This window comes from Streptomyces sp. NPDC091287 (assembly GCF_044768525.1).
GTDB lineage: Bacteria > Actinomycetota > Actinomycetes > Streptomycetales > Streptomycetaceae > Streptomyces.
Genome location: NZ_JBIVUV010000003.1, coordinates 1 through 56769 on the forward strand (window position 1 = coordinate 1; position 56769 = coordinate 56769).

The following is a 56769-nucleotide window of genomic DNA, read 5'->3' on the forward strand; positions in this document are numbered from 1 at the left end:
GCGGGGGCGGCGGCGCGCCCCCCCCCCCGCCCGCCCCGCCCCCCCCCCCCCCCCGCGCGGCGGGGGGGGGGGGGGGGGGGCGCCCGCCCCCGCCCCCCCCCCCCCCCCCCCCCCCCCCGCCAGGTGGGCGTTTTGTCACCAATGCCGATGCCGTACTCCGTGATCAGCGCCACATCGTCCCACCCTTCGAGACCCAGCCGTCCACATAGCGGATAGTGGTGGACTGCCCCGAGATGCGCGTGACACGCTTCCGTCATGTCTGGAACTGGAATTGCCTTGGTGAGTCGACGCCACGTCGACCTCTGCCGCATGTCCAGCGCCATCTGTCCGGCGAGCTGAGAGTCCCAGCACCGCCGCACCCCTCTTCCCTCTGAACAGCCCTGCGCACCGCCGCGCCTCAGCGCGAGTGTGCCGCTCAGAGCCGCCCTCCCGCAGTCCCGAAGGACGTATTGTCATGGCCGCTACCCCGGAACAGCCTGCGACCACCACGCCCCGCCGCAAGGCCGGACGCCACCGTGGCGAGGGTCAGTGGGCCGTGGGCCACCACACCCCTCTGAACGGGAACGAGCAGTTCAAGAAGGACGACGACGGTCTCAACGTACGGACACGTATTGAGACGATCTACTCCAAGCGCGGCTTCGACTCCATCGACCCGAACGACCTGCGCGGACGCATGCGCTGGTGGGGGCTGTACACCCAGCGCAAGCCCGGCATCGACGGCGGCAAGACGGCCGTGCTGGAGCCGGAGGAGCTGGACGACGAGTACTTCATGCTGCGCGTCCGCATCGACGGCGGCCGGCTGACCACGCAGCAGCTGCGGGTGATCGGGGAGATCTCCCAGGAGTTCGCGCGCGGCACCGCCGACCTCACCGACCGGCAGAACGTGCAGTACCACTGGATCCGCATCGAGGACGTGCCGGAGATCTGGCGGCGGCTCGAAGAGGTGGGCCTGTCCACCACCGAGGCCTGCGGTGACACGCCCCGCACGATCCTCGGCTCGCCCGTCGCGGGCGTCGCGGAGAACGAGATCATCGACGGCACACCCGCCATCGACGAGATCCAGCGGCGGTTCATCGGCAACCCCGACTTCTCCAACCTGCCCCGCAAGTTCAAGACGGCGATCTCCGGCTCCCCGCACCTGGACGTGGCGCACGAGATCAACGACATCGCCTTCGTCGGCGTGAACCACCCGGAGCACGGCCCCGGTTTCGACCTCTGGGTCGGCGGCGGCCTCTCCACCAACCCCAAGCTCGGGGTGCGGCTCGGCGCCTGGGTGCCGCTGGACGAGGTCCCCGACGTGTACGGCGGCGTCATCTCGATCTTCCGCGACTACGGCTACCGGCGGCTGCGCACCCGCGCCCGTCTGAAGTTCCTGGTCGCGGACTGGGGCCCGGAGAAGTTCCGCCAGATCCTTCAGGACGAGTACCTGAAGCGCGAGCTGACCGACGGCCCCGCGCCCGAGGAGCCCGCCCAGACCTGGCGCGACCACCTCGGCGTGCACCGGCAGAAGGACGGCCGTTTCTACGTCGGCTTCGCCGCGCGGGTCGGCCGGGTCGACGGCTCCACGCTCACCAAGATCGCCGAGCTGGCCGACGCGCACGGCTCCGGCCGGGTGCGGACCACCGCCGAGCAGAAGATGATCGTGCTCGACGTGGCCGAGGAGCAGGTGGAGTCCCTGGTCTCCGGACTGGAGGCGCTCGACCTCAAGGTCACCCCGTCCCCGTTCCGGCGCGGCACGATGGCCTGCACCGGCATCGAGTTCTGCAAGCTGGCGATCGTCGAGACGAAGGCGCGCGGCGCCGCTCTCATCGACGAACTGGAGCGCCGCATCCCGGAGTTCGACCACCCGATCACCATCAACATCAACGGCTGCCCGAACGCCTGCGCCCGTATCCAGGTCGCGGACATCGGCCTCAAGGGCCAGTTGATGCTGGACGAGAGCGGCAATCAGGTCGAGGGCTACCAGGTGCACCTCGGCGGGGCGCTCGGCCTGGAGGCCGGGTTCGGCCGCAAGGTGCGCGGCCTGAAGGTCACTTCGGCCGAACTGCCCGACTACGTCGAGCGGGTGCTCGGCCGCTTCCAGGAGGAGCGCGAGGACGGCGAGCGCTTCGCGACCTGGGCGGCCCGGGCCAGTGCGGAGTCGCTGTCATGAGCGAGCGAGCCGCCCCGTTCTACTGCCCTTACTGCGGCGACGAGGACCTGCGCCCCAACGAGACCGGTCACGGCGCCTGGGAATGTGCTTCCTGCAACCGTGCGTTCCAGCTGAAGTTCCTGGGTCTGCTGACCCGGGGCGTTCAGCGCAACGACGGTGAAAGGGAAGCGATATGACGGACACTCTGCTGAGCGGCGAGCTGACGGACAGCGAGCTTCGGGAGCTGGCCGAGCGGGCCGGACGGGAGCTGGAGGACGCCTCCGCGCCTACGATCCTGAAGTGGGCGACCGACACCTTCGGGCCGCGCTTCTGCGTCACCTCCTCGATGGAGGACGCCGTGGTCGCGCATCTGGCGTCGCGGGTGATGCCGGGCGTGGACGTGGTCTTCCTCGACACCGGCTACCACTTCCCGGAGACCATCGGGACCCGGGACGCGGTGGACGCGGTGATGGACGTCAACGTCATCACGATCACCCCGCGCCAGACCGTGGCCGAACAGGACGCGGAGCACGGCGAGAAGCTGCACGACCGTGACCCCGACCTGTGCTGCGCGCTGCGCAAGGTGAAGCCGTTGGAGGACGGCCTGACCGCGTACGCCGCGTGGGCGACGGGCCTGCGCCGCGACGAGTCCCCGACCCGGGCGAACACCCCGGTCGTCGGCTGGGACGCCAAGCGCCGCAAGGTGAAGGTCTCCCCCATCGCCCGCTGGACCCAGGACGACGTGGACGCCTACGTCGCCGAGCACGGGGTGCTCACCAACCCGCTGCTGATGGACGGTTACGCCTCCGTCGGCTGCGCGCCCTGCACCCGCCGGGTGCTGGAGGGCGAGGACGCACGGGCCGGCCGCTGGGCCGGGCGGGGCAAGACCGAATGCGGGCTGCACGGCTGATGACGACTGATCAGGAGACTTCGATGAGCGTGACGGAGACGGGAGCCACGATCTGGCTGACCGGTCTGCCGAGCGCGGGCAAGACCACCATCGCGTACGAGCTGGCGGGCCGGCTGCGGACCGAGGGACACCGGGTGGAGGTGCTCGACGGCGACGAGATCCGCGAGTTCCTCTCCGCGGGCCTCGGCTTCTCCCGCGAGGACCGGCACACCAACGTGGCCCGGATCGGCTTCGTCGCCGAACTGCTCGCCGCCAACGGCGTGAAGGCGCTGGTCCCCGTCATCGCCCCGTTCGCCGACAGCCGCGAGGCCGTCCGCAAGCGGCACGCCACCGAGTCCACCACCTATCTGGAGGTGCACGTCGCGACCCCCGTCGAGGTGTGCTCCGTACGCGATGTGAAGGGGCTGTACGCCAAGCAGGCGGCCGGCGAGATCAGCGGGCTCACCGGGGTCGACGACCCCTACGAGGCGCCCGAATCGCCCGACCTGCGGATCGAGTCGCACCAGCAGACCGTGCAGGAGTCCGCAGCGGCGCTCCACGCGCTGCTCACCGAGAGGGGCCTGGCGTGAGCACCGTCGCCACCGTGCCGGAAGGCACCGTCAACCCGTACGCGCTCAGCCACCTGGACTCCCTGGAGTCGGAGGCCGTCCACATCTTCCGTGAGGTGGCGGGCGAGTTCGAGCGGCCGGTGATCCTCTTCTCCGGCGGCAAGGACTCCATCGTGATGCTGCACCTGGCGCTCAAGGCGTTCGCGCCCGCGCCGGTGCCGTTCACCCTGCTGCACGTGGACACCGGACACAACTTCCCCGAGGTCCTGGAGTACCGCGACCGTACGGTGAAGAAGCACGGGCTGCGGCTGCACGTCGCCTCCGTGCAGGAGTACATCGACGCCGGAAAACTCCGCGAGCGCCCCGATGGCACCCGCAACCCGCTCCAGACGGTCCCGCTGACCGAGGCGATCCAGCAGCATCGCTTCGACGCGGTGTTCGGCGGCGGGCGGCGCGACGAGGAGAAGGCGCGCGCCAAGGAGCGGGTCTTCTCGCTGCGCGACGAGTTCTCGCAGTGGGACCCGCGCCGCCAGCGGCCCGAACTGTGGCAGCTCTACAACGGCAGGCACGCCCCCGGCGAGCACGTACGGGTCTTCCCGATCTCCAACTGGACCGAGCTGGACGTCTGGCAGTACATCGAGCGGGAGGGGATCGAGCTCCCGGAGATCTACTTCGCCCATGAGCGCGAGGTCTTCAACCGCAACGGCATGTGGCTGACCGCCGGGCACTGGGGCGGTCCCAAGGAGCACGAGTCCACCGAGACCCGACTGGTCCGCTACCGCACGGTCGGCGACATGTCCTGCACCGGTGCCGTCGACTCCGACGCCACCACGCTGGAGGGCGTGATCACCGAGATCGCCGCCTCCCGGCTCACCGAGCGGGGCGCGACCCGCGCCGACGACAAGATGTCCGAGGCCGCGATGGAAGACCGCAAGCGCGAGGGGTACTTCTAACCATGACCACGACCACCGACCAGTTCGCCGACGTGTCGGCCACCACCCTGCTGCGGTTCGCCACGGCCGGGTCGGTCGACGACGGCAAGTCCACCCTCGTGGGACGCCTGCTGCACGACTCCAAGTCGATCCTCACGGACCAGCTGGAGGCCGTCGAGCAGGCCTCGCTCAACCGCGGCCAGGAAGCGCCGGACCTGGCGCTGCTGACCGACGGGCTGCGGGCCGAGCGCGAGCAGGGCATCACCATCGACGTGGCCTACCGCTACTTCGCCACCGCCCGGCGGCGGTTCATCCTCGCGGACACCCCGGGCCATGTGCAGTACACCCGCAACATGGTGACCGGCGCCTCCACGGCGGAGCTGGCCGTGGTCCTGGTCGACGCCCGCAACGGGGTCGTCGAGCAGACCCGCCGGCACGCCGCGGTCGCCGCGCTGCTGCGCGTCCCGCACGTGGTGCTGGCCGTCAACAAGATGGACCTGGTCGACTACGCGGAGCCCGTGTTCGCCGCGATAGCCGAGGAGTTCACCGCGTACGCCGCGTCGCTCGGCGTCCCGGAGATCACCGCGATCCCGATCTCGGCGCTGGCCGGGGACAACGTGGTGGAGCCGTCCGCGCACATGGACTGGTACGGCGGGCCGACCGTCCTGGAGCACCTGGAGACGGTGCCGGTCAGCCACGACCTCACCGCCTGCCACGCGCGCTTCCCCGTGCAGTACGTGATCCGCCCGCAGAGCGCCGAGCACCCCGACTACCGCGGTTACGCCGGTCAGATCGCCGCCGGGGTGTTCCGGGTCGGCGAGACCGTCTCCGTACTCCCCTCGGGGCGCACCACCACGATCACGGGCATCGACGCGCTCGGGGAGAGCGTCGACATCGCCTGGGCCCCGCAGTCGGTGACGCTCCGGCTGGCCGACGACATCGACATCTCGCGCGGTGACCTGATCGCCCCTGCCGACGACTCCCCCGCCGTCACGAGGGACGTCGAGGCGACCGTCTGCCACGTCGCCGACCAGCCGCTCTCGGTGGGCCAGCGAGTGCTGATCAAGCACACCACCCGCACGGTCAAGGCGATCGTCAAGGACATCCCCTCCCGGCTCACCCTGGACGACCTCTCCCAGCACCCGGCACCCGGGCAGCTGGTCGCCAACGACATCGGCCGGGTCGTCGTGCGCACCGCCGAGCCGCTCGCGCTCGACGCGTACGAGGACTCCCGGCGCACCGGCTCGTTCCTGCTGATCGACCCGGCGGACGGGACGACGCTGAGCGCCGGCATGGCGGGCGCCGCGTTCGCCGCGGTCGCCGAAGCCGTCGCGCAGGCCGCCGACGACGACGCCGAGTGGGACTTCTGATGGCCACAGACTTCTTCTCCACCTTCGCGAAGGAGGGCGGGCGGGTCGGCAGCGGCGCCCTCGGCAGCGGCCAGGGCGGGGTCGGGCGATGTGCGTGATGACGTACGCGCACTGCTCGCGCGCCCTCCCGCACCGTACGTACCGCCCAAGACCTGCCGACCTCCCGGCCACGCCCCCCTGACCAGACAGCGGGACGTGAGCGCCGGGCCAACGAGAGGAAAGCCTCCCGTGCCTGCCCCCCGTTCCACCGTTCGCCGCTCCATCGCCGCCGTCGCGGCGCTGCCGCTGCTCGCCCTGGCGGCCACCGCCTGCGGCTACGGCTCCGAGGCCAAGGACGACGACACGAAGAAGGCGAACGTCTCCGCCAAGGGGAAGAAGCTCTCCTCGGACACCGTGAAGATCGGCTACTTCCCGAACCTCACGCACGCCACCGCCCTGGTCGGCATCCAGGAAGGCACCATCCAGAAGGAACTGGGCGGCACCAAGGTCGAGTCCACGACCTTCAACGCGGGCCCCTCCGAGATCGAGGCGCTGAACGCCGGGTCCATCGACATCGGCTTCATCGGCCCCTCCCCCTCCATCAACGGCTTCAGCAAGTCCCAGGGCAAGGGGCTGCGGATCATCTCCGGCTCGGCCTCCGGCGGGGTGAAGCTGGTCGTCAACCCGGACAGGATCAAGACCCCGGACGACCTCAAGGGCAAGAAGATCGCCACCCCGCAGCTCGGCAACACCCAGGACGTGGCCTTCCTCAACTGGATCTCCGAGAAGGGCTGGAAGGTCGACGCCCAGAGCGGCAAGGGCGACGTCTCGGTGGTCCGCTCGGACAACAAGGTGACACCCGACGCCTACAAGTCCGGTGATCTGGACGGCGCCTGGGTGCCCGAGCCGACCGCGTCCAAGCTGGTGTCCGAGGGCGCGAAGGTGCTCCTCGACGAGAAGGACCTGTGGCCGGACAAGAAGTTCGTGATCACGAACATCATCGTGTCGCAGAAGTTCCTCGACGAGCACCCTGATGTGGTCGAGGCGGTGCTGAAGGGTTCGGTCGCCACCAACAAGTGGATCAACGCCAACCCCGACGAGGCGAAGGCGTCCGCCAACAAGGCCCTGGAGAACCTGAGCGGCAAGCCGCTGCCCCAGGAGATCCTCGACCCGGCGTGGGAGTCCATCGAGATCACCGACGACCCGCTGGCCGCCACGCTCAAGACGCAGGCCGGGTACTCGGTGAAGTCCGGTCTGCTCAAGGAGCCGAACCTCCAGGGCATCTACGACCTGGGCCCGCTGAACAAGATCCTCAAGGCCGAGGGCAGGCCCGAGGTCGCCGACGCCGGTCTCGGCGTCAAGTAATCCCGCCCATCCGTACCAGGACGTAAGGATCCCCAGGAGGTGACGACCATGGCGACCACCACCCTCACCAAGGCCGAGGACCGTACGACGGTCGAGCACGCCGCCCGTCTCGCGCACGTCTCGAAGTCCTTCGCCGGACCCACCGGTCAGCAGCTCGTCCTGGACGACATCACGCTCGATGTCGCTCCCGGCGAGTTCGTCACCCTCCTGGGAGCCTCCGGGTGCGGAAAGTCGACGCTGCTCAATCTGGTGGCCGGACTCGACCGCCCGTCCAAGGGGTCCATCGAGACCCCCGGCGGGCGGCCGGCCCTGATGTTCCAGGAGCACGCCCTCTTCCCGTGGCTGACCGCGGGCAAGAACATCGAACTGGCCCTGCGGCTGCGCGGGGTGCCCAAGGCCGCGCGCCGCACCGAGGCGGAACGGCTGCTCGAACTCGTCCGTCTCGGCGGCGCGTACGGCAAGCGGGTGCACGAACTGTCCGGTGGTATGCGGCAGCGCGTCGCGATGGCCCGTGCCCTCGCCCAGGACAGTCAACTGCTGCTGATGGACGAGCCGTTCGCGGCGCTCGACGCCATCACCCGCGATGTGCTGCACGACGAGCTGACCCGGATCTGGCGGGAGACGAACGCCTCGGTCCTCTTCGTCACGCACAACGTGCGCGAGGCCGTACGGCTCGCCCAGCGCGTCGTGCTGCTCTCCTCCCGGCCGGGCCGGATCGCCCGGGAGTGGACGGTCGACATCGAGCAGCCCCGCCGTATCGAGGACACCGCCGTGGCGGAGCTGTCCGTCGAGATCACCGAAGAACTGCGTGGGGAGATCCGCCGACATGGCCAGCACTGACATCACGTCGAGTCGGAAGCGGCCGGACGGGGCGGCCGGACCGGTCGGCGCGAAGCCCGACGATCTGGCGGGCCTGGAGGCCGGGCTCGACGCCCTGGACGCCGTGCAGATCAACCGCACCCCGGTGCGCGAGGTCCTGCTGCGCAAGGTGCTGCCGCCGGTCCTGGCGGTGGCGCTCGTCCTGGTGATCTGGGAACTGCTGGTCCGCGCCCAGGTCACGGAGGTCTACAAGCTGCCGCCGCCGTCCGCGGTGTGGGACAGCGCGCGGGAGATGTGGCTCGCGGGCACGCTGCTGGAGGTCGTCTGGACCAGCGTCTCGCGCGGTCTGCTCGGCTTCCTCCTCGCGGTCGCCATCGGTACGCCGCTGGGGCTGGTGGTCGCCCGGGTGAAGCTGGTCCGGGCCGCGATCGGCCCGATCCTGTCCGGGCTCCAGTCACTGCCGTCGGTGGCGTGGGTGGCCCCGGCGGTGATCTGGCTCGGGCTGAACGACCAGATGATGTTCGCGGTGATCCTGCTGGGCGCGGTGCCCTCGATCGCCAACGGGCTGGTCTCCGGCGTCGACCAGGTGCCGCCGCTGTTCCTCCGGGCCGGCCGCACGCTGGGCGCGACCGGGCTGCGCGGGACCTGGCACATCGTGCTCCCGGCGGCGCTGCCCGGATATCTGGCGGGCCTCAAGCAGGGCTGGGCGTTCTCCTGGCGCTCGCTGATGGCCGCCGAGATCATCGCCTCCTCGCCCGAACTGGGTCTGGGGCTGGGGCAGTTGCTGGAGAACGGCCGTAGCAACTTCGACATGCCCGGGATCTTCCTCTCGATCCTGCTCATCCTGTTCGTCGGCATCGCGATCGACCTGCTCATCTTCAGTCCGCTGGAGCGGTGGGTCCTGCGCAGCCGCGGTCTCCTCGTCAAGAACTGAGCTCTCCCATGACGCACCCCACGCTCCTCGTCATCGCCCACGGCAGCCGCGACCCGCGGCACGCCGCGACCGTGCACGCGCTCACCGAGCGGGTCCGGGCCGAGCGGCCGGGGCTGCGTGTGGAGACCGCGTATCTGGAGTTCAACGCCCCTTCCGTGCCCCGGGTGCTGGAGCGCCTGGCCGCGGAGGGGGCGGACGAGGTCGTCGCCCTTCCGCTGCTGCTCACCCGGGCGTTCCACGCCAAGACCGACATCCCCTCGGTGCTGCGCGAGGCCCGCGCCCGGCTGCCCCGGCTGAGCATCCGGCAGGCCGGCGTGCTCGGCCCGTCCCCGCTGCTGAACGCCACGCTGGGGCGGCGGCTGCGGGAGGCCGGGATCCGTCCCGGCGACATCCCCCGGACCGGGCTCGTCCTGGCCTCGGCGGGATCCACAGACCCGGAGGCGATCGCAGTGATCGCTGAAATCGCGCGGGAGCTGCGGCACACCGGTTGGTGCGCCGTGCGGCCTGCGTTCGCCTCCGCATCCCTTCCCAGCACCGAGGAAGCCGTACGGGCGCTGCGCGCCGACGGCGTGCGCCGGGTGGCGGTCGCCCCGTACGTCATCGCGCCCGGCCGACTCCCCGACCGCATCGCGGCGGGCGCCGAGGCGGCCGGGGCCGACATGCTCGCCGATGTACTGGGGCCCGCCCCGGAATTGGCTCAGCTGCTACTGGACCGGTACGACGAGGCACGGGTGACGGTGGGGGTGTCGCTGTCGGCGTGAGCGCCGGAACCGGAGGCGTGCCGGCCGCGCATCTCATACCATCGGCCCGCAGTGACCTGTCGAGTATCACCTAGGATTTTATGCATCGCTCCGATCTCCTCGCCAAGGCTCCCTCGCTCGCGGCCGGCATGGCCGGCGCCGATCACAGCCAGGGTGACCAGCTCGTCCAGACACGCCACCGCGCCGCGCTCGTGGCGAGCTGGGACATCGTGCCCGGCTCAACCGTCCTGGAACTGGGCTGCGGTCAGGGTGACATGACCGCCGTCCTCGCAGAGGCGGTCGGGCCCGAGGGCCACGTGGTGGCCATCGACGTGGCCGACCCCTCCTACGGGTCACCGGCCACGCTCGGGGAGTCGGCGGACCGGCTCGCGGCGGGCCCTCTCGGGCCCCGCATCGACTTCCGTTTCGGCACCGACGTCCTCGACCCTTCGGTCGACTTCGCCGACAATACTTTCGACCATGTCGTGCTCGCGCACTGTTCCTGGTACTTCGCCTCGCTCGGGCAACTGCGGGACACGCTGACCCGGGTACGGCAGTGGGCGCGGCAGCTGTGGTTCACCGAGTGGGACTTGACGCCCTCGTCCGGCGACCAGCTGGCGCACCTCCTCTCCGTGCTGATCCAGGGGCAGATCGAGGCCGCCGGATCGCATGGCCAGGGCAACGTTCGCACACCCTTCTCCCGTGAGGAGCTGTTGCGGCTCCTGCCCGAGACCGGCTGGGCAGCCGAAGGCAGCAGGCCGGTCGATACCGAGGGTCTTCAGGACGGCGACTGGGAAGTCGCCGCCTGTCTCGACCTGGCCGGATCGGAGGAGCATCTTGCGTCGCTGCCCGAGCCGGTGCGTCGGCTCGTCCTCAGCCAGGCAGACGTCCTGCGGGCCGTTGCCGTGCCGGGCGGTAATCGCCCGCTCGCCGCGTATGCGGTCACCGCGCGCTGAACTGCGTCTCAGCGGTGGCGACCGAGCGGTCTCCCACCCGACGGCCTCGACCGACGTCAGCTCGCGGGCGGCCCCGGCCGGTCAGTCGTAGGAGAGGCCGCCGGACCGGGCGCGCTTGAGTTCGAAGAAGCTCGGGTGGTTCGCGAGGGCGCGGAAGCTGTCGAAGAGTGCGGCCCCCTCCGCGCCGCGCGGGATCGCGTTGAGGACCGGGCCGAACCAGACCGTGCCGTCGACGTGGATCGTCGGCGTGCCCACGTACGCGTCCTGCTCCGGGTCCTTGCCCGCGTCGTGGCCGCGGGCGACCTCGTCGTCGTACGCCGTGCAGTGCGCGGCCTCCGCCAGCTCGGGCGGCAGGCCCAGTTCGGCGAGGGAGGCGGCGACCACCGCGTCGAAGTCCTGCTCCTTGTGCTGGTGGATACGGGTGCCGAGCGCGGTGTAGAGGTCACGGAGGATTCCGTCTCCGTGGGCGGCGGCCGCGGAGACGGCCACGCGGACCGGGCCGATCGACTTGTCGACGAGCTCTTGCCCGGCTCCTCCGGCGCCGGGGTGTTGTGGCGTGCGCGGCCTGTTCCTGTTCGGCTTCGCTGCGGTGCTCCAGGGGCCGGGCCAGGAAGTGGCCGAGCGCCATCAGGGCGGGCGCCGATCAGGACGAGGAGCCCGAGGGGCGGGGAGGCGCGGAGCGGCTCAGCTCTCGGCGAGGGGTCCGGCGAAGGGGTCGCCGAGGGGATCGTCGTCGAACGGGGTCCCCTGGTGGAAGTAGAGCCGCCAGCCCTCCGGGGTCAGCCGCCACAGGGAGCTGCGGTGCGAGCGGATTCCCTTGGACTCGGTGTCGAAGGTGAGGTGCACCAGATCGGCGCAGAGCTGCGACCCCCGCATCCGGGAAGCGGTGAGCGGGCCGGGGCGCGGGGCGTCGTCCGCGGTGAGCGAGGCGATGATCGCCTCCCGGGTCCAGAGCCGGCCGCTGGTGCCGATCTCCCGGAACTCGGGGTGCAGGAGCGAGGCGAGGAGCTCGGCGGAGGCCCGTACCACCGGGTCCAGCAGGCGCAGCTCGCCCTCGATCGCCGCGGCCACGGCGGGCGTCGGCTCAGCCACGGGTCAGCTCCACGAGTTTCGCCACGGTGTTCCAGTTGCGGCTGGTGGCGGTGAGGCCCTTGACATGGCGGGGGCGTCCCAGCGCGACCGCCAGCTTGGAGCGGCCGAGCCCGTCGGGGGCGTACAGGTACAGGCAGCGGTCGCCGAGCCGGAACTCCTCCGGCAGGAAGTCCCCGGCTTCCAGGCCCGCGAAACGGTCCGCGTCCACGGGCCGGTCGAAGAAGGTGACGTGGAGCTGCTTGCCCTCCAGCTCGGTGGCGGGGAAGGGGCAGGCTTCGGCGACGGCGGCGAGATAGCCGGCGTCGCGGACGAGGCAGTCGACGGCGAAGCCGAACCGCTGGTGCAGGGCCTGCTCCAGGGCGGCGGCCAGCGCGTCCTCGTCGTCGCTCTCGCTCCGGAAGACGGCGTTGCCGCTCTGTAGATGGGTGGCGATGCCGGTGTGCCCCAGTTCGGTGAGCACGGTGCGCAGTTCGGGCATGGGGACCCTCTTGCTGCCGCTCACGTTGATCCCCCGCAGCAGCGCCGCGTACGTCGTCGTCATGGCCACTCACCCTAGGCCCTCGCACGGGGATCCGGCCGGATTGGCCGGATCGGGGGGCGGGGCCCGGCCGATCGTCGGGCCGGCCGGGAACGGCGCAGCCGCCGCGCCCCGTGGGGGAGAGCGCGGCGGCTGCTGTGCGGCGGGGGTGTGACCACCGCCGCCCGGCGTCCGGTCGGAACCGGGTTACTACTCGACGACCTTGAGGAGCTTGTTGGCCGTGCCCTCGGTGGCGTTGCTGATGGCGTCCGGGGTGGCTCCCTCGGTGAGCGCCGTGGCGACGGCCTCCGGGGTCGCGTCCGGGTTGCCCGCCAGGTAGACGGCGGCCGCGCCGACGACGTGCGGGGTGGCCATGGACGTACCGGAGATGGTGTTGGTGCCGGTGTCGCTGTCGTTCCAGGTGGACGTGATGTCCGAGCCCGGGGCGTAGATGTCGACGACCGGGCCGTAGTTGGAGAAGTCCGACTGCTCGTCGGCCTCCGTGGACGAGGCGACGGTGATCGCCTCGGGGACGCGGGAGGGCGAGCCCTGCCCGGCGTCGCTCGACTCGTTGCCGGCGGCCACACCGAAGGTGATGCCCGCGGCGATGGCCTTCTGGACGGCCTCGTCGAGGGCGGGGTCGGCGCCGCCGCCGAGGCTCATGTTGGCGACGGACGGGCCCTTGGCGTTGGCGGCGACCCAGTCGATCCCGGCGATGACCTGCTCGGTGGTACCCGAGCCGTTGTCGTCCAGGACGCGGACGCCCACGATGTTCGCCTTCTTGGCGACGCCGTGCGCGGCCCCGGCTATGGTGCCCGCCACGTGGGTGCCGTGCCCGTTGCCGTCGTCGGCGTCGTCGTCGTTGTCGACGGCGTCGAAGCCGGAGGTGGCGCGGCCCTCGAAGTCCTCGTGGGTGACGCGGACACCGGTGTCGATGACGTACGCGGTGACGCCCTCGCCGCCGGCGTCCGGGTAGGTGTAGGCGTTGTCGCCCGCGGTCTCGGTCTGGTCGATCCGATCCAGACCCCACGACGGCGGGTTGTCCTGGGTGGCGTCGATGCTGAACTTCTTGTTCTGCACCACCTTGGCGACGGCCGGGTCGGCGGCGAGGCGCTTGGCCTCGGTCTCCGAAAGGCCGCTGGCGGAGAAGCCGTTGATGCTGGAGGAGTAGTTGCGCTTGAGCTTGCCGCCGTACTCCTTCGCGAGCTCGGACTTGTCGGCCTTCTTCTCGTCCAGCATCACGATGTAGCTGCCGGACACCGCGGTCGCGGCGTCCGCGCCGTAGACCGTGCCCATGGGAGCCGGTGCGGCTCCGGCGAACGAGGTACCGAGAAGGGTGACTCCTGCGGCGGCCGCCACGGCGGTGATCGCGGCGGTCAGCTTGGTGCGACGGGTGCGCTGGTGCTTGGCCATGAAGAGGGGTCTCCTCGTCAAACTCTGTGGGGGGATTCGCCCTCGGCCGGAAGATCTCCGGGGGCTGGCTCGAAACCCTGACCGATTGACGAGCACAGATCAAGGCCTTCATGAGGGTGTGACTTGCTCAACAAGGTTTCGTAATAGGAAATCGGCCATGGCTGGTCACAACGGCCGCAGAGCGCCGACCGATGTCCGGCCCGACCGGATCGACCGGTCGGGGGCTACCCAGCGCAAGCGCGCTGCCTCGCATATCGCCTGCTCAGAGGCGTACTTGAAGCGTCGGTCACCGATCGCCCGGCCGCCGCCGGCGCGCCGCCGGGGCCTGTGGGGCGGGAGTGACCGGACGTGAAGACCCGTGAAGGTCCGTGAAGGTGTGCGCGAGAGGGGTGAACACCCGGCCCCTGGTGTGAAATCGCGAGGGCGTGCGTGCAGATGCGCCGACCGGACCCGGCGCGACAAGGGCTTCACAGAGCCGAAACACGGGCGTCCCGCCCTGGAGAACCGCTGGTCGCGGCAGTCGGGGCGGGACGGAGAACGTCCGGATAGCGCTCAGGTGGTTCCGCTCAGCGCGACAGCTCGGCCTCGATGAGGTCGGCGGCCCGCGGGGTGCCGCCCTCCCGCGCCATCTGCTCGCTCAGCCGCCTGCATCGGGCGGCCACTTCGGGGTCGTCCACCAGAGCGAGCACGGCCTCGCGAAGGCTCGCGGCGTCGGCCTCCTCCATCGGGAGGTGCCGGGCCACGCCCAGCGACTGGAGCATGTCCGCGTTGCCGAACTGGTCGACGGCCTGGGGGACGGCGACCATCGGGGTGGCGGTGGCGAGCCCCTCCTGGCTCCCGCCCGCGCCGGCGTGGGTGATGAAGGCGTCGGCCTGCTTGAGGACGGCCAGCTGCGGCACCCAGCTGCACACCTCCACGTTGCCCGGTACGTCTCCGAGTTCGGCGGGGTCGACGTGCGCGCCGATCTGGAGCACCACGTGCCAGCCGGGCAGGCTGCGAGACGCCTCGACGCACTCCCGGTAGAACGCGGGCTGCTTGGTGAAGGAGGAGCCCAGCGACACCAGCAGCACCTTCTCCGCCCCGGCCGGCCGGACCCACTCCCCCTGGTCCGCGCGGTCACCCTGACAGGCCCCGACGAAGGTGTACATCTCGCGGTTCACCCGGTCCGCGTTCGGCTGGAGAGCCTCGGGGATCAGCACGATGCCGAAGCGCGGGCGGGCCACGAAGTCGTCGCTGGGGACATGGCCGAGGCCGTTCTCGGCGAGCCAGCCGTCGAAGCGCGCGTAGTACGCCTTGCCGCGCTCGGTCTGCTTCAGCTCGGCGGTCATCGGCTCGCCGACCTCCTGCTCGTACCCGTCCCAGGGAACCAGGTTGGGCCAGAGGGAGACGGCGGGGACGCCCCAGCGGTGGGCGAGGACCCGGGCGGGGTAGGAGGTGATGTCGTGCAGGACGAGGTCGGGCTCGTCACCCGCGAAGGCCTCGGCGAGCTGCGGGAGCGCCTGGAGCGCGTCGTCGAGGAAGGGTTCGATGTTGTCGATCAGCGTGGTGCCCCAGGCTTCGGGGTCGTCGTCGGTCGGCAGGGTCGACGTGTAGATCACCGGCCGGGCACCAACGGCGGCGACCTTCTCGGCGAAGGAGGCCGGGATGGCGTAGCTGACGCGGTGTCCACGGTCGACGAGTTCGCGGATGACGTCGAGGCTCGGGTTCACATGTCCGTGGGCGGCGATGGAGAACATGGCGATGTGGGCACGCGGGGATTCCGTCATGCCGCCCACCGTAGACGAGACGAGACGTCTCGTGCAACCTGTTTCCCTGGCCGGGGTCAGCGCTGGTAGCGGGCCAGCACCCGGTTTCCGTCGTCCACCAGCCGTTTTCTCAGCTCGTCGGTGTCGATCGCGCCGCTGTAGTACTCCTGGAGGGCGGGGGTCGCCACCTTGTCCTTCCACTCGGGGTAGCCGCGCACCGACTGGGCGGGCGCCGGGCGGAGCCCCTGCGCGAGCGCGGTGCCGACGGCCCAGCCGTGCTCGCTCCCACGCAGCGACGGGTCGGCCAGGGCCTCCGTACCGGTGGGCAGCATCCAGTCGCCCCGGGCGAGGCGCACCATGTTCGGGGGGCGCAGCAGGAAGTCGATGAACGCGACGGCCTCTTTCTTGTGCGGGCTCTCCTCGGCGACCGACAGCGTCTGCGGGCTCACGCCCTGGACCGCGCCGCCCGCGCCCGCGGGCATCGGCAGAACCGTCCAGTCGAACCCCTCGGGTGCCTGCTGGATGATCTGCTGGCGGTAGGAGAAGCCGAGCGGGAGCATCGCGTACTTGCCGCCGAAGAACCCGGGGAGCGCGTCCGACCCGCCCATGCCCAGCGCGCCGCGGGCGGCGCTGCCATCGGTGTTGACCTGGTCGCGGATGGTGCCGGTCACCACACCGTCGCCCTGCTCGAAGCGCAGGACCGCCTTGCCGTCGTCGTCGCGGTGGAAGAGCTGTCCGCCGCCGGACAGTCCCAGGTTGAGGGTGACGGAGACCGGCTCCTTCAGCGGCCAGGCGACCCCGTACCGCCCCTTGCCCGTCAGCTCGTCGGTGACCTCGCGGAACTCCTCCCAGCTCCAGGGGTGCTCCGGGGTCGGAATCCGCGCACCGGACGCCTTCAGCAGCTTCGTGTTGGCGATCAGGACCCGGGGCTCCTGGAGGAAGGGCACCCCGTGGACGCCCTCGCCGAACGTGGTGGTGCGCCAGGACTGTTCGGGGATGTCGGCCTTGAGCCGGTCGGGCAGGAACGGGCGCAGGTCGGCGAGGTAGCCCCCGTACGCGAAGTCGGCCAGGTCGTCGGAGGCGTCGTGGATGACGTCGGGGGCCTCGCCGCCCTCGAAGGAGGTGAGCAGCTGGTCGTGGACGCTGTCCCAGCTGCCCTGGACGTAGTCGACCTGGACGTCGGGGTGGGCCGCGTTCCACTCCTTCACCAGTTGTCTGTTGGCGTCGACGGACTCCTTCTGCCAGGCCAGCGACTGGAACCGGAGCCGGATCGTGCCGTCCGCGTCCCGCCCGTCGTCGCCGTCGCCCGAGCAGCCGGTGAGCAGCAGGGCCAGCACGGCGACGGCGGACGCCGCCCGCCGGGCCGCGGCGCGCATCAGTTCTTCACCGCCCCGGCCGTCATCCCGCCGGTGATCCGCCGCTGGATGAGGGCGAAGAGGACGAGGGAGGGGAGCGTGGCGAGGAAGGCGGCCGCGGCGAGCGGGCCGAGGTCGGCCACTCCCTCCGCGCCGAGGAAGTGAGTGAGGACGACCGGCAAGGTCTGCTTCTCCGGGGTCTTGAGCAGGACGAGCGCGAAGAAGAACTCGTTCCATGCGGTGATGAACGCGAACAGCGCGGTGGCGACGATCCCGGGGGCGAGCAGCGGGGCCACGACCGAGACGAGCGTCCGTACCCGGCCCGCCCCGTCGACGGCGGCGGCCTCCTCCAGCTCGGTCGGCACGGCCCGTACGTATCCGGCGAGCATCCACAGCGCGAAGGGCAGCGACCACACGACGTAGACCATGATCAGCCCCCACAGGGTGTTGATCAGGTGCAGGTTCTTCAGGATCAGGAAGAGCGGGATGATCACCAGGACGAACGGGAACGCCTGGCTGACGACCACCCAGCCGGTCGCGGCGGTGGCGAGCCGGCCCCGGTGGCGGGCCATCACATAGGCCATCGGGGTGGCGATCACGACGGCGATCACGGCCGCGCCGACGGCGGCGATCAGGGAGTTGGCCGCGGCCTGGAGCAGCGGCTGCTCGTCGAAGGCCTGCCGGAAGTTGTCCAGGGTGGGCTGCTCGGGGATCCAGGTGGGGTGGAGCGAGCCCAGTTCGCGGGCGGGCTTGAAGGCGGTCGAGATCAGCCACACGAACGGGAACGCGAGGAAGACCAGGTACGCCAGGAGCGCCAGGTACTGAGCGGCCCGCGCGGACCTGCTGGTGCGCAGCCCGGTCGACTCCCGCCCCGCCGGTCCACGCCTCGCGGGCCCGGCCCCCGCCGGCTTCCGCCCCATCGGTACGGGCCTCATCGGTCCTCGCCTCCCCTGAGCCGGCCGACGAGGTGGACGGCGAGGAGCACGGAGATCACCGCGACCATCACGAAGCCCATCGCCGCGGCGTACCCGAACTGCCCGTACCGGAAGGCCTCCTCGTAGGCGAACAGCATCGGCAGCCGGGTCCGGCCGCCGGGTCCGCCGCTGGTCAGGACGTAGACCAGGGCGAAGGAGTTGAAGTTCCAGATCAGGTTGAGCGCGGAGATCGCGAGCGCGATCGGTTTCAGTGCGGGCCAGGTGACGGTACGGAAACGGCGCCACGCGCCCGCTCCGTCCAGGGCGGCCGCCTCGTGGAGTTCGCGCGGGGTGTTCTGGAGTCCGGCGAGCAGGGCAACGGTGGTCTGGGGCATGCCCGCCCAGATGCCGACGAGGATCACGGCGGGCAGCGCGGTGGCGAGGCCGGTCAGCCAGTCCCGGCCGTCGCCGAGTCCGAGGTCGCGGATGGTCTCGTTGAGGATGCCGGCGTCCGGGTTGTAGACGAGCCGCCACATGATGCCGACGACGACCTCGGGCATCGCCCAGGGGATGATCGCCAGTGCCCGGGCCAGCCAGCGCATCCGCAGGTTCTGGTTGAGCAGCAGGGCGAGGCCGAGCGCCAGGAGGAACTGCGGGACGGTGACGCCGACCGCCCAGAGCAGGCCGATCCGGAACGAGTCCCAGAACAGGGTGTCGTGCAGCAGGTCCTGGAAGTTCAGGGTGCCGATCCACTGGGTGGAGCGGGTCCGGCCGGACTGGGCGTCGGTGAAGGCGAGAGCGATGCCGTAGAGGAGCGGCCCGACGCTGAGGATCAGGATCGGGATGAGCGCGGGCAGCACCAGGAACCAGGCGGCCCGGTCCCCGAACGCCTTGCGTTCCGGACGGCCCGGCCGTCCCGGGCGGCCGGAGCCCCCGGCACGTCCGCCGCGCCCGCCCTGCCCGTCCGGTCCGTTGCGCCCGCTGTGCGGGTCGTCCGGTCCGGGCCGCTTCGTCGCGGTCACCGATGTCACGAAGTAGACCCCTTTGCCCCGTATCTCCCTGATGTACTTGAGACGGACTTCATCCCGTCCCTGCTGCCAGGGAGGCCTCCGTCATCGTGCTGACGGGTCATCGGTTCGTCAAGGTGGCCTGCGGGGATGCAAAATCGCACCCATGGACGAGATGCGAGCGCGCGAGGTGCTGACGGCCGCCGGCTTCCCCGGCGCGGCGGAGCTGCTCGCGCTGGGCGAGAACGCGGTCTTCGCCGCCGGCGACCTGGTGATCAAGGTCGGCCGGGACGCCACCGGCCACCCCGAGCTGCGCGAGCGGGCCGAGCGGGAGGTGGCCCTCGCCGACTGGCTCGCCGCGTCCGGCGTCCCGGCCGTCCGCGCGGCCGAGCGCGGGCCCCGCCTGGTCGAGGGCCACCCCGTGACGCTGTGGCACCGGCTTCCCGACCCCGTACGCCCCGCCGAGCCGCGCGACCTCGCACCGCTGCTCTCCCTGGTGCACGCGCTGCCCGCCCCGGCCGACTTCACCCTGCCGCTCCGCGAGCTGCTGGGCGGCGTGGAGCGCTGGCTGAGCCTGGCGGGAGAGGCGATCGACCCGGCGGACGCCGACTACCTCCGCGAGCGCCGCGACGGCTTCGCGGCCGCGTCCGCCGCGCTCGTTCCGCATCTGCCGCCGGGACCGATCCACGGCGACGCGCTCCCGCGCAACGTCCACGTCGGGCCCGACGGCCCGGTCCTGGTCGATCTGGAGACGTTCTCCGCCGATCTGCGCGAGCACGACCTGGTCGTTCTCGCCCTCTCCCGCGACCGCTACGGCCTCGACCCGGCCGCCTACGACGCCTTCACGTCCGCGTACGGCTGGGACGTCCGGGAGTGGGAGGGGTGCGCGGTGCTGCGCGGCGCCCGGGAGACGGCCAGCTGTGCCTGGGTCTCCCAGCACGCCCCGGCCAACCCGAAGGCGCTCGCCGAATTCCACCGCCGGGTGGCATCCCTGCGCGACGGGGACCCCGAGGTCCGCTGGTACCCCTTCTGAGCGGCCTCGGCGTAGGTTGACCTCATGGGATTCCTCGACATGCTGACCGGTACCAAGCGCCCCGAGGCCGGAGTGGCGCCGCGACCGGCTGAGGAGTTGCGGACGGCCCTGCTCGGTCTCAATGGGCCGGACGTCCCCTACATCATCGGCGACGGCGCGGCGCACGGAGCCGACCTGGTGGCGGAGTGGCGGATCGCCGAGCCCGCCTGGCAGAACTTCTTCGTCCAGTCCCAGTTGACGCACGCCATCCGGATCCGGATGCGTCTGGCCGAAGACGTCCCCGAGGTGCGTGCCGTCGAGGAGAGCTGGGAAGTCACCCGGGTCGGGAATCCTCCGCGTTTCCAGACCTCGGCGGAGTACACCCGAGGCGGGGGCAGGACCGTCTCGCGCCGGTACACGCTCCAGCGCGGGGAGAGCGGCCGCCTCAAAACGACCGAGTCGTTCAGCTTCGACAGCGCGCAACTGACGGACCCCCTGCGGAATACCACCCTGAAGTCGGGCTGGACCTGGCGCGGAGTAATCTTCGGCAAGCTCTGAGCGGCCCGCGATGCGAGAGAGAACACCCATGCCCACCATTCGTTCGACCACGGTGACGTGGAGCCTTTCGGCCATGGCCGTCGGCGCGCTGCTCGTCGGCTGCTCGGCCTCGGCCGGCGTGGGAAGTTCCGAGTCCAAGCTGTCCAAGGACAAGCTGTCGGCCACGGTCGCCGAGAAGCTCGCCGAGACGACGGGTCAGCCGGAACCGGACATCACATGCCCGGAGGACCTCGCCGGGAAGGTCGGCACCACCACCCGGTGCATTCTCACGGCGGGCGACGGCAGCACCCTGGGCGTGACGGCCACCGTCACCTCGGTCGACGGCGATCAGGTCAACTTCGACATCAAGGCGGACGACGAAGCCTCCCCCGCCGCGAACTGACGCGGAGGGGGCTCAAAGCCCCGCCCGCCCCGGCTCAGCGGCTGCGCGGAATCACCGGCCAGGACGCCTCCACCACGGCCGCCGGGTCCGAGCGGCGCAGGTAGGCCTGGAGCGAGGCCGACTGCTCGGCGGCCGCCCGGATCTGAAGGGCGTGCAGTTCGCCGGGCGGCAGGGTGCCGACGGGGCGGTGCCGCTCTCCCATCCGGCGCACCACGCGCACGGCGGCCACCGCGTCGGCGCTCGCGTCGTGGGCTCCGTCGAGGGTGACCCCGTAGTGGTCGCAGAGTGCTTGGAGGGCCCGCTTGCCCCTGCGGTACTTGTCGACGTGCTTGTCGATCACCAGCGGGTCGATGACGGGCGAGGGCGCTCCGCCGACCCGCTCGTCGACCGACGGCAGCCCGTACCTGCGGCACTCGCGGTCCAGCAGCGAGAGGTCGTAGCGGGCGTTCATCACCACCAGCGGGACGCCCGAGCGCAGCACCTCGGCGACCGCGTGGGCGATCTCCTCGACCGCCGGGGCGGCCCGCGACCCGTGCTTGCGGGCGTGGTCGGTGCCGATGCCGTGGATCGCGGAGGCCTGTTCGGGTATCGCCACCCCCGGGTCGAGCAGCCAGGTCCGCTGCTCGGCGATCGTCCCGTCCGCGTCCAGCCGGACCAGCGCGGCGGTGACAATCCGGTCGTTCTCGACGTCGGTCCCCGTCGTCTCCAGGTCGAAGCCGACCAGTGTTCCCCGGTGCCAGCTCATCCCGATACCTCCTTCGTGGTGCGCTCCCCCATGTGCTGACCACCTTCGCACGGGCCACTGACAGAGCCCCCGGGAGGTCTGCGGCACCACGGCCCGTCAGAAGACCGGGCGGGCCCGTGAGGAGAACCGGGCGGACCCGTCAGAAGACCGGGCAGGTCGGTCAGAAGACCGGGTAGGCCCGTCAGGAGACCGGACAGGTCGGTCAGGAGACCGGCCGGGAGTCCGTCCAGACCGATTCGAACTCCTCGCGGTACGTCTCGAAGAGGCCGTGCTCGCTGTCCTGCCCCGCCCGCACCACCGTCCGCCTGCCCCCGCCGCGCAGCACCAGCACGGGCGCCTCCATGCCCCGGGCCCGCCGCAGATAGGGCTGGACGACGCCCACGGCGTCCGGGCCGTCGCCGTCCACCAGGTAGGCGGTGAAGCGCGGGGTCTCGTCGAAGACCTGGATCTCGAACGCGCCCGGGTCGTGGAGCTTGGAGCGCACCCGGCGCATGTGCAGGATGTTCATCTCCACCGAACGGCTCAGCTCGCCCTTCTTGAGGCCGAGTTCCCGCTCCCGGCGGCGCACCGCGCTGCTGGCCGGGTTGATGAACAGCAGCCGGACCCGGCAGCCCGATTCGGCGAGCCGGACGAGCCGGCGGCCGGAGAAGTTCTGCACGAGCAGGTTGAGCCCTATGCCGATGGCGTCCAGCCGCCGCGCCCCGCCGAAGAGGTCCTCGGCGGGCAGCTGGCGCTGGAGCCGGACCCGGTCGGGGTGGACGGAGACCACGTCCGCGTACCGGTCGCCGACCAGCTCCTCCACCGCGTCCACCGGCAGCCGGTCCGCGGAGGGCACCCCCGCCCCGCTGCCGAGGATGTCCAGGAGCCGGGCGGAGGCGCGCTCCGCCTGGGCGAGGACCGCCTCGTTCAGCGCGCGGTTGCGGGAGACGACGTTGCGCGCGACCTCCAGCTCGTCCAGGGCCAGCTCGACGTCGCGCCGGTCGTCGAAGTACGGCTCGAAACAGGGCCAGTGCTGGACCATCAGCTCACGCAGCTGCGGCAGTGTCAGGAAGCTGAGGACGTTGTCGTCGGCCGGGTCCAGCAGATAGCCCTTGCGGCGCGAGACCTCGCGTACGGCGACGGCGCGCTGCACCCACTCCTGCCCGGCCGGTCCGGCCGCGGCCACCACCCACTCCTCGCCGTGCACCGGCTCGTAGATCGGCCGGAGCACCGCGGCGACGACGGCCCGCAGACGTTGTTCGACCAGATTCAGCCAAATATAGGCGCGTCCGGCCCGCTGGGCCCGGGTGCGCACCTCGTTCCAGGCCTCCGAGCCCCAGTCCAGCTCGGCGCCGATCTCCATGGGCTGCGCGAGGGACACCGCCCCGGGCGGGGCATCGGTCGACTCCCCCTCGTGACCTGCGTCACCTGGGGGCAGCTCGAACCCTCCCGAGCTCACCCGCGTACCGCCTTCCACTCCCCCACCCAACGATCAAGGAAGGGTACTCCGGGAGCACGATCCGACGCAGCCCGATGCGCAGGCGACTTTCTCAACTCCCCTGCATGCAAGGCTTGTTCCTTGCGGCGAGATCGGGTGGAGTGAGCGGATTCATAGTGATTAGGCCCCCTGCCCCGGGGCGGGAACCGGACGCCCACCGGGTGACGGGGTCCGGAAGCACGTCCGGGGCGGCACGGGAGTGTCCGAAGTTGACCGGTGGGGCCCGGGTCCGGCGACGGGACCCGGCCGCACCGGGCGACGTCCTAGGTGAGCACCGTGTTTTCGGGGAGTATTCGGGAAGTATCGGGCCGAGGAAAGCCACCGCACCCGGATCAGAAGTGGAAGAGTCTTCATCATGCAGGTCTGGCCGGGACACGCTTACCCCCTCGGCGCCACGTACGACGGCGCCGGCACCAACTTCGCGGTCTTCTCCGAGGCCGCCCACCGGATCGAACTGTGCCTGTTGCACGACGACGGTTCGGAGACGGCGGTGGAGCTCCGCGAGACGGACGCCTTCGTGCGCCACGCCTATCTGCCCGGGGTGATGCCGGGTCAGCGGTACGGCTTCCGGGTGCACGGCCCCTACGAACCCCAGCGCGGGCAGCGGTGCAACTCCGCGAAGCTGCTGCTGGACCCGTACGCCCGTGCGGTGGCCGGAAAGATCCAGTGGGGCGAGGAGGTGTACGGCTATCCGTTCGGCAGGCCGGACGCCCGCAACGACCTCGACTCGGCCCCGCACACCATGAGCTCGGTGGTGGTCAACCCGTACTTCGACTGGGGCGACGACCGCCGCCCCCGGACGGACTACCACCGCACGGTGATCTACGAGGCCCATGTGAAGGGCCTGACGATGCTGCACCCGGGGCTCCCGCCCGAGCTGCGCGGCACGTACGCGGGCCTCGCGCACCCGGAGGTGATCGCCCATCTGACCGAACTGGGCGTCACCGCCATCGAGCTGATGCCCGTTCACCAGTTCGTGCAGGATCACCGGCTTTCGGACATGGGGCTCGCCAACTACTGGGGCTACAACACCATCGGCTTCTTCGCCCCTCACAACACGTACGCGTCCTGGGGCGACCGCGGCGAACAGGTGCTGGAGTTCAAACAGGCGGTGAAGGCGCTGCACCAGGCGGGCATCGAGGTCATCCTCGACGTGGTCTACAACCACACGGCCGAGGGCAACCACCTCGGGCCGACGCTCTCCTTCCGCGGCCTCGACAACGCCTCCTACTACCGGCTCACCGACGACCAGCGCTACTACATGGACACCACGGGCACCGGGAACTCCCTGCTCATGCGGTCCCCGCACGTCCTCCAGATGATCATGGACTCGCTGCGGTACTGGGTGACCGAGATGCATGTGGACGGCTTCCGCTTCGACCTCGCGGCGACGCTCGCCCGTCAGTTCCACGAGGTGGACCGGCTCTCCTCGTTCTTCGACCTGGTGCAGCAGGACCCCGTGGTCAGCCAGGTGAAGCTGATCGCCGAGCCGTGGGACGTCGGCGAGGGCGGCTACCAGGTGGGCAACTTCCCGCCGCTGTGGACCGAGTGGAACGGCAAGTACCGCGACACGGTCCGCGATCTGTGGCGGGGCGAGCCGCGCACCCTGGCTGAGTTCGCCGGGCGGCTCACCGGCTCCTCCGACCTCTACCAGGACGACGGCCGCCGCCCGCTCGCCTCGATCAACTTCACCACCTGCCACGACGGCTTCACCCTGCACGACCTCGTCTCGTACAACGACAAGCGCAACGACGCCAACGGGGAGGACAACCGGGACGGCGAGAGCCACAACCGGTCCTGGAACTGCGGCGCGGAGGGCGAGAGTGACGACCCGGAGGTCCTGGAGCTGCGGGCCCGTCAGATGCGGAACTTCATCGCCACGCTGATGCTCTCGCAGGGTGTGCCGATGCTGAGCCACGGCGACGAGTTCGCCCGCACGCAGAACGGCAACAACAACGCCTACTGCCAGGACAACGAGCTGGCCTGGGTGCACTGGCCCGATCCGGACGAGAAGGCCGGCGCCCCCGCCTCGACGCTGCTGGAGTTCACCCGGGCCATGGTGTGGCTGCGCCGCGACCACCCCGTCTTCCGGCGCCGCCGCTTCTTCCACGGACGGCCGATGGAGGGCACCCACGACGAGCTCTCCGACATCGCCTGGTTCACCCCCGAGGGCGAGGAGATGACGCAGCAGGACTGGCAGGCGGCCCACGCCAAGGCGATGACCGTGTTCCTGAACGGGCACGCGATCTCGGAGCCGGGGCCGCGCGGCGAGCGGATCTCCGACGACTCGTTCCTGCTGATGTTCAACGCGAGCGCCGAGACGCTGGAGTTCGCCGTCCCGGTCGGCCACGGGGAGCAGTGGCAGGTCGTCGTCGACACCGCGCGGCCGGACGGGGTGGAGCCGGGGGCTGGACCGAAGGTCGCCGAGGGCGAACGGGTCACGCTGATCGGGCGCAGCCTGACCGTGCTGAAGCGGCCCGCCTGAGGCCCGGTGGGCCGGGAGCGGGAGTGAGTGTTCCGCCCGGGGTGACACGGATCGCCCCGGGCGGGGTACGTAGGAGTCCATGACGCCCACCGCCACGTACCGGCTTCAGCTCCAGCCCGACTTCCCGTTCGCCGCCGCCGAGAAGGCCGTGCCGTACCTCGCCGCGCTCGGCGTCTCGCACCTCCATCTGTCGCCCGTCCTGGAGGCGGTCCCCGGCTCCGCGCACGGCTACGACGTGGTCGACCACAGCCGGGTCCGGGCGGAGCTGGGAGGTGAGGAGGGGCTGCGCTCGCTCGCCTCGGCCGCCCGGGAGCACGGGCTCGGCCTGGTCCTGGACATCGTGCCCAACCACATGGCGGCCTCGCCCCGGCACAACCGGCGGCTGTGGGACGTGCTGCGCGAGGGCCCGTCCTCCCCGTCCGCCCGCTGGTTCGACATCGACTGGGCGGCGGGCGGGGGCCGGGTGCTGCTGCCGGTGCTCGCCGGGCCGCTCGGCGGAGAGCTGGAGCGCCTCTCGGTGGACGGAGAGGTGCTGCGCTACGGCGAGCTGGAGTTCCCGTTGCGCGCCGGCACGGCGGACCTCCCGCTGCCGGAGCTGCTGGACGCCCAGCACTACCGGCTCGGCTGGTGGCGCCTCGCCCGCACCGAGCTGAACTACCGGCGGTTCTTCACCGTCTCGGAGCTGATCGCCGTCCGCGTCGAACACCCGGAGGTCTTCGACGCCACGCACGCCAAGGTCCTCGAACTGCTCCGCGACGGGGTGCTCGACGGGCTGCGCGTCGACCATCCCGACGGTCTCGCCGCGCCCGGCGCCTATCTGGAGCGGCTGAACGAGGCCACCGGCGGCCGCTGGACGGTGGTGGAGAAGATCCTCACCGGCGACGAGCGGCTCCCGGCGGACTGGGCGGTCGCGGGCACCACCGGGTACGACGCGCTGCACCGGATCGACGGGCTGTTCACCGACCCGTCCGGCGCGGCGGAGCTGCTCGGCCGCTACCGGGAGTTCGCGGACCCGCCCGGCGACCGGGGCGGCGACTGGACGGCGACGGTGCGCCGGGCCGCGTACCGGGTGGCGACGCATGAGCTGGCCGCCGAGACCGCGTGGCTGACCCGGCTCGCGGCCGGGATCTGCGACCGGGACCCCGCGCTGCGCGACCACGCGCCCTGGGCGTTGCGGACGGCGGTCCGGGAGCTGCTGGTGCGGATCCCGGTCTACCGCCCGTACGTCACGGCGGGCGAACCGCCGACGCGGATCGCCGAGGAGACGCTGACCGACGAGGCGGTACGGGACGCGAAGGCGGTGTTCTCCGTCCCGGAGGAGGCGTCGGCCGTGGACGTCGTACGGGATCTGGCGCTCGGGCGGCTCGGCGACGGGGAGGAACAGGCGGCCTTCTGTGCCCGGTTCGCCCAGACCGCGTCCGCGCTGCACGCCAAGTCCGCGGAGGACACGGCGTTCTACCGGTACGTCCCGCTGGTCTCGGCCACCGAGGTGGGCGGGAACCCGGGACGGCCCGAGGTGTCGCCGGAGGAGTTCCACGCCTTCGCGGCGCGGATCGCGCGCGACTGGCCCGCCACCGGCACGGTTCTGACCACGCACGACACCAAGCGCAGCGCGGACGTGCGGGCCCGGATCGCGGTGCTGTCCCAGTGCCCGGAGCGGTGGGCGGCGCTGGTGGCGGAGCTGTCGGCGGCGACCAGCGTGTCGGCCCCGGACCCCCAACTGGCGTGGTCTGCGTGGCAGTCGGCGTACGGCTGCGCGGAGCTGCCGGCCGATGAGCTGTCCGAGCGGCTGGAGCCGGCGCTGCTGAAGGCGGTGCGGGAGGCGGGCCTGTTCACCAGCTGGACGGAGCCGGATCCGGTGTACGAGCGGGCGGTGTCGGACTTCGTCGCCGCCGGTCCGGGCAACGGGGCGGGCGTGGCCCGGACGCTGGTCGCCGAGTTCGCGGACGCGCTCGCCCCGCATGTGCGGGCCCAGGTGCTGGGGGCGGCGCTGGTGCAGCTGACGATGCCGGGGGTGCCGGATCTCTATCAGGGCACGGAGTGCGACTACCTGGCCCTGGTCGACCCGGACAACCGGCGGCCGTTCCGGCGGCCGGAGTTCCCGGACGAGAAGCAGGCGCTGACGGGGGCCGCGCTGGGGCTGCGGCGGGAACGGCCGGAGGTGTTCGGGGAGCCGGGGACGTACGCGCCGCTGACGGCCCGGGGCCCGGCCGCCCCGCACCTGCTGTCCTTCTGCCGGTCGGACGAGGTGGTCACGGCGGTGACCCGGTTGTCGCTGCGGCTGGCCGAGGGCGGGGGCTGGCGGGACACGGTGCTGGAGCTGCCGGGCGGGGGCCCCTGGCGGGACCTGCTGTCGGCCTCGCCGGGCCGGGAGTTCGCGGGCGGCGCGGTGGCGGCGGCCGAGCTGTTCGCCGAGCGGCCGGTGGCGCTGCTGCGGCGGGTGCGGGACTGACGGGGGGCATGACCGTCAGGACGGGCGTACGAGAAGGGCGCGCGGGCCTCGGGTGAGCAGGCCGCCCGCCGACGGGCGGAAGCCCTCGGCCCAGCGGATGCCGGGCATCGCCGTCAGCAGGGCGCGCAGGCCGTGTTCGGCCTCCAGTCCGCCGAGGAGCGCCGCGGGGCAGCCGGCCGGGCCGATGATCAGCGGATCGGCGTCGGCGCGCAGCGGGTCGAAGCGGTCGGGCGCGCCGAACCGGGCCGGGTCGCGGCCCGCCGCGCCGATGAGGCAGGCGACGGGCGCGTCGGCGGGCAGCGTGCCGCCGCTGACGGCCACCTCGGTCCGGGTGCGGCGCAGCACGATCTGGACGGGCGGGTCGCGGCGCAGCGTCTCCGCCCAGGCCCGCCCGAGCAGCGTGGCGGCCCCGGCGCCGGCCGTCGCGGCGGCCAGCAGGTCGGGGTCGTCGAGCATGTTGGCGAGGAACGAGGCGAGGGCGTGCTCGCGGAGCGCGGTGGGCCCGGCGCAGTCACCGGCTGCCCCGCCGGTCCGCCGGTGGAGGGCGCCCCGGGGCAGGGTGCTCAGGTCCGGGTAGGAGAGCCCGGCCGCAGCGGCGGCGGCGCCGGCGGGCAGCCAGCGGCAGAAATCGGCGACCAGGTCCGCCCGGTCGCGCCCGGCGATCCGGCGGGCCAGGACGTACGCGGTCCGCTCGACGGCGGGTTCGGCGGTGCGGTACGGCACGGCCGACGGGACGCAGACCAGACTGCCCCGGCAGAGGCCGAGCGGGACGGGCGCCCGGCCGCGCGGGGCCCCGTCGTGCGGGTAGCCGGTGAACCGGGGGTCATTGAGGGCCAGGGCCACATCCGCGTACCGGCTCAGCAGCCAGGCGCCGAGGCCCGGGTCGTAGCCGAGGGGATAGTCGGTGCGCAGCAGGCGGTAGAGACGCAGCCGGTACGGATCCGTGGTGGCCCCCGGCGCCAGCAGGCCCGGCTGCCCGCCCGCGAGCCGGTGCGGGCGGCGGGCGGCGGGCAGGGCGTCGGGGCGGTCGGCCGGCATCCCGCGCCCCCTGGAGTCGGTGCGCCGGCTGTCGGCGCGCGCCCTCTCAGCGGACCACCGCCGGGGGCGCACCGCAGTCGGCGTACGGCCGTTCGGGTGAGAGCGCGGCGGGGCCGGGGCTCGCGGCGGCGGGGCTGACCACGGACGGGCGGGGCCATGTGGTGCCGGCCGACTGGGCGCGGCTGGAGACGGCGGTGCCGGGCATCCACGTGGTGGGCGACCTGTTGCCGCCGCCGTCACCGGGACTGGCCCACGCTTCGTTCGCCGAAGGGCTGTTGGTCGCGGAGACGCTGGCCGGGCTGCGTACTTCCCCGATCGACTACGCCACCGTTCCCCGGGTCACGTACTCCTCGCCGCAGACGGCCGCGGTGGGGCTGACCGAGGCGCAGGCCCGGGACGCGGGGCACGACGTGGTGGTGAACGCCCTGCCGCTGACCGCCGTCGCCAAGGGCATGGTGCACGGCAGGGGCGGGCTGGTGAAGGTGGTGGCGGAGCGGGCGGGCCGGGTGCTGGGCGTGCATCTGGTCGGCCCGCACGTCTCGGAGATGATCGCGGAGAGCCCGCTCGTGGTCGGCTGGGACGCCGAGCCCGCCGATGTCGCCCGCCACATCCATCCGCATCCGACGCTCTCGGAGGCGGTCGGCGAGGCGTTCCTCACGCTGGCCGGGCGCGGGCCGCACCAGCAGCACTGACCCGGTGGGCTCAGGCGGGCGGGTGGCCGGACCCGGGCGGCGGCAGCTCGGGCGGGTGAGCGGGCGGCCGGGGCGCGGCCGACGGCAGCTCGGGCGGTTGGGCGGACGGTCCGGGCGCACGCGGCGGCAGATCGGGCGGGCGGAGTGCCGGGGCCGTGAGACGGAAGCTCATCCGGCCGAAGCTCACCTGGTCCCCGTCCCGCACCGGGATGGAGCCGACGAGCCGCTGGCCGTTGACGCAGGTGCCGTTGGTGGAGCCGAGGTCGCGCAGCACCCAACGGCCGTTCTGCGCGGAGAGTTCGGCGTGCAGCCGGGAGACGGTCTCGTGGTTGAGGCGCAGTCCGTTGGCCGGGTCGCGGCCGATGAGCAGCGGGTACGGGCCGGGGGCGGGGAGCAGCAGTTTGGGGAGCCGCTCGGTCTGCCAGGCGCGACGCAGCCGCCCGGGGAAGGCGGATATCCCGCCCACCGCGCGGACCAGTCCCTGGGACCAGTTGCCGCCGGCCCCCAGGTCGGAGGTGAGGGCGGCCAGCTCCTCCGGGCGCCGGGCGACGAGGGCGAGTTCCATGCGCCGCATGAAGGTGTCGTGCGACAGCTTGCCCTGTGCCGCGCCGTCTCTGAGCACGCCGAGGACACGGTCGCGCTGGGCGTCCGACAGCCGCGCGGGACTCGTGTGGAACTCGAAGGAGGACGTCACGTTGACGATTGTCGGGCCGAGGGGCCCGGGGTGTCCAGATGAGACCGAGTTTCCGCCCGCGCTGACCTGCGCCGCTCCCCGGCAAGGCCCCTTGCTAGGGTCTGCCGCTCATCCACCACGAGGAGACTCTGTGATCTCTGTTCCACCCCGGTTGACGGTCCGTCCGCTCTCCGGGACCGGTGAACTCGACCTGTTCTGCGGCCTTTCGTATGTTCTCGACCATGAGCTGGCCGACGACCTCGCCACCGGGCGCCGCGCCCCGGAGTGGATGTGGGTCGCCCTGGACGGGGAGCGGGTCGTCGCGAGGGCGGCCTGGTGGACCGACGCGGCGGGCAACAGGCCGCTGGCGCTGGACTTCTTCGATCTGGACGACACGCTGCCGGTCGCGGAGCGTGTCGCGATCGGCGTCCGGCTGCTGGAGACGGCGACGGCGGCCGTGCTGCCCTCCGGTGCGGAGCGGCCCGAGTACGGGCGGTTCGTGCCGCCGGACTGGCGCGAGGACCCGGTCGCCCGGGACGTCGTCGAGGCGCGGATCCGGGTGATGGAGGAGACCGGGGCCCGGATGCTGGTCGAGCGGCTGCGACTGGAGTGGCGGTCCGGTACGCCGGTGCCCGAGGACTCCGGCCGGCTGGTGTTCCGTCCGGTCGCCGGCCGGGAGGACCTGGTCGCGCTGATGGCGCCGGTGATGGAGGGCACGCTCGACGCCCACGGGCAGGCGGACCTGGCGTCCGGGCTCGGTGCCCGCGAGGCGGCCGAGAAGCAGTACGACGAGGAACTGGCGGGATACTCCACCCCGATGGACTGGTGGCGGATCGCCGAACTGCCCACGGGTGAGCCGGTCGGCTTCGTCATCCCGGCCCGTAACAACTACAACCCGATCATCGCGTACATCGGAGTGCTGCCCGACCTGCGCGGCCACGGGTACATCGACGACCTCCTCGCCGAGGGCACCCGGGTGCTGGCGGCCGAGGGCGTGGACCGGATCCGGGCGGCGACCGACCTCGGCAACGTACCGATGGCGAAGTCCTTCGAGCGTCTTGGGTACGTCAACTTCGAGCGGGCGTTCAACATGGTCTGGGATACACCCCGTTGAGCCCGGTTCATTGATCCGCCCGTTATCCGTTGGACGGCGGGCGCGGCTGCGGCTACGGTCGACACCGACATCGGCACCGGTTGCGGAAGGAGGCGAGAAACGTGCGCAGGAACAGCCGCACCACCATCCGCAGTACGTCACTTTCGCGCTCCCGCCCCGTCCGCCGGGCGGTGTCGGACCTCGTCTGACCGGGAGCGCGGCATTCCGTCCCTGGAGGACATTTCCATGACCGATCTGGTCATCCGCGCGCTCACGCCGAGCGACGCCGCACTCTTCACCACGTTCCCGGACAGCCCCCACGTCGGCCGGGCCGCCTTCGGTCACGCGTACACCTCGACGGCCGACGGCGGCGAGTACCGCCCCGACTGGTCCTGGGTCGCGCTGCGCGACAACACCGTGATCGCCAGGGCCGCCTGGTGGGGCGGGCCCGACGACATTGAGCCCGTCGTGCTCAACTGGTTCGACTTCGCGGACGGGGAGGCGGAGGCGGGCGCCGAACTCCTGCGCCGGGCCCCGTTCGACAAGGAGTACGAGGTGATCGCACCCGCCGGGTGGCGGGACGACCCGGCGGTGCGGGCCGCCGTCGAAGCGCGGATCGCCGCCGCGACGGCGGCCGGGATGAAGCCGCTGGTCGAGCGCTACCGCTATCGGTGGACCCCCGGCTGCCCGCTGCCCGAGCGGACGGGCCGGCTCACCTACCGCCCGGAGCCGGACGACGCCGTCATCCTCGACGTCCTGCGCCGGGTCCACTCGGCGACGCTGGACGCCCACGCCCGCAAGGCCATCGAGGGCCCCGGAGGTCTGGACGCGGCGGCCCAGGAGGAGTTGGACTTCTTCCACTGGTGCCCCTCGCCGAGGGAGTGGTGGCAGCTCGCGTACACGCCGGACGGTGAGGTGGCGGGCCTCCACGTGCCCGCGCACAACCCGTCCGGGCCGTGCGTCGGCTTCATCGGGGTCGTCCCCGAGGCGCGCGGGCACGGCTACGGCTACGACCTGCTGGTGGAGTGCACGCGCTTCCTGGTCGAGCAGGGCGCCGAGTTCGTCGCGGGCGCGACGGACCAGGGGAACGTGCCGATGGCCGCCGCGTTCGCCCGCGCCGGGTACCCGGTCACCCAGGAATGGGTCCATCTGGCGTGAGGGCCCCGGCCTCTCGGCCAGCCAGTCCGGGCGGAGGCGCTGCTCGGCGGGGATCGTCGCGTCCTCGCCGCGCGGCCCCACGTTGAGCAGGACATTCCCGCCGTCGGCCGCCGTGTCGCGAAGCAGTGAGGTGAGTGCCTCGCGGCCGATGAAGGCGCCGCCCCCCGAGGCCCGGTTGTAGCCGAAGCTGTGATCGACGCCCCGGGTGATCTCGTACGGGGCGGAGCCCTCGTAGCGGGCGTGCTCCGGGGGTGCGGAAGTCGAAGACGGGCGGTGTGCGCGGGACGAAGCCCTCGCCCTGCGCCACCGTCCGGCGGTCCCGGTCGTCGAAGGTCCGGTCGAGCCCGCCGGAGTAGTAGACGCCGAAGCGCAGGCCCTCGGCCCGTACGGCTTCGGCGAACTCGCCCACCACGTCGAAGAACCCCCACCGCTCCGGCTGGCACACCACCCGGGGAACTGCTGTCAAAACGCTGCTCACTGTCGCGTACGAAGCCACTGCCTACGTCGCCGAGTACGGCGAGGACGCAGCCTTCAGGGCAGGGGCCGGGACGGTGTCACCTCTTGCGTGTGGACGACGACGTCGAACCAGCTCGCGAGTGACCCGCCCGACATGTGGTAGGCCGCATCATCCCGGGGGTCGTAGAACGGGCCGATCAACCGCGTGCGCGTCGGGGCGTCCAGGAGGCGGCGGATCGGCTCGGGTTGCGATGTGGCCAGATCCAGAATGTATCCCGCCCTGTTTTCGGCGGCCGCATGCAGCAGGCTGTCGACGAAGTGCGGACGTGGAGTGGGCAGTGGCTGGCCGATCGAACCATGCGCCACAGTCAGGCCCACGGACCGGTAGTCCAGTCCCAGTCGTTCACGCAGGTATCCGCCCATATTCTGATGCGACTCCAGGGGCTCGGAGGGGGACACGGTACGAGGGGCGCCGACGGCGGTGTGTGCCATACCGCCCCAGTAGACGACCTTGTCGCCGGTGAGCTGCTGCCACCAGCTCACACCGTCGGCCAGCGTGCGTTCCAGTCCGGCCAGACCATCGAGCCGCGTGGTATGCCGCACCGGTTCAGCAGGGAACCGCGCGAAACGTACCGGGTCGCCTGGGTGACGCTTATTGTAGGACCGCATCCAGTGGACGAGGTCGAGGATCTCGGCGGTCTGCCAGAACGACCGTGCCTTTGCCAGCAATGCACGAGGGTCTCCATCGCCGGTGGCGACATAGACGTCCAGGCCGAGGCGACCGGGGTCGTCGCCCTCCAATGCAAGGGAGCGGAACCCCTCTTCTTCCACCAGCAACCGCACGATGCGATGCGCCACGTCCGACAATTCGCGTGCCTGTCGGGCAGCTGCTCCAAGCGCCACGATCCTGGCGTCCCGCACCAGTGGGGCGAGCGGCCGCAGATCGTCCAGTGGCTCGTCAGGTTTCCTGTTCACGAGCACATGGGCGTTCTTCCTGATCCATTCGGTCACTGTCTCCATTGGCCTGTCCTTCATCCCCGAGCTCCGCTTCTCGCGGACCATGTCAGGAGATCGTCCGACCTCAAGCTCGGTTGAGGTCAAGGCCCTGTGCCCATTGATCCACGCTTGACCTCAAGCATGGTTCAGCTTCTACCTTCAAGGCCATCGGCAGCAGCCACCCAAGGAGGCAGTTCCCATGACCGAGACCGCCATTCCCGAGACCTACCGCAACGCCGTCGTCGCCCACATCATGGTCGACGGCGCCGCGGACGCGATCGACTTCTACACCCGAGCCTTCGGCGCCGAAGAGCTGTTCCGCCTCGGCGGCCCGGACGGACGCATCGTGCACGCCGAGGTCAAGATTCAGGGCTCCACCATCATGCTGGGCGACGCCGAGGGGCCGCTCTTCAGCGCACCGACGGCTGTCGGTGGCACCACCGTGGGCCTGCACGTCTTCATCGATGACGTCGATGCTCTGGCGCGGCAGGCCACCGCGGCCGGTGCGGAACTCCTGCAGCCACCGGCCGACCAGTTCCATGGCGACCGCACGACCATGTTGAAGGACCCCTACGGCCACATCTGGGTCTTCCTCACACACCTGGAGGACCTCACGCCGGACGAGGTGGCCCGTCGAGCCCGGGAACTCTTCCTCTGAACGATCCGCCGGACAGGCCCTAGTCAGTCGTCGTCGGACGCGTGCTTGTCGCGCAGGGGCGGGTGCCGTAGGTGGCACGGTGGTGGGCGGCGACCGGGGAGCCGGGGAAGCGGAGCTCGTTCTCGTACCACCCCGCGTACGAGGTCCAGCCCAGCGGCGCGCGCCGGCCCGCCGCCGGGAGTTCGGCGGCGGGAACGTGGGGTGGGGCCCAGCCGGGAACGGATGCGGGTGGCCAGTGATCCCCAGCTGGGCCCGGGACCACCATGAAGCGACCGTGGCGGGAGTATTGATCATTCGGGGGGAGCCGCGTAAGCCCCCTCGACCGCCGGATTCCGCTTCTGTGCCTTCTGTGCGCGGATCAGGTCGCGGTACCAGGCGTAGGACCGCTTGGGCGTACGGGTCAGGGTCTCGTAGTCGATGTGGATCAGGCCGAACCGCTGCGAGGCGCCCTCCGTCCACTCGACGTTGTCGGTGAGCGACCAGGTGAAGTAGCCGCGCACGTCCACCCCGGCGTCCATCGCCGCGCGCAGGGCCCTCAGGTGGCTCTCCAGATAGGCGATGCGGCGGTCGTCGGCGTGGGGCTCCTCCAGGGCGCAGCCGTTCTCGGTGATGTACAGCGGCGGGAGGCGGTCGCCGTAGCGGGTGTGGAGCGCGGTGACGATCTCGGTCAGCCCCTCGGGGACCACGGGCCAGCCGAAGCCGGTCTTCTCGTACCCTTCGATCTCCCTTATGCCGAAGGGGAGTTCAGCGGGCATCGCGAAGCCGGAGAAGGTGTCGAGCGCCTCGGGCCTGGGCGCTCCGACGAGGGTGGGGTTGTAGTAGTTCACGCCGTACCAGTCGAGCGGGGTGGAGATGACCTTGAGGTCGTCGGCGACCGGGCCCGGCATCAGCGCGGCGAGGTTCTCGTCCGGGTAGCGGCCGGTGAGGACCGGGTCGGCGAAGAGCCAGTTGGTGAGGGTGTCGTACAGCTCCGCTCCGAGGCGGTCCTCGTCCGTGTCGCCCGCCGTCCACACCGGGGCGTGCGAGAGGGCGACGCCGATGTTGTCCGCGCCCGCCGCGCGCAGGGCGCGGACGGCGAGGCCGTGGGCGAGGAGCTGGTGGTGGGCGGCGGGCAGGGCGTCGAAGAGGAGGGTGCGGCCGGGGGCGTGCTCGCCCAGCGCGTAGCCGAGCATCGTGACCTCGGCGGGCTCGTTGACCGTGATCCACATGGGGACGCGGTCGGCGAGGCGTTCGGCGACGATGCCCGCGTACTCGGCGAAGCGGTAGGCGGTGTCCCGGTCGAGCCAGCCGCCCGCCTCCTCCAGCGGGAGCGGGGTGTCCCAGTGGTAGAGGGTCGGAGCGGGGGTGATGCCGTGGGCGCAGAGCTCGTCGACGAGCCGGTCGTAGAAGTCGAGCCCGTCGGCGTTGACGGCTCCGCTGCCGCCGGGCACCACGCGGGGCCAGCTGACGGAGAACCGGAAGGCGTCGGCGCCGAGGCCGGCCAGCAGGGCGACGTCCTCGCGGTATCGGGCGTGGAATCCGGTGCCCCGGGTGGTGTCGGTGCCGTCCTTGATCCGGCCGGGCAGCGCGGCGAAGGCGTCCCAGCCGGAGGGACCCTTGCCGTCCGCGTCCACCGCCCCCTCGGTCTGGAAGGCGGAGGCGGAGGCTCCCCAGAGGAAGCCGGGAGGGAACATCGGCAGGGTCATCGCGGCCTCCAGCAGCCGTACGTACGAGCAGAACCGGTACGTGTCAGCAGAACCAGTACGTGTGAGCGGTATCCGTATGAGCGGGTGCCTCTCCGGGCAATGATCAGGACCAGACCTTAATCGCCGGTGACGGGCGGCAACAGAGCCTGTCGCGTGGATCGTGGAGCCCGCCCGCGGGCGGCCGCGCGCCCCGCCCAGGGACGAGGAGTGGTGGATGCAGTTCGAGGTGTGGGCCCCCGAGGCGGACTCGGTCGCTCTGGAGGCGGCGGACGTCCGGCGCCCGATGGAGCGCGATGCGGCGCGCGAGGGGTGGTGGACGGCCGAGGCGGAGGCCTCGGACGGGGTCCGGTACGGGTTCCGGCTGGACGAGGGCCCCCTGCTGCCGGACCCCCGTTCGCGGCGTCAGCCGGACGGGCCCGACGGCCCGAGCGCGGTCGTCGACCAGGAGGCGTACGCCTGGCGCGAGGCGTGGGCGGGGCGGCGGCTGAACCGCGCGGTGCTGTACGAGCTGCACGTGGGGACGTACACCCCCGAGGGCACCTTCGACGCGGCGGCGGCACGGCTGGGCCATCTGGCCGAGCTGGGCGTCACCCATGTGTCGCTGATGCCCGTCTGCCCGTTCCCGGGCGTCAACGGCTGGGGGTACGAGGGCGTCTCGCTGTGGGCGGTGCACGAGCCGTACGGCGGACCCGAGGGGCTGAAGCGCTTTGTCGACATGGCGCACGGGCTGGGGCTCGGGGTGGTCCTGGACGTCGTCCACAACCACCTGGGCCCGTCCGGGAACCACCTGCCCGCCTTCGGCCCGTACTTCACCGACACCCACCACACCCCGTGGGGCGCGGCGGTCAACCTGGACGCGCCGGGCTCCGACGAGGTGCGGGCGTTCCTGCTGGGCAGCGCCCTGGCCTGGCTGCGCGACTACCGGCTCGACGGGCTGCGGCTCGACGCGGTGCACGCGCTGGCCGACACCCGGGCGCTCACCTTCCTGGAGGAGCTGTCGGCGGCGGTCGACGCGCTGGCGGTCGAGGTGGGCAGGCCGCTCGCGCTGATCGCCGAGTCCGACCTCTGCGACCCGCGCACCACGACCCCCCGTCCGGCCGGCGGTCTCGGGCTGCACGCGCAGTGGAACGACGACTTCCACCATGCCCTGCACACCGCGCTCACTGGCGAGTCCCAGGGCTACTACGCCGACTTCGCCCGCGCTCCGCTCGCCGCTCTCGCCAAGACGGTGACGTCCGGGTTCTTCCACAACGGGACCTTCTCCAGCTTCCGGGGCCGCACCCACGGCCGCCCGGTCGACGTGACGCGCACCCCGGCCCACCGCTTCGTGGGCTACGCGCAGACGCACGACCAGATCGGCAACCGGGCGCTCGGCGACCGGCTGGCCACTTCCCTGACCCCCGGTCTCCAGGCCTGCGCGGCGGCCTTGGTGCTGTCGGGCCCGTTCACGCCGATGCTCTTCATGGGCGAGGAGTGGGGGGCGCGGACCCCCTGGCAGTTCTTCACCGACCACACGGATCCGGAGCTGGCCGAGGCCGTACGCGACGGCAGGCGGCGGGAGTTCGGCGCGCACGGCTGGGACCGGGAGGAGATCCCCGACCCCCAGGACCCGGCGACCCGGGACCGGTCCTGTCTCGACTGGTCCGAGCCGGAGCGCGAACCGCACGCACGGCTGCTCGCCTGGTACCGCGAACTGATCGCGCTGCGGCGTACGTTGCCGGATCTGCACGATCCCGACCTGGCCTCGGTGAAGACAGCGTTCGACGAGGACGCGCGCTGGCTGGCGTACCGCAGGGGCGACCTGCGGATCGCGGTGAACCTCGCGGACAGGCCGGCCGCCATCCCGCTGGGCTCCGGACGCCAACGGCGTTTCGGTGGGCAGGTGTTGGCGGCCTGGGAGCCGGTGGAGGTCCCGGGGGCGGACGGCGTACTGCATCTGCCGCCGGAGTCGTGCGTGGTACTGGCCGACGACTGATCGACATCGACGGACGGTCAGTTCTCTTGCCTTCGCGTGCACTTCAACTCGTAGCGTTCCGGGTAGCGCACGAAACCACGAGAGGAACACCATGAAGCAGCGATTCCTGGGGCGTTCGGGGCTGCGCGTCAGTGAACTGTGCCTGGGCACGATGACGTTCGGCCAGGACACCGACGAGGCGGCCGCCTATCGGATCCTCGACACGTTCACGGAGGCGGGCGGCACGTTCGTCGACACCGCCGACGTGTACAACCAGGGCGTCTCCGAGGAGATCGTCGGCCGGTGGCTCAAGGGCCGCAGACGCGACGATCTCGTCATCGCCACCAAGGTGTTCGGGACGATGGGCGAGTCCCCGAACGCGGGCGGGCTGAGCCGCAAGCACATCGTGTCGGCGGTGGAGGCGAGCCTGCGCCGCCTCGGCACGGACCACATCGACCTGTACCAGACGCATGTGTGGGACGCGACGACACCGGTCGAGGAGACCCTCTCCACCCTGGACACGCTGGTGAAGGCGGGCAAGGTCCGCTACCTGGGCGCGAGCAACGTCTCCGCCTCCCAGCTCCAGCGCTCCCAGGACCTCGCGGACCGGAACGGCTGGGAGCGGTACGTGTCCCTCCAGCCGCTGTACAACCTGCTGGCGCGCGAGATCGAGTGGGAGCTGGTCCCCGTCAGCGCGGCGGAGGGCGTCGGCATCATCCCGTGGAGCCCGCTCCAGGGCGGTTGGCTGACCGGCAAGTACCGGCGCGGGATGACCTCCGCCGCACCGGGCACCCGGGAGGCCCGCTACCAGGAGGAGCTGGGCCGGGAGGCCTGGCGGGAGCGGGACAACGAGGAGACCTGGCGGGTCGTGGAGGCGGTCGTCGCGGTGGCCGAGGAGGCGGGCCGCACCCCGGCGCAGACCGCGCTGCGCTGGCTGCTCGGCCGGCCCGGCGTCACCGCGCCGATCGTCGGGGCCCGGACGGCGGAGCAGCTGGCCGACAGTCTCGGCGCGGCGGGCTGGGAGCTGACGGCGGAGCAGGCCGAGCGGCTGGACGCGGCGAGCGCCCGGCCGCTGCCCTACCCGTACGACGTCCTGCACCGCTTCCGTGACCGGGAGCCGCGCGACGACTGAGCCGGGGAGGCCCGGGGCCGCCTACTCGACGACGGCCAGTTCGCGGGCGGTGGTGTTGAGCCGCCGCCCGCCGTCCTCGGTGACGGCCACGATGTCCTCGATCCGGACCCCGAAGCGGCCCGGGAGGTAGATGCCCGGCTCCACGGAGAAGCACATGCCGGGCACCAGCGGCTGCTCCTCGCCCTCGATCATGTAGGGCGGCTCGTGGGTGGTGACGCCGATGCCGTGGCCGGTGCGGTGGATGAACCGTTCCCCGTAGCCGAATTCGGTGATCACCGCGCGGGCGGCCCGGTCGATCTCCTGGCAGGCGACGCCGGGCCGGACGGCGGCACAGCCCGCCTGCTGGGCCTCGCGGACGATGTCGTGGACGCGCTGCTCCTCGGCGGTGGGCTCGCCGACGTGGACCGTACGGGAGGTGTCGGAGCCGTAGCCGTGCTTGAGGCCGCCGAAGTCGAGGACGACCATGTCGCCGCGCTCGATGGTGCGTGCCCCGGCCTCGTGGTGCGGGTTGGCCCCGTTGGGGCCGGAGCCGACGACGGTGAAGTCGACCTGGGAGTGTCCGAACTCGCGGAGCAGGGCCGCCAGATCGGTGGCCACGTCGACCTCGCGGCGGCCGGAGAAGCGCACCTTGAGGATCTCCTCGTACGTGGCGTCCGCGGCGGCCCCGGCGGCGGTGAGCCGTTCCAGCTCGGCGGCGTCCTTCACCGCGCGGAGCATCGGGAGCGCTTCGGTGAGCGCGGTGTAGGAGGTGCCGGGCAGCTCCCGCTGGAGGCCGAGCAGATGCATCGCCCAGGCGTTGTCGCTGACGCCGAAGCGGCCCTCGGCGTCCAGCAGCGGGGCGGTCACCGCGTACGGGTCCTTGCCGTCGGTCCAGTCCCGCAGGGTGAGGGCGGGCGCCCCGGTGGCGGCGGCCGCGTCGGGGGCCTCCAGGGTCGGGACCACCAGGACCGGGTCCTGGCCGGCCCGCAGCACGAGGAGCGTGAGGCGTTCGGTGCTCACGGGGCGGTAGCCGGTGAGGTGGACGAGGTCGGGGCCCGGCGCGACGATCACCCCGGCGAGCCCGGCCTCGGCGGCGGACTCGGCGGCGCGCACCATGCGGGCCCGGTAGTCGTCGGCGGTGAAGGGCGGCGGGGCGGACTGCTGGGCGGACGGGCTCGGGCTGGACATCAGGGCCTCCTGGCGGTGCGACACGGCACACAGCATCCTGCCCGCCCGGCGGGGCATGCGCGACCGGCTTGCCGGAGCGTGTCGGTCGTCGGGAACGCCCGGCGGGTCGTCGGAAGCGCCCGACGGGCCGTCAGAGACGCCCGGCGGACCGTCAGAGACGCCCGGCGGACCGTCGGGAACGACCAGCGGGCGCCGTCGGGAACGACCGCGGGCGCCGTCGGGAACGACCGCGGGTCAGAGGCGCACGATCAGGTCCGCCCGGTCCCGGCCCCGCTCCACCAGCCGGGCGTTCGCCTCGTCGGACCGGGCCACCCACTCCTCCGCGCGCCGCCGGGGCCTGCCGTGGCGGACATGGCGGTCGACGAGCCGGCGCACCCGCGCCTCCGGGTCGAGGTCCAGGAACCACACCTCGTCCAGCAGGGCGCGCACCGGGGCCCAGGGGCCGTCGTCGAGCAGCAGGTAGTTCCCCTCGGTGACGACGAGCGGGACGTCCGGCGGTACGGGCAGCGAACCCGCGACCGGCTCCTCCAGGGACCGGTCGAAGGCCGGGGCGTAGACCGCGTGCAGCGGGTCCGGTGCGCGCAGCCGCCGCAGCAGGGCCGCGTACCCGGCCGCGTCGAAGGTGTCGGGGGCGCCCTTGCGGTCGGCGCGGCCGAGGCGGGCCAGCTCGGCGGCGGCGAGGTGGAAGCCGTCCATGGGGACGAGGGCGGCGCGTCCGTCCAGGGCCGCGACGAGCCGTTCCGCCAGAGTGGACTTCCCGACTCCGGGCGGGCCCGCGATCCCGAGGATCCGTCGCTGTCCGGCGTCCGCGAGCGCGCGGGCCCGGTCCGTCAGCGCGGCCCGGCCGCCGGTGGTCGTGCCGTCCACGATGTCCATGCGGGGCATTGTGCGGCGGCTGGGAGCTCCGGCGGTAGTGTTACGTATAACCTCATCGCTGGAAGGACTCCCCCGCCATGTCCCACATCGCCCTGGTCACCCTGGTCGTCCGCGACTACGACGAGGCCCTCGCCCACTACCGCGACGCGCTCGGCTTCGAGCTGGTGGAGGACACCGACCGGGGCGACGGCACCCGCTGGGTGGTGGTGCGCCCGCGCGGGTCCGCGTCCGGCACGGGATTGCTGCTGGCCCGCGCGAAGGACGAGGTCCAGAGCAGGGCGGTGGGGGCGCAGACGGGCGGCCGGGTCGGCTTCTTCCTGCACACCGAGGACTTCGCGGCCGACCACGCCCGGATGGTGGCGGCCGGGGTGCGGTTCCTGGAGGAGCCCCGGCACGAGACGTACGGCTCCGTCGCGGTCTTCGAGGACCTCTACGGCAACCGCTGGGACCTGCTCCAGCCGGCCGCCTGACCCGCTCACCCCCGGTGCGGCCCCCTCACGGGGTGAACCCGTCCCGGCCCTCCAGGTAGGCCAGCACCGCGAGGACGCGGCGGTGGACGGCGCCGTCGTCCGGCTCCAGGCCGAGCTTGGCGAAGATCGAGCCGATGTGCTTGCTCACCGCCCGTTCGGAGACGGTGAGTTCGGCGGCGATGGTGGCATTCGCCTTGCCCTGCGCCATGTGTTCCAGAACCTCGCGCTCGCGGGCGGTGAGACTCTGGAGCGGGCCCGCCGAGGACCTGCGGGTGAGGAGCTGGGTGACGACCTCCGGGTCGAGCGCGGTGCCGCCCGCCGCCACCCGGTCCAGGGCCTCCAGGAACTGCTCGACCCGGCCCACCCGGTCCTTGAGCAGGTAGCCGATGCCCCGGGCGCCCCGGGCGAGCAGCTCGGCGGCGTACGTCTCCTCGACGTACTGCGAGAGGACCAGGATCGGCAGGTCGGGCAGCTCGGCGCGGGCGGCGATCGCGGCCCGCAGCCCCTCGTCGCGGAAGGTGGGCGGCAGCCGTACGTCCAGCACGGCGACGTCCGGGCGGTGTTCGAGCAGGGCGGGCAGGATCTCCGGGCCGGCCGCGGCATCGGCCACCACCTCGTGTCCTGAGCTGGTGAGCAGGAGGACCAGACCCTCGCGCAGGAGGGCGTTGTCCTCGGCGATCACGATCCGCACGGCAGCTCCACTTCGATGTCCGTCGGCCCCCCGGCGGGGCTGCTGACGCGGGTGGCGCCGTCCAGCGCGGCGACCCGCCGCCGGATGCCCACCAGCCCGCTGCCGGCGCGTTCGTCCGCGCCGCCGCGACCATCGTCGCCGATGGTCACCCGCAGGAGACCGGGGGGCCGGTCGATGCGGACCCGGGCGGCGGTGGCGCCGCTGTGCTTGCTGATGTTGGTGAGCGCCTCGGCGACCACGAAGTAGGCGGCGGCCTCGATCGCGGCGGGCAGCCGCCGCCCGTCCTCCACCCCGTCCAGGACCGCCGTGACGGGTACGGCGACATCGGCGGCCAACGCCCGTACCGCACCGGCCAGTCCACGGTCGGTGAGGACCGGCGGGTGGATGCCGCGCACCACGTGCCGCAGCTCGGCGAGCGCGGCTTCGGCCCCGTCCTGTGCTTCGTCCAGGCGGGCCCGCGCGGCGGCCGGATCGCGGTCGAGGAGCTGTTTGGCGAGCCCGATCCGCATCGACAGGGCGACGATCCTGGCCTGGGCGCCGTCGTGCAGGTCCCGCTCGATGCGTCGCAGTTCGGCCCCGTGCGCGGCGACCGCGCCGGCCCGGCTCTCGGTGAGGTGGGCGATCCGCTCGGTGAGTTCGGCGGCGGGCGGCGGGGCGAGCAGCGCCATGGTCCAGCCCGCCGAGAGGTCGGCCAGCACCGGGTGCCAGCGCAGTGCCCAGCCCGGCCGGTCGGGCGGCTCGATGCCGTACTCGTCGGCCCGCCGCCGGTCCACCAGTCCCACGACGGACAGCGCGATGCCGTCCACCAGCAGGGCGACGGGCCATGCCGTGGTGGCTGCCGCCCGCCGCGGCCCTGACCGGCGGGCTGCTGGTCGCGCTGCTCGCGCGGCCGGTCGCGATGCTCGCCGCCCGGTCCATCACCCGGCTGCGGCCGGCCGCCGCGCTGGGTGCGGCGACGGCGGACGAGCCGAGCGAGCCGGGACGGTTCCGTACGGTGGCGGGGGTCGTGCTGGCCTTCGCCGGGATCAGCTCGGCGGGGGTCGCGACGACGCAGAGCGGTCAGGCGGCGGGCGCCGCCGCCTCGGGCGCGGCGATGTCCCTGGTGATCGCGGTCGCCCTGCTGGGGCCCCGGATCTCCCGGATCGTCCTGGGTGCGCTGGGCCGTCCGCTGCGCCGGGTGGGCGGGGTCTCGGGGTTCCTGGCCGAGCGGGCCGCCTCGGCGCACACCCGGCGGCTCGCCACCGCGTTCACCCCGATCGTGCTGGTGGTCGCGTTCGTCTGCGTACAGCTCGCCTCGGGGCCGACGATGGAGCGGGCCTCCGGCCACCAGGCGTCCGCCGCACTGCGGGCGGACCTGGTGGCGACGGGCGGCGGGGCGGGGCTGCCCGCCGGGGCGGCCCGGGCGGTACGGGAGGCTCCGGGGGTCACGGCGGCGACCGGGGTGCTGCGTTCGGCGGTCGTCCTGGCCGACCGGCAGGCCGGGGAGCCGGTGCTGACGCGGCTGCCCGTGCTGGGCGTGGAGGCGCGCGGTCTGTCGGGCACGCTCGATCCCGGCGTCACGGCGGGTGATCTGGACCGGCTCACGGGGCGGGACGCCGTCGCGGTCGGGGCGGACCGGGCGAAGAGCCTGGACGTCGGCCCCGGGGACCGGGTCGCGCTGCGGCTCGGCGACGGTACGCGGGTGGAGCCACGGGTCGTCGCGGTGTACGAACACGAGCTGGGCCTGGGCGAGTTCCTCTTCCCGCGCGAGGCGCTGGCGGGCCATGTCTCGGCCGCGCGGGACCAGGTCGTGCTGATCCGGACCGGGGCCGCGTCCGGTGGGGACCAGGCGGCCGCGGTGCGGGAGGCGCTGGCTCCGTACGGCGGCGGGGTCGCGGTGCGGGCCGCCACGGGCGATGACGTGGCGATCGCTCCTCCGGTGTCGGACGGGGACAACGCCGTGATCGTCATCGGCGTCGGGGTGATCGGCGGCTTCGCGCTGCTGGCGGTGGTGAGCACGCTGGCGCTGATCACGATCGGCCGCCGGGGCGAGTTCCGGCTGCTGCGGATGGTCGGCACGGGCCGTCGGCAGCTACGGCGGATGCTGGTGCTGGAGACCGGCCTGGTCACGTTCGCCGGGCTGGTGATCGGCACGGCGGTGGCCGCGGTCCCGCTGACCGCGTTCGCCGTCTCGGTGGCGGGCACGGCTCCGTATCTCCCACCGGTGCACTACGGGGTGATCGCGGGGGCGGTGGCGCTCGCCGCCGCGGCGGGGACGCTGGTCCCGGGCGCGTCGGCCGGGGGACGCTTCGTCCTGGGCCGCCGGGCGGGGTGAGGGACGGAGAGGCGGACCGGGAGACGGAGGAGCGGGCCGAACGGCGGCCGGGGCAGGACGAGTGCCGGGCTCAGGCCCGTGCCAGGCCCGCTTCCCGTACGGCCACCGCCTCCATCGCGTCCAGCACCGGCCGGATCAGCGGATGGCCCTCGGCCCCCTGCCGTACGGCCGCGAAGACGCGGCGGGTGGGGGCGCTCCCCTCGACGGGGCGCACGACCACCCCGGTCAGCTCCATCCCGCGCAGCGCGGACCGGGGCACCAGGGCCACCCCGGCATCGGCCCCGGCCAGGGCGACCACGGCGCGGAAGTCGTCCGACGAGTGTTCGAGACGGGGGGCGAACCCGGCGAACTCGCAGGCCAGGACCACCACGTCATGGCAGGGGTTGCCCGGGTAGGGCCCGATCCACGGGTCCTTCGCGAGGTCGGCGACCGCCACCTGGTCCTGGTCCGCGAGGCGGTGGCCCACCGGGAGCACCGCGTCGAACGGCTCCGAGTACAGGGGGACGCGGGTCAGGCGGCGGTCGTCCTCGGCGGGCGCGCCCCGGTATTCGACGGCCACCGCCACATCGACCTGCCGGTCCAGCACCATCGGCACGCTCGCGTCGCCCTCCGCGTCCTGGACCTTGACCCGGATGCCGGGTGCGGTGCGGGCCAGCTCGGTGAGGGCGGGGGCGAGGACGAGGCCGATGCCGGTGGCGAACGCGGCGACCGTGACCGTACCGGCGACGCCCGCGCTGTAGTCGGCCAGCTCCGCCTCGGCCCGCTCCAGCTGGGCCAGGACCACGTTGGTGTGGCTCAGCAGGATCTCCCCGGCGGCGGTGAGCCGGGCGCCGCGCGCACCGCGTTCGACGAGGCGGTGGCCGGTCTCCTGCTCCAGGGCGGCGAGCTGCTGGGAGACGGCGGAGGGCGTCAGGTACAACGCGGCGGCGGCCGCGGTCACCGTGCGGTGGTCGGCCACCGCACGGAGGATTCGCAGCCGCCGCGCATCGATCATGTGCCCATTGTCCCAGGTCGCGACGAGTGCCCGGCCCGGTGAGCGGTTACGCCTCAGCGTCCAGGGCGGCCCGAGCGTCGACGAACGCGTCCACCGCGCGGTTGACGTCGGCCGTGGAGTGCGCGGCGGAGAGCTGGACGCGGATCCGGGCCGCGTCCTGCGGGACGACGGGGTAGGAGAAGCCGATCACGTACACCCCGCGCTCCAGGAGCAGCTCCGCCATCCGGCCCGCCTTGCCCGCGTCCCCGATCATGACGGGGGCGATGGCGTGGTCGCCGGGCAGGATGTCGAAGCCCTCCTCGGTCATCCGGGTACGGAAGAGCGCGGTGTTGGCGTTGAGCTGCTCGCGCAGGTCGCCGGCGGACTCCAGCAGGTCGATGACCTTGAGGGAGGCGGCGGCGATGACCGGCGCGAGGGAGTTGGAGAAGAGGTACGGGCGCGAGCGCTGGCGCAGCAGGGCGACGATCTCCGCGCGGGCCGCGACGTAACCGCCGGAGGCCCCGCCCAGCGCCTTGCCGAGGGTGCCGGTGATGATGTCGACCCGGTCCATGACGCCGTGCAGTTCGGGCGTGCCGCGTCCGCCGGGGCCGACGAAGCCGACGGCGTGCGAGTCGTCGACCATGACCATGGCGTCGTAGCGGTCGGCCAGGTCGCAGATCTCCTGGAGGGGGGCGACGTAGCCGTCCATGGAGAAGACACCGTCGGTGACGATGAGGCGGCGGCGGGCCCCGGACGCCTCCTTGAGCCGCGTCTCCAGCTCGCCCATGTCGCGGTTGGCGTAGCGGTGGCGCTTGGCCTTGGAGAGGCGGATGCCGTCGATGATCGAGGCGTGGTTGAGGGCGTCGGAGATGACCGCGTCCTCGGGGCCGAGCAGCGTTTCGAAGACGCCGCCGTTGGCGTCGAAGCAGGAGGAGTAGAGGATCGTGTCCTCCTGGCCGAGGAAGGCCGAGAGCCGCTGCTCCAGCTCCTTGTGGACCTCCTGGGTGCCGCAGATGAAGCGGACCGAGGCCATGCCGTAGCCCCAGCGGTCCAGCGCCTCGTGGGCGGCGGCGATGACCTCGGGGTGGTCGGCGAGGCCGAGGTAGTTGTTGGCGCAGAAGTTGAGGACCTCGCCGGCGCGCCCGCCGGCGGTGACGGCCACGGTCGCGGACTGCGGGGTGCCGATCACGCGCTCGGGCTTGTGCAGCCCGGCGGCGCGGATCTCGTCGAGGGTGGTGCGCAGGTCGTCGCGTACGGAGTCGAACATACGGATTCCTTAAGGGATCAAGGGCGAGGGGCGGTCGGGAGGTCAGACGGTCCAGTCGAGGATGACCTTGCCGCCGAGGCCGCTCGCGGCGTCGTCGAAGGCCGCTTCGTAGTCGCGGAAGCCGTACCGGCCGGTGATCACGGGGGCGAGGTCGAGGCCGCCCTCCAGCAGGACGGACATGGCGTACCAGGTCTCGTACATCTCGCGGCCGTAGATCCCCTTGATGGTGATCATCGAGGTGACGATGCGGGACCAGTCGACGGCGAACTCCTCGGCGGGCAGGCCGAGCATCGCGATGCGACCGCCGTGCGTCATGTTCGCGACCATGTCGCGCATCGCCTCGGGGCGGCCGGACATCTCCAGGCCGATGTCGAAGCCCTCGCGCAGGCCCAGCTCACGCTGGCCGTCCGCGATGGTCCGGTCCGCGACGTTGAGGGCGAGGCTGACGCCGACCTTGCGGGCCAGGGCGAGGCGGGCCTCGCTGACGTCGGTGATGACGACGTTGCGGGCCCCGGCGTGCCTGGCGACGGCGGCGGCCATGATGCCGATCGGTCCGGCGCCGGTGATCAGGACATCCTCGCCGACGAGCGGGAAGGACAGCGCGGTGTGGACGGCGTTGCCGAACGGGTCGAAGATCGCCGCGATGTCGAGGTCGACGGGGACCCGGTGCACCCACACGTTGGAGGCGGGCAGGACGACGTACTCGGCGAACGCCCCGTCCCGGCCGACGCCGAGGCCGACGGTGGAGCGGCAGAGGTGGCGGCGGCCGGCGAGACAGTTGCGGCACTTGCCGCAGACGAGGTGGCCCTCACCGCTGACCAGGTCGCCGACGGCGATGTCCGCGACGTCGGAGCCGGTCGCGGCGACCTCGCCGGCGAACTCGTGGCCGAGGATCAGCGGGGTGGTGACCGCCTGCTGGGCCCAGCCGTCATAGGCGCGGATGTGCAGGTCGGTGCCGCAGATACCGGTGCGCAGGACCTTGATCAGGACGTCGGTGGGGCCGTACTCCGGCTCCGGCACGTCCATCAGCCACAGTCCGGGTTCGGCCTTCTGCTTGACGAGTGCCTTCACGGCTGCGGCTCCCTGACGTCGGTACGCGAGTGGATACCCCGGGCCTCGGGGCATGTCGGAAGAACCCTGCGGCCCGGGGTGGTTTTCGGGTGATCGCCCCCGTGGCGGGGGCACGGCGGGACGGGACGGAGCACGTCGTACGGCTCCACGCGCCATCCTCGGCCGTCACGGAGAAATCTGCCGTACGACGGGGCCCGGGTCCATCGAGGATTTCTTAAGCGCGGTCGCAGGAGATCTTCACGCCTGGCCGTGGCTTCACCGACCGCTGCCGTCACCGGGGCTCCGCCGTGGCGGCTACACGTCGCCGAACGGGCCCAGGAAGCGGGGGCGGCCCTTCTCGATCCGGTAGAGGAAGATCCCGTCCGGGATGCGCACCTGGCGGGTCGAGGCGTGGAAGGCGAGGGTGCGCACGATCCCCCGGTGCTCGGTCCTCACGAGCCGCCGGGCGATGCCGCTGCGCACCTCCCCCGAGGCGCTGGTGGTCCCGGCGGCGCGGGCGATCAGGCCGACCGCGTCGTACGCCTCGGCGGCCCAGGTAGCCGGGGGCGCGCCGAAGCGTTCGCGGTGCGCGGCGGTGAACGTCCGGGCCGACGGGAGGGCCGTGGGGTCGGCGTACGCCTCGGCGAAGACCCAGCCGTCGGCGGCGGCGCCGGCGCCCTCGATGAAGGCGGGCCCGAGCGCGGGTCCGGCGGCGACCCTGGTGCCGGTGAAGCCCTCGCCCGTCAGCGCGGTGGCCAGGCGGGCGGCCCGGGACGCGTTGCCACCGCCGAGCACCACGGCGTCGGCCCGGCTGGTCATGGCCTTGCGTGCGACCGCGCCGAAGCCCGCGTTCCCCCGGACGAGGGGGTGTTCGAGGAGGGTGGCGCCGGTGATGGCGGCATCGCGGAACGCAACCCCGATCTCCGTCGCGAGCACGGGTTCGGCGGCGTCCTCGACGAGCAGGATGCGGGTCGCGGGGCGGGTGCGGGTCAGGTAGCTGATGAGCCCGGGCGAGAGCGCACGGTCGAAGGGGCGGGTCACACAGAGGTGGAGGCCGGTGCCCGACTCGGCGGTGGTGGAGCCGGCCGCGACGACGACGGTGGCGAGCCGCTCCGTTCCGTACCGCTCGACGAGGTCCCCGCGCAGCAGCCTTCCGGTGGGGCCGAGGACCGCGATGACCTCGGGGTCCGCCGCCAGCCGCCCGGCCGTCCGCAGGGCCGCCGCCGGATCCCCCGCGTCGTCCTCGGCGCGCAGGGCGAGCCGGAACGTCTTGTCCTCACGGGCGTTGTGGTCGGCGACGGCGATCTGGGCGCCGCGCCGGTGGGCCAGTCCGGTGACCCGTCCGGGGCCGCCGAGGTCGGCGTGGAGCCCGATCGTGTACGTGGGCGGCTCCCCGGGGCCGGCCGACGGGCCGCCCGCCCCCTCGCCTCTCCCCCGCAGGGCGATCCAGGTCGCGGTGGAGCCGCCGGCGAGGAGGACGGCCCCGGCCGCCCCGGCGGTGAGCAACCGCCGGCGGGCGGGACCGGACGCGGCGCCGTCCCCGGCCGGGCCGAGCGTGACGGGCAGCGGTTCGGGGTCCGGCAGCGCGAGGGCGGCGGCGGACCGCTCGGCGATCAGCGCGGGAAGTCCGGGGGGCATCCGCCAGGGGTCGGGGCCGGGGGCGGTGCGGGGGGCCTCGTTCGGGTCCGGGGCTCCTCGTCGGCCCGGGTACTCCCTCGGGTCCCGCACCCGGCCCGGGCCCCCGGGGTCACCCGGGGCCTTCGCCGCCAGGGCGTCGCGGACCCGGCTCGCGGTCGGCCGGTCGGCCGGGTCCTTGGCCAGGCAGGCGGTGATCAGGGGTGCCAGGCCGGGCTCCACGCCCGCGAGGTCCGGCTCCTCGTGGATCGTGCGGAACAGGGCGCCCGCCCCGCCGCCCTCGCCGAACGGCCGCCGCCCGGTCGCCGCGTACACCAGGACGCAGCCGAGCGAGAACACGTCGCTCGGCGGCCCCGGCGGGCCGGCCGACGCCTGCTCGGGGGCCAGATAGCCGGGTGTCCCGATCACCGCGCCGGTGGTGGTCAGCGCGGTGGCGCCCTCGTGGCGGGCGATCCCGAAGTCGATGAGGCGGGGGCCGTCGAGGGCCAGGAGCACGTTGCCGGGTTTGACGTCGCGGTGGATCAGCCCGGCCTCGTGGACCGCGACGAGGGCCTCGGCGAGCCGGCTCCCGAGCGCCCTGACGGTGGCCGTGGGCAGCGCCCCGCCGGCGCCCACCACCTCGGCCAGCGAGGGCCCGGGGACGAACGCGGTCGCCAGCCACGGCTCGCGGTCCTCGGTGTCCGCGCCGAGCACGGGAACCACCCAGGGGCCGGCGATCCGGGCGGCTGCCTCGGCCTCGCGCCGGAAGCGGGCCCGGAACCCGGGATCGTCGGCGTGCTCGGCACGGATCACCTTGACGGCGGCGAGCGCGCCACCCGCCGAGCGTGCCAGGTAGACCACGCCCATGCCGCCCGCGCCGAGTCGGGCGAGGGTGCGGTACGGGCCGACGGTGCGGGGGTCCTCCGAGGTGAGGGGCCGCACGTCAGCTCTTCGGCTTCGGGGCCGGGCCGAGATAGCGGTGGCGGCCCTTCTCCACCCGGTACAGGTGGGCGTCCTGGCCGATGAGTTGCTGACGTTTCTCGTCGAACGCGTAGGTGCGGGAGATCCCCTCGTACCGGGTGCCGGCGATCGCGGCGGTGAGCGCGGACCGGGTGGGCCGGCCGTCGCCGGAGGGTGTGGGGCTCGCCGTCGCCTTTCTGGCGGCGGCGTCGGTGAGGGCGGCGAGTTCGCGGGCGACGAGACCCGCCACGTCGTACGCCTCGGCCGACCAGGCGGCCGGGGCGGCGCCGAAGCGTTTGCGGTGGGCGGCGGCGAACGTCGCGACGGTCGGGGCGCTCGCGTCGGTGAACGGTGTGACGAACTCCCAGCCGTCGGCCGCCGCGCCCGCCTGTTCCAGGAACTCCGGCCCCATGACGGTGTGCTGGGCCACGCACGGTCCTTTGAAGGAGAGGTCGGCCAGGATGCGGGCGACCCGGGAGGCGCCGGCCGCGTCGCCGGCGTAGAAGAGGGCGTCGCTCCGGTGGGAGAGGAGGTCGGTGACGACCGGGTCGAAGACGGTGGTCCCGGCGGGCACCACCCGGGGGTGGGTGGTGCCGGTGGTGAGGTCGGGCGTCATCAGGTTGGTCGCGTAGCCCGCCTGGTAGGCCGTCTGCCCGCCGGACCGATCGATCAGGATTCCCAGCCGCTCGACGTCGGGGCGCAGCAGGAGGCGGTTGACGATGGGGAAGGAGAGCGAGGCGTAGGAGGGGGCGGCCTGGAAGAAGGAGCCGTTGGCCCGGGCCGGGAAGGCGATCTGGAGGGCCGACACCGTCAGGACCGGCAGCACCGCCTCGTCGTACGCGGCCAGTGCCGCCCCGGCTGCCTCGTCGCCCGTGGGGCCGATGACCGCGACGACCTCCGGATCGCGGGCGAACTCCTCGGCGACCCGGGCGGAGCGGGCGGGGTCCCCCTGGTCGTCGAGGACTTTCACGGCCAGGCGGAAGGGCTGGTCGTCGAGGGAGTTGAAGCGGTCGACGGCGAGCCGGGCGCCGCGTTCCTGGGCACGTCCGGCGGCGCTCAGGGGGCCGGTGAGGTCGGCGTGCACGCCGATGATCCAGCGGCGTCCGCCGGGTGTTCCGTCCCCTCCGCCGTCGGTTTCGTCGCGGGTGAGGCGTACGGCGGCGAAGGCGCCGGCGCCGAGCGCCACCGCGCCACCGGCCGCGAGCAGCAGGAACCGCCGTCGGCCGGGGGCGGGGTCCGGCGGGCCGGGCTCCTCGGTGACGGTGGCGTCGATGTCGGGCAGGGCCAGCAGGGCGGCGGACCGGTCCGCGATGATCCGGACGACGTCCTCGGGCAGCCAGTCGGCGGTGGCCCCGGCGGGGGCGTCCTCGGCGATCAGGGTGTCGAGGTCGGCGGCGGCCGGACGGTCGCCGGGGTCCTTGGCGAGGCACCGGTCCAGGAGCGCGCGCAGGTGGGCGTCGTCGATCCCGTCGAGGTCGGGTGCGTCGTGCACGGTGCGGTAGAGGACGGCGTCGACCGCGCCGCCGCCGAAGGGCGGTCGGCCGGTGGCCGCGTACGCCAGGAGGCAGCCGAGCGAGAAGACGTCCCCGGCGGGCCCGGCGGTGTTCCCGGACGCCTGCTCGGGCGGGAGGAAGCCGGGCGTGCCGACGACGAGTCCGGTGGCGGTCAGGGCGGTGGCGTCGGCGGCGCGGGCGATCCCGAAGTCGATCAGCTGCGGGCCGCCGGCCGTCAGCAGGACGTTGCCCGGTTTGACGTCGCGGTGGACGAGCCCGGCGGCGTGCACGGCGGCCAGGGCGCGGGCGAGGAGCCGGCCGAGGACGGTGACGCTGCGCACGGGCAGCGGGCCGCGCCGGGCGACGATGTCGGAAAGCGTCGGGCCGGGCACGAACTCCGTTGCCAGCCACGGGCGTTCGGCCTCGGTGTCGGCTCCGGTGACGGACACCGCCCAGGGGCTGTCGACCCGGCGGGCGGCTTCCGCCTCGCGGCGGAAGCGGGTCCGGAAGTCCTCGTCCCCGGCGTGCTCGGGCAGGATCACCTTGATCGCGGCGAGCGCTCCGGCGTCGGTGCGTCCGAGGTAGACGACGCCCATGCCGCCCGCTCCGAGGCGGCCGAGGAGCCGGTGTCCGCCGATCCGGGCGGGGTCGGTGGGTCGCAGGTCGTCCATCGCCCGGCCTCAGCTCTGCTTCTCGACGGCGGATTCCAGCCGGACCAGCATGGCGGCCTGCGCCTGGACGACGAGGTCGTCGATCTCCCGCTCGGTGCGTCCCTTCGCCCCCTTGCCGGTCACGGCGACGGTGAATTGCAGGGTCTGCGCCTGCTGCCAGGAGTAGTGGTGCGGTCCGCCGAGCTCGGAGCTCTGGTACTGCCCCGTCTCGCTGAGGGAGTCCTCGGAGGCGGTCTGTGCGGACTCGCCGCCGAGGAGCGCGGCGGCGACCATGGAGCCGATCAGTTCGCCCTCGCGCAACTGCTGGGTGGGGCAGCGCATGCTCTCCTCGATCGACTCCGCCATCTCCCAGGCGGCGTCCTCGCGGTTACGGTGCACGGTGACGACGGCACCGAGGCGCACCGGCCCCTTTCCCTCCTCGGCGGGCAGCTCGAACGACCGGGTGAGGGTGGCCAGGACGCTGTACGCGGGCTTCCGCTGCTGCCAGACGCAGTCCTCGCCGAGCACGGGCCAGGTCGCGGGGTCGCTCTCGTACGGGCTCCGCTTCACCACCCCGGGGCCGAAGCTGTCCGGGCCGGCGATGACGCGGCCGATGAGGTCGCGTGCCTCGGCCCGGGTCTTCGGGAGCCGGGCGGGGTCGGGTACGAGCGATTCCTCGGGCGACGGCCCGGCATCGGTGCTGCCGCCGCCGGGTTCCGGGCTCCCGCTGGCCGAAGGGTCGCGCTTCTCCACTTTCCCCGGGTCGTCCGCCGCGCCGGAACAGCCGGCGAGCAGCACGGTCACCAGGGCCAGGGGCAGCGCGTACCGGACCCCTCTTAACGGCACGTGACAGGTCACAGCGTTTCCCCGTTCCTCCTCGACGCCGCGTCGATCATAGGTTCGCCCGGTGTGGCAGGCGGGTGCCGATGAGGGACTGTTACCTCGTCGGGACATGCGCGGCGCTCCATGGGGCCGCCGGGCCCGGCCCCTCAGGCGGTCTCCGCCAGGAAGGCGCCGATGTGCTCGACGAGGGCGTCGGGCCGGTCCTGGGGAATCAGCGTGTAGCTGTCGGCGACCTCCACCAACCGTCCCTGCGGCAGAAGTTCGGCGAGGCGTCGCCCGTGGTCGAGCGGCATCACCCGGTCCTCGGTGGCCCAGATCACCAGCGCGGGCCGGTCGAAGGTGCGCAGTTGCTCGGCCCACCGCAGGAGTTCGGCCTTCTCCGGTACGCCGAGCACGTAGGCGCGCAGGTCGCGGCGGATCTCCGGGGAGGTCTGGAGCGGCCGGAACCACCGGTCCATCGTGGGGTGCGGGACGGGCCGCTTGCTCATCCATCCCCAGGTCATGGGCAGCCGCCGTGCGGGCCGCAGCCGGAGCAGGGCGAAGGCGGCCCTGATCCCTCCGGGCAGCTTGGCGGAGGCGACGAGATTCCGGCCGGGCAGCCCCGGCGGGTAGTTGTCGAACGCCTCGCACGACGTGATCACGAGCCGGCCGATCCGGTCGGCCCGCCCGTCCGCGACCAGGGCCTGTGCGCCGCCCCAGTCGTTCATCACCAGGGTCACGTCCTCCAGCCGGAGCGCCTCCAGGAACTCCGCGACCAGCCGGGCGACCCCGAGGACGGAGAGGGCGGCCCCGGCCTCCATGGGCCTGCGGTGCCCGCCGAGCGGCAGGGTCGGCACGATGCACCGCACCCCGTCCCCGAGCCCGGCGACGACCTCGTCCCACAGCGAGCCGTCCATGGCCACACCGTGCAGGAGGACCACGACGGGCCCGTCGCCACCGGTGTCGTGGTACTCGATCACGCCCGCGGAAAGCCTCACGTCGCTCATGGGGTCAACGTAGTGCAGCGGCCCTCGGGCCAGCGCCTGACGCAGCGTAGGGATTCCGTCCCCGTCCTTGATAACGTCGCCCCCGCGGCTGCGGACTTCTTCCCCCGACCCCAGCCGTACGGGGTGGGCACGGGGATCGGGCGCGGCAGGACGAAGAGGGCCGACAGATGAGCCTTGCACAGGTGCACTACACCTCCGCCGCGCCGGGGGCCGAGGGAACGGCGGGCCGGTTCACGGCGGTCGGCCCAGGAGTGTCGGGTGCTCTGCTGGCGGAGATCGAGCCCTTGGTGCGCTACGAGCTTCCCGGGGGCGTTCCCGACCGGCCGTCCGACGACGAACTTCGCTCGCTTCCCCAGGCGTTCGGGTACTTCGTGTTGTCCGACGGCAGTCGGCTGGTGGCACGTTCGGCCCCGGTACGGGACACGGGCGGCGCGGGGTCGGGTGTCCGGTTCCACGCGCACGCGGTGCACCTGCCGCCGGGGGTTCCGCTGCCGGGCGACCGGCTGCCGGTCGAGGCGTGGCGGTCGCCGCACTGGGTGGCGGTGACGCCGGGCGGGCCGATACCGGATCCGCTGGCGCTTCCGCCGGGCCCTGCGGCGGTCTCCGAGGGCCTCGACGACTTCGCCGTCTCGCGCGGCCCCTGGCTCGCGGCCGTCCTGGCGGATCTGCGCCGGGCGAGCGACGCGGATGCGACCGGCGGCCGGCCGGTGGTGCTGGTGGAGCGGCAGTGCGCGGACGTGGCGCGGTGGCTGGGGCTCGCGTCGGTCACCTTGCCGAGGGAGAACGCGGAGCGGCTGACGTTCACCACGTACACCCGGCGGCCGGAGGGCTCGGCGTCGCGGGTGGTGGGAGTGTTGCCCGAGGACGCGGCGGCGGCACGGGCCGCGGGCCTGCGGGTGCACGAGTGCGCGGGGCGGGCCCCGGTGGGCGGTACGGGAGACGTGTGGGCGACGACGGCGGCCCGGGTCTGGCGCAGCCGGTCGCCGGAACTGTTCCGGGAGGCAGGGGAGTTGCCCGGGGAGCCGTTCGCGGCGGGCCCGTTGGCCGTGACGGCGCTGTGTGCGGGGATCGAGCTCGGGCCGGACGGGCGTGCGGCGGCCGCCGGTTGGGCCGCCGAACGGCCCTACGCGCTGGACGCCAAACGCATCGGCCAGCTGGTGGAGGCCCTCACCTCCCCCGGCATCGACGACCGTACGGGCCCCGAATTCGACGCCGCGGGACGGCTGTTCGGTGCACTGGAGGGCCGCTGCCCGGCATCGGTGACCGCCCCGCTCGCGGCGATGCTGGTCACGGAGGCGGTACGGGGCGGCAACGGCTCGCTGGAACTGCCGCGCCGGGACGCGTTCGCCGGTCCGGAGGGGGCGGAGGTCGCCGAGCGGCTGGGCCCGGAGATCCTGACCGAACTGGCCGACACGGTCGCGTCGCGCCCGGTGGCGCGCACCGTACAACTACTGCGGGTGGCACGCCTGTTGGGCGTGGACGGTAGGGAGTCGCTGCCGGGGGTCGTGGACCGGCTGGCGCCCGCGCTGCTGGGCGAGGCGGCGGCTTCGGCGTCGCACGAAGGCTCCCCGGGCTTCGCACCGGCCCTGCTGGAGCTGCTGGACGAGCAGTTCGAGGTGCGAACGGCGCTGCTCGGCGCGCTGGACCGGATCGCGCCCGAGGACCCCGGGGCGGTGGCCCGGTTCCTGGAGCGGGTCACGCTGCCGTTCACGGGTACGCAGGCGCTGCCGCATCTGCGGATGTGCGCCGAGGTCCCGGAGGCGATGGCGACCCTGGGCGGTGACCGGGCGGCGGTGTGGCACCGGGTGCTGCGGGCGGCCGGTCTCTCCCCCTTCGCCGAGCCCCTGGTGCTGCGCACGGCGGTCGGCCTGGTGTGGGAGGACCGGGCCCCGACGGTCGGGGAGGCCCGGCTGCTGCTGGACGCGGCCACCTCGGACGCGCACCGCGCGGCCGGTACATGGGCGCGCCTGGTGGACGCGGCGCTCAGCACGTCGGCCGCCGAGACGTCGTCCGCCGGGACGTCCGCTGTTGGTACGTCCGCT

47 protein-coding genes and 6 pseudogenes (1 of these 53 only partly in view) are annotated in these 56769 nt (G+C 72.8%); 26 read left to right on the top strand and 27 right to left on the bottom strand.

Features of this window, described 5'->3' with window-relative positions; genetic code table 11:
* Window positions 1–255: 255 nt before the first annotated feature.
* The 12 genes from ACIQRW_RS04830 to ACIQRW_RS04885 all read left to right on the top strand — a co-directional run bounded on the left by ACIQRW_RS04830 (window position 256) and on the right by ACIQRW_RS04885 (window position 10684).
* Window positions 256–339, top strand: coding sequence for a putative leader peptide (locus ACIQRW_RS04830; RefSeq protein WP_316944184.1), 84 nt, complete (start codon window positions 256–258; stop codon window positions 337–339).
* 115 nt (window positions 340–454) lie between these two features.
* Window positions 455–2152: a nitrite/sulfite reductase gene (locus tag ACIQRW_RS04835; protein WP_403754454.1), complete on the top strand. Its 1698-nt coding sequence runs from the start codon at window positions 455–457 to the stop codon at window positions 2150–2152.
* Window positions 2149–2328, top strand: a complete 180-nt coding sequence (locus ACIQRW_RS04840) for a hypothetical protein (protein WP_403754457.1) — start codon at window positions 2149–2151, stop codon at window positions 2326–2328. Before ACIQRW_RS04835 ends, ACIQRW_RS04840 begins: the two co-directional genes overlap by 4 nt.
* Window positions 2325–3041 carry a phosphoadenylyl-sulfate reductase gene (locus tag ACIQRW_RS04845; protein ID WP_403754460.1) on the top strand — a complete coding sequence of 239 codons (717 nt, stop codon included), beginning with the start codon at window positions 2325–2327 and terminating at the stop codon, window positions 3039–3041. The genes ACIQRW_RS04840 and ACIQRW_RS04845 overlap by 4 nt, the downstream gene beginning before the upstream one ends.
* A complete protein-coding gene (gene cysC, locus ACIQRW_RS04850) occupies window positions 3041–3610 on the top strand; it encodes an adenylyl-sulfate kinase (protein WP_403754463.1) in 570 nt (189 codons plus the stop codon). The genes ACIQRW_RS04845 and cysC overlap by 1 nt, the downstream gene beginning before the upstream one ends.
* Window positions 3607–4542 carry a sulfate adenylyltransferase subunit CysD gene (gene cysD / locus ACIQRW_RS04855; RefSeq protein WP_403754466.1) on the top strand — a complete coding sequence of 312 codons (936 nt, stop codon included), beginning with the start codon at window positions 3607–3609 and terminating at the stop codon, window positions 4540–4542. Before cysC ends, cysD begins: the two co-directional genes overlap by 4 nt.
* A gap of 2 nt (window positions 4543–4544) precedes the next feature.
* A complete protein-coding gene (locus ACIQRW_RS04860) occupies window positions 4545–5891 on the top strand; it encodes a sulfate adenylyltransferase subunit 1 (protein WP_403754469.1) in 1347 nt (448 codons plus the stop codon).
* Window positions 5892–6119: 228 nt separating this feature from the next.
* Entirely contained in the window at window positions 6120–7235 is a 1116-nt protein-coding gene (locus ACIQRW_RS04865) for an aliphatic sulfonate ABC transporter substrate-binding protein (protein ID WP_403754472.1), read from the top strand.
* 48 nt (window positions 7236–7283) lie between these two features.
* The gene (locus ACIQRW_RS04870) at window positions 7284–8075 is read left to right on the top strand and encodes an ABC transporter ATP-binding protein (RefSeq protein WP_069756437.1); all 792 of its coding nucleotides are present in this window, start codon (window positions 7284–7286) and stop codon (window positions 8073–8075) included.
* Complete coding sequence (locus ACIQRW_RS04875; protein WP_403754475.1) at window positions 8062–8988, top strand: ABC transporter permease; 927 nt, start codon at window positions 8062–8064, stop codon at window positions 8986–8988. The genes ACIQRW_RS04870 and ACIQRW_RS04875 overlap by 14 nt, the downstream gene beginning before the upstream one ends.
* Before the next feature lie 8 nt (window positions 8989–8996).
* Entirely contained in the window at window positions 8997–9749 is a 753-nt protein-coding gene (locus tag ACIQRW_RS04880; protein ID WP_403754478.1) for a sirohydrochlorin chelatase, read from the top strand.
* A gap of 80 nt (window positions 9750–9829) precedes the next feature.
* Complete coding sequence (locus ACIQRW_RS04885) at window positions 9830–10684, top strand: class I SAM-dependent methyltransferase (protein WP_403754481.1); 855 nt, start codon at window positions 9830–9832, stop codon at window positions 10682–10684.
* 81 nt (window positions 10685–10765) lie between these two features.
* On the opposite strand, the pseudogene ACIQRW_RS04890 reads toward ACIQRW_RS04885, so the two are convergent.
* From ACIQRW_RS04890 to ACIQRW_RS04925, 8 genes and pseudogenes are all read right to left on the bottom strand, one after another.
* Window positions 10766–11209, bottom strand: a pseudogene (locus tag ACIQRW_RS04890) (disulfide bond formation protein DsbA); the annotation flags it as partial.
* Between the two features lie 159 nt (window positions 11210–11368).
* Window positions 11369–11776, bottom strand: coding sequence for a DUF4440 domain-containing protein (locus tag ACIQRW_RS04895; protein WP_403754484.1), 408 nt, complete (start codon window positions 11774–11776; stop codon window positions 11369–11371).
* Window positions 11769–12317 (bottom strand): DUF1697 domain-containing protein, encoded by a 549-nt coding sequence (locus ACIQRW_RS04900; RefSeq protein ID WP_403754487.1) that lies wholly within the window; start codon window positions 12315–12317, stop codon window positions 11769–11771. The genes ACIQRW_RS04895 and ACIQRW_RS04900 overlap by 8 nt, the downstream gene beginning before the upstream one ends.
* A gap of 186 nt (window positions 12318–12503) precedes the next feature.
* Window positions 12504–13706, bottom strand: coding sequence for a S8 family peptidase (locus ACIQRW_RS04905; protein WP_403754490.1), 1203 nt, complete (start codon window positions 13704–13706; stop codon window positions 12504–12506).
* Between the two features lie 566 nt (window positions 13707–14272).
* Window positions 14273–15509, bottom strand: a pseudogene (gene mgt / locus ACIQRW_RS04910) (macrolide-inactivating glycosyltransferase).
* Between the two features lie 19 nt (window positions 15510–15528).
* Entirely contained in the window at window positions 15529–16827 is a 1299-nt protein-coding gene (locus tag ACIQRW_RS04915) for an ABC transporter substrate-binding protein (protein WP_403754493.1), read from the bottom strand.
* Complete coding sequence (locus ACIQRW_RS04920; RefSeq protein WP_403754496.1) at window positions 16827–17741, bottom strand: carbohydrate ABC transporter permease; 915 nt, start codon at window positions 17739–17741, stop codon at window positions 16827–16829. The genes ACIQRW_RS04915 and ACIQRW_RS04920 overlap by 1 nt, the downstream gene beginning before the upstream one ends.
* Window positions 17738–18751 carry a carbohydrate ABC transporter permease gene (locus tag ACIQRW_RS04925; protein WP_403754498.1) on the bottom strand — a complete coding sequence of 338 codons (1014 nt, stop codon included), beginning with the start codon at window positions 18749–18751 and terminating at the stop codon, window positions 17738–17740. Before ACIQRW_RS04925 ends, ACIQRW_RS04920 begins: the two co-directional genes overlap by 4 nt.
* Before the next feature lie 142 nt (window positions 18752–18893).
* On the opposite strand from ACIQRW_RS04925, the gene ACIQRW_RS04930 reads away from it, so the two are divergent.
* The 3 genes from ACIQRW_RS04930 to ACIQRW_RS04940 are packed head-to-tail and all read left to right on the top strand — an operon-like array spanning window position 18894 to window position 20679.
* Window positions 18894–19760, top strand: a complete 867-nt coding sequence (locus ACIQRW_RS04930; RefSeq protein WP_403754500.1) for a phosphotransferase enzyme family protein — start codon at window positions 18894–18896, stop codon at window positions 19758–19760.
* Window positions 19761–19784: 24 nt separating this feature from the next.
* Window positions 19785–20297: a hypothetical protein gene (locus ACIQRW_RS04935; RefSeq protein WP_403754503.1), complete on the top strand. Its 513-nt coding sequence runs from the start codon at window positions 19785–19787 to the stop codon at window positions 20295–20297.
* A gap of 28 nt (window positions 20298–20325) precedes the next feature.
* Window positions 20326–20679 carry a DUF4333 domain-containing protein gene (locus tag ACIQRW_RS04940; RefSeq protein WP_403754506.1) on the top strand — a complete coding sequence of 118 codons (354 nt, stop codon included), beginning with the start codon at window positions 20326–20328 and terminating at the stop codon, window positions 20677–20679.
* A 34-nt stretch (window positions 20680–20713) separates the two neighbouring features.
* Here the strand turns inward: ACIQRW_RS04940 and ACIQRW_RS04945 are convergent, their stop codons facing one another.
* Together ACIQRW_RS04945 and ACIQRW_RS04950 are read right to left on the bottom strand one after the other, a co-directional pair.
* On the bottom strand, window positions 20714–21424 hold the full coding sequence (locus ACIQRW_RS04945; RefSeq protein ID WP_403754509.1) for a 3'-5' exonuclease: 711 nt from the start codon (window positions 21422–21424) through the stop codon (window positions 20714–20716).
* Between the two features lie 202 nt (window positions 21425–21626).
* On the bottom strand, window positions 21627–22862 hold the full coding sequence (locus tag ACIQRW_RS04950) for an SAV2148 family HEPN domain-containing protein (protein ID WP_403754512.1): 1236 nt from the start codon (window positions 22860–22862) through the stop codon (window positions 21627–21629).
* A gap of 394 nt (window positions 22863–23256) precedes the next feature.
* Here ACIQRW_RS04950 and glgX point away from each other — a divergent pair, with 394 nt between their 5' ends.
* Window positions 23257–25386: a glycogen debranching protein GlgX gene (gene glgX / locus ACIQRW_RS04955; RefSeq protein WP_403754515.1), complete on the top strand. Its 2130-nt coding sequence runs from the start codon at window positions 23257–23259 to the stop codon at window positions 25384–25386.
* Between the two features lie 79 nt (window positions 25387–25465).
* Complete coding sequence (gene treY, locus ACIQRW_RS04960; protein ID WP_403754517.1) at window positions 25466–27838, top strand: malto-oligosyltrehalose synthase; 2373 nt, start codon at window positions 25466–25468, stop codon at window positions 27836–27838.
* A gap of 15 nt (window positions 27839–27853) precedes the next feature.
* On the opposite strand, the gene ACIQRW_RS04965 is transcribed toward treY, so the two are convergent.
* Window positions 27854–28876 (bottom strand): cytochrome P450, encoded by a 1023-nt coding sequence (locus tag ACIQRW_RS04965; protein ID WP_403754520.1) that lies wholly within the window; start codon window positions 28874–28876, stop codon window positions 27854–27856.
* Between the two features lie 110 nt (window positions 28877–28986).
* Between ACIQRW_RS04965 and ACIQRW_RS04970 the strand changes: the two are divergent.
* Window positions 28987–29568, top strand: a pseudogene (locus ACIQRW_RS04970) (dihydrolipoyl dehydrogenase); the annotation flags it as partial.
* A 10-nt stretch (window positions 29569–29578) separates the two neighbouring features.
* Here the strand turns inward: ACIQRW_RS04970 and ACIQRW_RS04975 are convergent.
* Window positions 29579–30262 (bottom strand): DUF1707 and FHA domain-containing protein, encoded by a 684-nt coding sequence (locus ACIQRW_RS04975; RefSeq protein WP_403754523.1) that lies wholly within the window; start codon window positions 30260–30262, stop codon window positions 29579–29581.
* A gap of 130 nt (window positions 30263–30392) precedes the next feature.
* On the opposite strand from ACIQRW_RS04975, the gene ACIQRW_RS04980 reads away from it, so the two are divergent.
* Together ACIQRW_RS04980 and ACIQRW_RS04985 are read left to right on the top strand one after the other, a co-directional pair.
* On the top strand, window positions 30393–31355 hold the full coding sequence (locus ACIQRW_RS04980) for a GNAT family N-acetyltransferase (protein ID WP_403754525.1): 963 nt from the start codon (window positions 30393–30395) through the stop codon (window positions 31353–31355).
* A gap of 225 nt (window positions 31356–31580) precedes the next feature.
* Complete coding sequence (locus tag ACIQRW_RS04985; protein WP_403754528.1) at window positions 31581–32492, top strand: GNAT family N-acetyltransferase; 912 nt, start codon at window positions 31581–31583, stop codon at window positions 32490–32492.
* Here the strand turns inward: ACIQRW_RS04985 and ACIQRW_RS04990 are convergent.
* Together ACIQRW_RS04990 and ACIQRW_RS04995 are read right to left on the bottom strand one after the other, a co-directional pair.
* A pseudogene (locus tag ACIQRW_RS04990) lies at window positions 32464–32946 on the bottom strand (alpha-L-fucosidase); the annotation flags it as partial. The gene ACIQRW_RS04985 and the pseudogene ACIQRW_RS04990 overlap by 29 nt on opposite strands.
* A gap of 77 nt (window positions 32947–33023) precedes the next feature.
* Window positions 33024–33968, bottom strand: coding sequence for an erythromycin esterase family protein (locus tag ACIQRW_RS04995; protein ID WP_403754531.1), 945 nt, complete (start codon window positions 33966–33968; stop codon window positions 33024–33026).
* 175 nt (window positions 33969–34143) lie between these two features.
* On the opposite strand from ACIQRW_RS04995, the gene ACIQRW_RS05000 reads away from it, so the two are divergent.
* Complete coding sequence (locus ACIQRW_RS05000) at window positions 34144–34602, top strand: VOC family protein (RefSeq protein ID WP_403754534.1); 459 nt, start codon at window positions 34144–34146, stop codon at window positions 34600–34602.
* Between the two features lie 55 nt (window positions 34603–34657).
* On the opposite strand, the pseudogene ACIQRW_RS05005 reads toward ACIQRW_RS05000, so the two are convergent.
* Window positions 34658–34977: pseudogene (locus ACIQRW_RS05005) on the bottom strand (alpha-L-fucosidase); the annotation flags it as partial.
* Complete coding sequence (locus ACIQRW_RS05010; RefSeq protein ID WP_403754537.1) at window positions 34893–36287, bottom strand: GH1 family beta-glucosidase; 1395 nt, start codon at window positions 36285–36287, stop codon at window positions 34893–34895. The pseudogene ACIQRW_RS05005 and the gene ACIQRW_RS05010, both read right to left, overlap by 85 nt.
* Window positions 36288–36501: 214 nt before the next feature.
* Between ACIQRW_RS05010 and treZ the strand changes: the two genes are divergently transcribed.
* Together treZ and ACIQRW_RS05020 are read left to right on the top strand one after the other, a co-directional pair.
* Window positions 36502–38262 carry a malto-oligosyltrehalose trehalohydrolase gene (treZ, locus tag ACIQRW_RS05015; RefSeq protein ID WP_403754540.1) on the top strand — a complete coding sequence of 587 codons (1761 nt, stop codon included), beginning with the start codon at window positions 36502–36504 and terminating at the stop codon, window positions 38260–38262.
* Between the two features lie 91 nt (window positions 38263–38353).
* Entirely contained in the window at window positions 38354–39373 is a 1020-nt protein-coding gene (locus ACIQRW_RS05020; RefSeq protein WP_403754543.1) for an aldo/keto reductase, read from the top strand.
* 21 nt (window positions 39374–39394) lie between these two features.
* Here the strand turns inward: ACIQRW_RS05020 and ACIQRW_RS05025 are convergent, their stop codons facing one another.
* Together ACIQRW_RS05025 and ACIQRW_RS05030 are read right to left on the bottom strand one after the other, a co-directional pair.
* A complete protein-coding gene (locus ACIQRW_RS05025) occupies window positions 39395–40540 on the bottom strand; it encodes a M24 family metallopeptidase (RefSeq protein WP_403754546.1) in 1146 nt (381 codons plus the stop codon).
* Between the two features lie 234 nt (window positions 40541–40774).
* Window positions 40775–41416 carry a nucleoside/nucleotide kinase family protein gene (locus ACIQRW_RS05030; protein ID WP_403754549.1) on the bottom strand — a complete coding sequence of 214 codons (642 nt, stop codon included), beginning with the start codon at window positions 41414–41416 and terminating at the stop codon, window positions 40775–40777.
* A gap of 77 nt (window positions 41417–41493) precedes the next feature.
* Here ACIQRW_RS05030 and ACIQRW_RS05035 point away from each other — a divergent pair, with 77 nt between their 5' ends.
* The gene (locus ACIQRW_RS05035; protein WP_403754551.1) at window positions 41494–41886 is read left to right on the top strand and encodes a VOC family protein; all 393 of its coding nucleotides are present in this window, start codon (window positions 41494–41496) and stop codon (window positions 41884–41886) included.
* A 25-nt stretch (window positions 41887–41911) separates the two neighbouring features.
* On the opposite strand, the gene ACIQRW_RS05040 is transcribed toward ACIQRW_RS05035, so the two are convergent.
* Both ACIQRW_RS05040 and ACIQRW_RS05045 read right to left on the bottom strand, forming a co-directional pair.
* Window positions 41912–42577 carry a LuxR C-terminal-related transcriptional regulator gene (locus tag ACIQRW_RS05040; RefSeq protein WP_403754554.1) on the bottom strand — a complete coding sequence of 222 codons (666 nt, stop codon included), beginning with the start codon at window positions 42575–42577 and terminating at the stop codon, window positions 41912–41914.
* Window positions 42565–43401, bottom strand: a pseudogene (locus ACIQRW_RS05045) (sensor histidine kinase); the annotation flags it as partial. The pseudogene ACIQRW_RS05045 and the gene ACIQRW_RS05040, both read right to left, overlap by 13 nt.
* Here ACIQRW_RS05045 and ACIQRW_RS05050 point away from each other — a divergent pair.
* A complete protein-coding gene (locus ACIQRW_RS05050) occupies window positions 43401–44891 on the top strand; it encodes an FtsX-like permease family protein (protein ID WP_403754557.1) in 1491 nt (496 codons plus the stop codon). The pseudogene ACIQRW_RS05045 and the gene ACIQRW_RS05050 overlap by 1 nt on opposite strands.
* A gap of 70 nt (window positions 44892–44961) precedes the next feature.
* Here the strand turns inward: ACIQRW_RS05050 and ACIQRW_RS05055 are convergent, their stop codons facing one another.
* The 7 genes from ACIQRW_RS05055 to ACIQRW_RS05085 form a co-directional block, all read right to left on the bottom strand.
* Window positions 44962–45885, bottom strand: a complete 924-nt coding sequence (locus ACIQRW_RS05055; protein ID WP_403754560.1) for a LysR family transcriptional regulator — start codon at window positions 45883–45885, stop codon at window positions 44962–44964.
* 46 nt (window positions 45886–45931) lie between these two features.
* Window positions 45932–47131 carry a glycine C-acetyltransferase gene (locus ACIQRW_RS05060; protein WP_403754563.1) on the bottom strand — a complete coding sequence of 400 codons (1200 nt, stop codon included), beginning with the start codon at window positions 47129–47131 and terminating at the stop codon, window positions 45932–45934.
* Between the two features lie 42 nt (window positions 47132–47173).
* The gene (gene tdh, locus ACIQRW_RS05065) at window positions 47174–48202 is read right to left on the bottom strand and encodes an L-threonine 3-dehydrogenase (RefSeq protein ID WP_371626684.1); all 1029 of its coding nucleotides are present in this window, start codon (window positions 48200–48202) and stop codon (window positions 47174–47176) included.
* Between the two features lie 294 nt (window positions 48203–48496).
* Complete coding sequence (locus ACIQRW_RS05070) at window positions 48497–50737, bottom strand: ABC transporter substrate-binding protein (RefSeq protein WP_403754566.1); 2241 nt, start codon at window positions 50735–50737, stop codon at window positions 48497–48499.
* 1 nt (window position 50738) lies between these two features.
* Window positions 50739–52919: a bifunctional serine/threonine-protein kinase/ABC transporter substrate-binding protein gene (locus ACIQRW_RS05075; RefSeq protein ID WP_403754568.1), complete on the bottom strand. Its 2181-nt coding sequence runs from the start codon at window positions 52917–52919 to the stop codon at window positions 50739–50741.
* Window positions 52920–52928: 9 nt separating this feature from the next.
* On the bottom strand, window positions 52929–53702 hold the full coding sequence (locus ACIQRW_RS05080; protein ID WP_403755311.1) for a hypothetical protein: 774 nt from the start codon (window positions 53700–53702) through the stop codon (window positions 52929–52931).
* Between the two features lie 185 nt (window positions 53703–53887).
* Complete coding sequence (locus ACIQRW_RS05085) at window positions 53888–54727, bottom strand: alpha/beta fold hydrolase (RefSeq protein WP_403754571.1); 840 nt, start codon at window positions 54725–54727, stop codon at window positions 53888–53890.
* A 167-nt stretch (window positions 54728–54894) separates the two neighbouring features.
* Between ACIQRW_RS05085 and ACIQRW_RS05090 the strand changes: the two genes are divergently transcribed.
* Window positions 54895–56769, top strand: the 5' portion of a protein-coding gene (locus tag ACIQRW_RS05090; RefSeq protein WP_403754574.1) for a GTPase-associated protein 1-related protein. 618 nt of this gene lie beyond the right edge of the window; 1875 of the gene's 2493 nt are visible here — the first part of the coding sequence; its start codon is at window positions 54895–54897; the stop codon falls past the right edge of the window.

Coding starts and splice junctions, on each gene's coding strand:
- ACIQRW_RS04830 (WP_316944184.1), top strand. CDS start 256: ATGTCTGGAACTGGAATTGCCTTGGTGAGTCGACGCCACGTCGACCTC.
- ACIQRW_RS04835 (WP_403754454.1), top strand. CDS start 455: ATGGCCGCTACCCCGGAACAGCCTGCGACCACCACGCCCCGCCGCAAG.
- ACIQRW_RS04840 (WP_403754457.1), top strand. CDS start 2,149: ATGAGCGAGCGAGCCGCCCCGTTCTACTGCCCTTACTGCGGCGACGAG.
- ACIQRW_RS04845 (WP_403754460.1), top strand. CDS start 2,325: ATGACGGACACTCTGCTGAGCGGCGAGCTGACGGACAGCGAGCTTCGG.
- cysC (WP_403754463.1), top strand. CDS start 3,041: ATGACGACTGATCAGGAGACTTCGATGAGCGTGACGGAGACGGGAGCC.
- ACIQRW_RS04860 (WP_403754469.1), top strand. CDS start 4,545: ATGACCACGACCACCGACCAGTTCGCCGACGTGTCGGCCACCACCCTG.
- ACIQRW_RS04870 (WP_069756437.1), top strand. CDS start 7,284: ATGGCGACCACCACCCTCACCAAGGCCGAGGACCGTACGACGGTCGAG.
- ACIQRW_RS04875 (WP_403754475.1), top strand. CDS start 8,062: ATGGCCAGCACTGACATCACGTCGAGTCGGAAGCGGCCGGACGGGGCG.
- ACIQRW_RS04880 (WP_403754478.1), top strand. CDS start 8,997: ATGACGCACCCCACGCTCCTCGTCATCGCCCACGGCAGCCGCGACCCG.
- ACIQRW_RS04885 (WP_403754481.1), top strand. CDS start 9,830: ATGCATCGCTCCGATCTCCTCGCCAAGGCTCCCTCGCTCGCGGCCGGC.
- ACIQRW_RS04900 (WP_403754487.1), bottom strand. CDS start 12,317: ATGACGACGACGTACGCGGCGCTGCTGCGGGGGATCAACGTGAGCGGC.
- ACIQRW_RS04905 (WP_403754490.1), bottom strand. CDS start 13,706: ATGGCCAAGCACCAGCGCACCCGTCGCACCAAGCTGACCGCCGCGATC.
- ACIQRW_RS04915 (WP_403754493.1), bottom strand. CDS start 16,827: ATGCGCGCCGCGGCCCGGCGGGCGGCGTCCGCCGTCGCCGTGCTGGCC.
- ACIQRW_RS04920 (WP_403754496.1), bottom strand. CDS start 17,741: ATGAGGCCCGTACCGATGGGGCGGAAGCCGGCGGGGGCCGGGCCCGCG.
- ACIQRW_RS04930 (WP_403754500.1), top strand. CDS start 18,894: ATGGACGAGATGCGAGCGCGCGAGGTGCTGACGGCCGCCGGCTTCCCC.
- ACIQRW_RS04935 (WP_403754503.1), top strand. CDS start 19,785: ATGGGATTCCTCGACATGCTGACCGGTACCAAGCGCCCCGAGGCCGGA.
- ACIQRW_RS04940 (WP_403754506.1), top strand. CDS start 20,326: ATGCCCACCATTCGTTCGACCACGGTGACGTGGAGCCTTTCGGCCATG.
- ACIQRW_RS04945 (WP_403754509.1), bottom strand. CDS start 21,424: ATGAGCTGGCACCGGGGAACACTGGTCGGCTTCGACCTGGAGACGACG.
- glgX (WP_403754515.1), top strand. CDS start 23,257: ATGCAGGTCTGGCCGGGACACGCTTACCCCCTCGGCGCCACGTACGAC.
- treY (WP_403754517.1), top strand. CDS start 25,466: ATGACGCCCACCGCCACGTACCGGCTTCAGCTCCAGCCCGACTTCCCG.
- ACIQRW_RS04965 (WP_403754520.1), bottom strand. CDS start 28,876: ATGCCGGCCGACCGCCCCGACGCCCTGCCCGCCGCCCGCCGCCCGCAC.
- ACIQRW_RS04985 (WP_403754528.1), top strand. CDS start 31,581: ATGACCGATCTGGTCATCCGCGCGCTCACGCCGAGCGACGCCGCACTC.
- ACIQRW_RS04995 (WP_403754531.1), bottom strand. CDS start 33,968: ATGGAGACAGTGACCGAATGGATCAGGAAGAACGCCCATGTGCTCGTG.
- ACIQRW_RS05000 (WP_403754534.1), top strand. CDS start 34,144: ATGACCGAGACCGCCATTCCCGAGACCTACCGCAACGCCGTCGTCGCC.
- ACIQRW_RS05010 (WP_403754537.1), bottom strand. CDS start 36,287: ATGACCCTGCCGATGTTCCCTCCCGGCTTCCTCTGGGGAGCCTCCGCC.
- treZ (WP_403754540.1), top strand. CDS start 36,502: ATGCAGTTCGAGGTGTGGGCCCCCGAGGCGGACTCGGTCGCTCTGGAG.
- ACIQRW_RS05020 (WP_403754543.1), top strand. CDS start 38,354: ATGAAGCAGCGATTCCTGGGGCGTTCGGGGCTGCGCGTCAGTGAACTG.
- ACIQRW_RS05025 (WP_403754546.1), bottom strand. CDS start 40,540: ATGTCCAGCCCGAGCCCGTCCGCCCAGCAGTCCGCCCCGCCGCCCTTC.
- ACIQRW_RS05030 (WP_403754549.1), bottom strand. CDS start 41,416: ATGGACATCGTGGACGGCACGACCACCGGCGGCCGGGCCGCGCTGACG.
- ACIQRW_RS05035 (WP_403754551.1), top strand. CDS start 41,494: ATGTCCCACATCGCCCTGGTCACCCTGGTCGTCCGCGACTACGACGAG.
- ACIQRW_RS05050 (WP_403754557.1), top strand. CDS start 43,401: ATGCCGTGGTGGCTGCCGCCCGCCGCGGCCCTGACCGGCGGGCTGCTG.
- ACIQRW_RS05055 (WP_403754560.1), bottom strand. CDS start 45,885: ATGATCGATGCGCGGCGGCTGCGAATCCTCCGTGCGGTGGCCGACCAC.
- ACIQRW_RS05060 (WP_403754563.1), bottom strand. CDS start 47,131: ATGTTCGACTCCGTACGCGACGACCTGCGCACCACCCTCGACGAGATC.
- ACIQRW_RS05075 (WP_403754568.1), bottom strand. CDS start 52,919: ATGGACGACCTGCGACCCACCGACCCCGCCCGGATCGGCGGACACCGG.
- ACIQRW_RS05085 (WP_403754571.1), bottom strand. CDS start 54,727: ATGAGCGACGTGAGGCTTTCCGCGGGCGTGATCGAGTACCACGACACC.